A 56,745-nucleotide genomic window follows, 5' to 3' on the forward strand; every position below is an offset into this window, starting at 1 on the left:
GTGTACACCGCCTACACGGTCCTGCCCCCGAAGTACCCCCGGCCCCCCCCTCCGCCAACCCCGCCCCGCCCCGCCGTCCCGGCGGGGCGGACCGGGCCTGATAATTGCCGGGAGCCGGTACCCGGTCACCCGACGTGCACGGCCCGGAGGCCGTGCGGCAGGAATGGAGCCCCCATGGACGTACGGCACTTCGAGCGCATCACGGCGTTCATCGAGGCGCGCCTCACGCCGCTCTTCGCCGAGGAGACCGGCAGCGAGAACGGCTTCGGGATGGACGACACCTCCCGCGCGCTGCGGGCGCTGCGCAACGCGGTGCTGGAGGCCTCCGCGGTCAAGGGGCTCATCGAGCAGCGGGCGACGGCCGAGCCGGCCCTGCGCCGTGCGATCGACCAGTCGGTCGAGCACCACTGGGACGTCCTGCGCGGCGTCGCCCGGCAGTGGGAGGACCACGCGGACTTCGTCCGCGAGTTCAAGCGCCACGCCTGGGAGCTCGACGAGGCCCCGGCCGTCTGACGGGCCGCATTCTGCGACTTCGGACGCAAAAATACCCCGGACCAATTGGCGGCCGGGGTATTCGTCTGCGTATATTAGTTGTTTCACGTCCGCATTCCATGATGACGTGAAGAAGCTTACGAGGACACTGTATCGCGTCAGGAGTGCAATTGTCAACCGAAGAATTCCGGGATGAACAGCAATTCATCACCGGGCTCTACGCGCGCCTCGATGACCTGCGCTACCAGGCCGAACGCGCCGTACAGACGGCGCTCGGCGAAGGCGGAAGCGGCTTCCAGGCGCGCCTGGAGCGCGATGTGCTGGTCGCAGAACAGTCCGGTCTGCTTTCCGCTCTGAACTCGGGCGAGAACGGTCTCTGTTTCGGCCGCCTCGAGTTTTCCGACGGACGCGACCACCACATCGGCCGCATCGGAATCAGGCAGGACGACGCGGAGCGCACGCCCCTCGTACTCGACTGGCGGGCCGAGGTGGCGCGCCCGTTCTATCTCGCCACCGGCCATTTCCCCATGGGGCTGCGCCGCCGCCGGCACATCACCACCCGCGGGCGGCAGGTCACCGGCCTGCACGACGAGATCCTCGACCTCGCCGACACCGAGCGCACCGGATACGAGGGGGCCGACGCGGACGCGGTGCTGCTCGCCGCGCTCGACGCCGCCCGCACCGGCCGCATGCACGACATCGTGCGGACGATCCAGGCCGAGCAGGACCGCATCATCCGCTCGCCGTACCGCGGGGTACTGGTGGTGGAGGGCGGTCCCGGCACCGGGAAGACCGCGGTCGCCCTGCACCGGGCCGCGTACCTCCTCTACGCGCACCGCGAGCTGCTCGCCAAGCGCGGTGTGCTGATCGTCGGACCCAACCCGGCGTTCCTCGGCTACATCGGCGAGGTGCTCCCGGCCCTCGGGGAGACGGGCGTGCTGCTCGCCACGATGGGCGAGCTGTTCCCCGGCATCCGGGCGACCGCCACCGAGCGCCCCGGCGCCGCGGCCGTCAAGGGCCGCGCCGCGATGGCCGAGGTCCTCGCCCGCGTCGTGAGCGACCGGCAGACGCTGCCCGACATCGTGCCCGCCGGCAGCGGCGAGGAGTCCGCCGTGGTCCCCGAGCCGGCGCTGGAGATCGACCACGACGACTACGGGACGCTGCTGCTCGACCGGGGCATGGCCCACGAGGCCCGGGATTGGGCGCGCGCCACGGGGCTGCCGCACAACCTGGCCCGCCCGTACTTCGCGTTCCGGATCATCGACGCGCTGACCGCGCAGCTCGTCGACCGGCTCGGCGCGGACCCCTACGGCGGCCCCAACCTGCTGGGCCCGGACGATGTCGCGCAGCTCGGCAAGGAGATCGCGACCAGTGCCGAGGTGCACGCCGCCATCGACACCTTGTGGCCGGCGCTCACCCCCCGGCGGCTGATCTCCGAGTTCCTGGAAGATCCCACCCATCTCCCGCCGGAGGACGCCGAGTTGATCCGCCGGGCTACGGACGACTGGACGCCGGCGGACATTCCCCTGCTCGACGAGGCCGCCGAGCTGCTCGGCGTGGACGACAGTGCGCAGCGCGCCGCCGAGGAGCGGGAGCGGCTGGAGCGCGTCGCGTACGCGCAGGGCGTGCTGGACCTGTCGCAGGGGTCGGAGTCGTACGAGTTCGAGGACGCGGAGAACGAGTTCCTCGCCGCCCACGACATCATCGACGCCGAGCGCATGGCGGAGCGGCAGGAGGAGGCCGACCACCGCAGCGCGGCCGAGCGGGCCGCCGCCGACCGGACCTGGGCCTTCGGGCACGTCATCGTGGACGAGGCCCAGGAGCTGTCCGCGATGGCGTGGCGGCTGCTGATGCGGCGCTGCCCGACCCGTTCCATGACGCTGGTGGGCGACCCGGCCCAGACCGGCGACGAGGCCGGCTCCGGTTCGTGGCGGGAGATCCTGGACCCGTACGTCGCGGACCGCTGGGACCTGGTGCGGCTCGGCGTCAACTACCGTACGCCCGCGGAGATCATGGACGTCGCCGCCGCCGTGCTCCGGGCCCGGCGCCCCGATTTCGAGCCGCCGAGCTCGGTACGGTCCACCGGGCAGCGGCCCTGGGTGCGCAGGGCCGACGACCTGGCCGCCGCGGTCGCCGACGCGGTACGGGAGGGGACTCCGGCCGAGGGCCGGCTGGCGGTGATCGCGCCGCGCCCGCTGCACGGGGCGCTGGCGGCCGCGCTGCCCGGCGTACGGGCGGGCGAGGGCCCGGACCTGACCCGTACGGTCGTCCTGCTGGACCCGCGCCAGGCCAAGGGGCTGGAGTTCGACACCGTGATCGTCGTGGAGCCGGCCGACCAACAGCCGAGCGACCTCTACGTGGCCCTGACCCGCGCCACCCAGAGCCTCGGCATCATCCACACCGGCCGACTCCCGAAGGGGCTGACCAAGCCCTACTAGCTCCGACGGTCACCGCAGCCCTCGGTGCGGGGGGCTGCGGTGACGGGAACGGGAGGTCAGCGGAACAGCATGGAGGCTTCCCCGGCGGCCGTGGTGACCGAGCCGGGGCACAGGAAGCTGCCGGAGACCTTGGTCGCGGTGAAGGCCTGGTTGACGTACTTCCGGGTGGCCCCGTCGCGGTTCCACACGATGTTCGTGGCCTTGAAGCGGCAGGAGATGAAGCTCTGCTTGCCCGAGATGTCGATGGCGTCGGTCTTGGCGAGTCCGGCGGCGTCGTCGAAGGAGAAGGCGGGGTTGTTGTTGAGCGTGGCCGTGATGCCGCCGCTGCAGGCCAGGTTGCCGGCGGGCGGGTTGATGCTGGTGCGGTCGACGGTCAAGGCGGCCGGGGGATTGGCGCTGGCGCGCGCGTTGGTCCAGCTACAGGTGTTGCCCGCGACCACGATCGTGCCGTCGACCCGCTGATCGGCGGTGGGGCCGAGGGCCGTGGCGGCGGTCGACCCACCGATGATCACCGCTGCCGCGAAGGCGGTCACGCCTGACAGTTTCGAGAGGTTCATCCTGGTGCTCCTCGTCGTCACGTGCTTGTGGGGGAGGCGGGGCACGCAGGAAGGTCCCACAGGGACCTTGAAATGTCAGGCCCATGCCAACCTCTCTCCATGTTTGGCCGAATGACTCCGGTTGCGACCGCCCCGCAACCGCTCGCTGGAGCGCACGAACTCCACGCGCGAGGCGCCCCCGATCCGCGCCTCGGATCCGAACCACTCGTCCTCGACGAACGGACGGGAGCCCGGCGGGGTACACACGAGCAGATTCGGCCGGAAGCGCCGCTCGTCGACCGGGACACCGGGAACGGCCGCGCGCACCCAGCCGAGGGTGGCCGTGGTCAGGACGCTGAGCGGAAGCTGGCCGAAGTGGGAGACCCCTTGCCCGCGGGCCAGTTCGACGTCGTCCCGGGCCAGGCAAACGCCGGGTGTTCTTCCCCGAGCCGAACCTGCCGTCGCCGTCGCGTACCGCGAACAGGCGGTCCCCGACGAGACCGCGGTGGTCGACCTCCGCTTCCCGCAGCGGTTCGCCGCCCGTCGACTTGACCGGATACCGCCATATCCGCTCGACCGTTCCCACCGGGTACGTCATTTCGCGGACGCCGGGTGACGCGGGACGCACCCTAGGGGTCGTCCCGGATGCCGGGCAGGAGGCTGCTCGCCTACCGTCGCGAGTGGCGCCGGCCCTCCGGCCGGCCGATTTTGCGCACCGGACCGGTGCGTTACGGAGGCGTAGTGAAGGCGATAGCCCAGGACCGGTACGGCTCACCCGACGTTCTGGAGTTCGGGGAGGTCGACAAGCCGGCCGTCGGCGACCACGAGGTGCTGGTACGGGTCCGCGCGGCCGCGGTCAACGCGCGCGACTGGCACCTCATGCGGGGCGACCCGTACGTGGCGCGCCTGGTGCTCGGGCTCCGCCGGCCCAAGGAGCGGATCCGGGGCACGGACTTCGCGGGGCGGGTGGAGGCGGTGGGCGAGAAGGTGACGCGGCTGCGCCCCGGCGACGAGGTGTTCGGCGAGGCGGACGGAGCCTTCGCCGAGTACGTGTGCGCCCCGGAGGGCGCGGTGGCGGCGAAGCCCGCCAACCTGACCTTCGAGCAGGCGGCCGCGGTGCCGCTGGCCGGCAACACCGCGCTCATGGGCCTGCGCGACCTGGGCCGGGTGCGCCCGGGGCAGCAGGTCCTGATCAACGGCGCCTCGGGTGGCGTGGGAACCTTCGCGGTCCAGATCGCCAAGGCGCTGGGCGCGGAAGTGACCGGCGTGTGCAGCACGAGGAACGCGGACCTGGTCCGCTCCCTCGGCGCGGACCGCATCGTCGACTACACCCGGGAGGACTTCACCCGCGGCGGGCGGCGCTACGACCTCGTGTTCGACCTCGTGGGGAACCGTTCGCTGACCGACATCCGGAGCGCGCTCACCCCCGCCGGTACGGTCGTCCTGTCCGGCGGGGGAGTGTCCGAAGGCGGCAGCGTGTTCGGGCCGATGGGGCTCCTCCTCAAGGGGCAGGCGCTGTCACGCTTCGCGGGCGGCCACCGGCTGCTCGTCCTCACGGCGACGCCGAACAGGGAGAACCTGGACGAGCTCAGGCGACTCGCCGAGGCGGGGAAGGTCAGCCCGGTCATCGACCGTACCTACCCGCTGAGCGAGGCACCCGAGGCCATCCGGTACCTCGAGGTGGAACACGCGAGGGCCAAGGTGGTCGTGACCGTGTGACCCGCCCGCCGGCTACTCGAACCGCGTGGTGTCGCCCGCCCCGCGGCGCACGATCTCGGCCTCGCCGCTGGAGAAGTCGATGACCGTGGTCGGCTTCGTGCCGCAGTCACCCGAGTCGACGACCGCGTCGACCATGTGCTCGAGCCGTTCCTTGATCTCCCAGCCGTGGGTCATCGGCTCGTCCTCGTCGGGCAGGAGCAGGGTGCTGGAGAGCAGCGGCTCACCGAGCTCGGCGAGCAGGGCCTGGGTGACGACGTGGTCGGGGATCCGCACCCCGACCGTCTTCTTCTTCGGGTGCATCAGCTGGCGCGGCACCTCCGAGGTGGCACGGAGGATGAAGGTGTAGGGGCCGGGCGTGGACGCCTTGATCGCCCGGAACACGTCGTTGTCGACGTGTACGAACTGCCCCAGCTGGGCGAAGTTCTGACACACCAGGGTGAAGTGGTGACGGTCGTCGAGGTTGCGGATCGTCCGGATCCGTCCGAGGCCGTCACGGTTGCCCAGCTGGCATCCCAGTGCGAAGCAGGAGTCCGTCGGGTACGCGATGAGCGCGCCGGAGCGGATGCTGTCCGCCACATTGCTGATGGTGCGCCGCTGAGGGTTCTCGGGGTGCACGTCGAAGTACGTCGCCATCCGCCGAGACTACGGGATCGCCACGGGCGGGGCCGATCTGCTGAACCCCGCCGCCCCGAGGCATCGGGTCCACGCGGACCGGGCACCCAGCACGGGTGACCCCCATCGCTCTGCGCGCGGCGCCGCCGGCCCTCGCCCGCCCGCGCCGGGCGCTGCTCGCCGGCTCCGCGGGCAACTTCGTCGAGTGGTACGAGTTCGGCGTGTACGGCTGCTTCGCCACCGTCATCGCCGCCCACTTCTTCACCCCCGATCCGGGAGCGGGGACGGGAGCGGGGACGGGAGCCGCCGCGGGTGCCGGGCCGCTGGTCGCCACGTACGCCTCCTTCGCGGTGGCCTTCTTCTTCCGCCCCGTCGGGGCCCTGCTGTTCGGCCGCCTCGGGGACCGCATCGGGCGCCGCCCGACGCTGATCCTCGTGGTCGGGCTCATGACGCTCGCCACCACCCTGATCGGCCTGCTCCCGACCCAGGCCACCGTCGGCGCGGCAGCGCCCTGGCTGCTCACGCTGCTGCGCGTCCTGCAGGGCCTGTCCGCCGGCGGGGAGTTCGGCGGCGCCGTGGCGCTGATGACGGAGTGCGCGCCGCCCGGCCGGCGCGGCCGCTACGGCGCGTGGCAGTCCTTCACCGTCGCGCTCGGCCTGCTCTGCGGCGCGGGCGTCGCCGCGCTGCTGAGCTCGCTGCTCTCGACGGCCGCGCTGTACGGGTGGGGCTGGCGGCTTCCGTTCCTGCTGGCCCTGCCGATGGGTGCGGCCGCGCTGTGGCTGCGTTCGGGGCTGCGTTCGGGGCTGGAGGAAGGGGAAGCGCCGGGCCGCGCGGCGGCGGGCGCTCCACCAGGCACCGGTGCCGGCAGCGCCACGGCCGCCGGCACCGGTGCCGACACCGCCACGACCGCCACGGCCGCCGTGACCGTGCGGGCCATCGTGCTCGGCGTCGGGCGGATCATGGGCTGGGCCGCGGCCGGGTACACCTTCCTCGTCGTCCTGCCCTCCTACCTCCAGTCCACCCTCGGCGCGTCCTTCAGGGAGGCCCTGATCGCCACCGCCCTCGCCAACCTCGGCTTCGCCGCGTCGATCCTCCCCGCCGGAATGCTCAGCGACCGCGTCGGCCGCCGCCCGGTCATGCTCGGCGGGGCCCTGACCGTCGTCCTGTTCGCGCTCCCGCTCCTGCACCTGCTCCAGGACCCCGACGCCGCCGCGCCCGCCAGGGCCGCCGCCGTCCTCGGCGCGGGCGCGGCGGTGGGGCTGCTGGCCGGCCCGGGACCCGCCATGCTCGCGGAGATGTTCCCCGCGCGCGTGCGCTGCACCGGACTCGGGGTGGCGTACGCCCTCGCCAACGCGGTGTTCTCCGGCTGCGCGGGTCTCGTCATCACCGCCGTGACCGCCGCCACGGGCGACACCGACGTCCCCGCCTACTACGCGGCCGGGGCCTGCGCGCTGAGCGCCCTCGCCCTGGCCGGCCTGCGCGGCGACGACCACCGCGGGCCGCTGCGGTGAGGGTCGTCGGGCTGATGTCGGGCACCTCGTACGACGCCGTGGACGCGGCGGCCGCGGAGTTGACGTTCGAGGACGGGGGCGACACGCTGCGCCTGGTCCCGCTCGGCATGGTCAGCGCCCCGTACGCGGACGACCTGCGGCGCGCGCTCGCCGCGGCCCTGCCGCCCGCGCCCACCACCATGGCCGAGGCGTGCCGGCTCGACACCCGCATCGGACAGGCCTTCGCGGAGCTCGCCGTCCGGGCCGACCACGAACTGTGCGAGGACCGGGCCGAGCTGATCGCCTCACACGGGCAGACCGTGTACCACTGGGTGACCGACGTCCACGTCCACGGCACGCTCCAGCTCGGCGCTCCCGCATGGATCGCCGAGGCCACCGGCCACCCGGTGGTCTGCGACTTCCGCCCCCGGGACGTCGCGGCCGGCGGCCAGGGCGCCCCGCTGGTGAGCCTGATCGACCTGATGCTGCTGCGCGGGCGCGCCGGCGTACCGGCCGCCCTGAACATCGGCGGGATCGCCAACCTCACGGCCCTGCCCGCCACCGGCGCGCCCGTGGCCTTCGACACGGGCCCGGGCAACGCCCTGCTCGACGCGGCCGTACGCGAACTCACCTCCGGGCGGCTCTCCTACGACCGGGACGGCGCCCTCGCGGCCGCCGGCCGGGTGCACGAACCGCTGCTGCGCCGACTGCTCGCGGAGCCGTACTACCGGCTGCCCGCCCCCAAGACGACCGGCAAGGAACTCTTCCACCACGGCTATCTGCGCACCGCGCTGGCGGACTTCGGCGCCCTCGCGCCGCCCGACCTCGCCGCCACGCTCACCCGGCTCACCGCCCGCACCATCGCCGATGCGTTGCGCCCCTTCGCGGCCACCGAGGTCATCGCCTCGGGCGGCGGCACCCGCAACCCGGTCCTCATGTCGATGCTCCGCGAGGAACTGCCCGGGGGCGCCGCGCTGGCGACCTCCGACAGCCTCGGGCTGCCCGCCGCCGCGAAGGAGGCGTACGCCTTCGCGGTCCTCGGCTTCCTGACCCTGCACGGCCTCCCGGGGAACGCTCCCGAATGCACCGGCGCCCGCGGCCCGCGGATCCTCGGCTCCCTCACCCCGGGCCGCCTGCCGCTGCGGCTCCCGGCCCGGCCCGCCCGCCCGCCGAACTCGCTGGTCATCGGCGGGCGGTGACCACGAGGCGTGGCTCAGGCGGCGTCGAGCCGCGCGTGACGGTCCTGTATGCGGGCGATGACGCGCTCCCGGCCCAGTCGCTTGGCCCGGCGGAGCGTGGCTTCCGCGACGAAGAGAGGGATCCACAGCGCCCAGCCCCACAGGCTGAAATCCAGCACCCCGCTCCACACCAGCGCGTTGTTGAGGCCGAATGCCAGCGCGGTCGTCACCACGTACGCGGCGACCCGGTTCGCGAGCAGGACGCGCGACAGCGCGTTCCGCGGCCCCTGGAGCAGCTCGACCGCGGCGGCGAGTTCGGCCGCGCGGAGGTCCTCCCCGGCATCCGGGACGGACTCGCCGCGGGCGGCCCGCCGGAGCGCGCCCGAGACCTGCTCGCTCTGTTCCGCGACGGCCGCCTGCCGCGCCTGCCCCACCGCGGCGCCGATCACCAGGTCGTCCCAGTAGCCGCGCCCGGCCCACCCCGTCACGGAGTCGACGCGCCGGCGCTCCTCGGAACCGGGCGGAGCCAGCTCCTCGATCCGTGCCCGTAGGCCCACCGCACGGTCCGAGCGGCCCGGGTAGGTGAAGGAGTCGGACCGCAGGCACAGCTCCAGGTACGACACCAGGAGTCCGAGATCGTCCGGCGCGAGCGCCAGCCCCTCGCGGTACGCGGCCTCGGCCTCCGCGTCGTGGTCGTCCTCGTCCTCCGCGGCGTGCGCCCGCCCGAGCCAGCGGTAGAGCACCGGATCCGGCCCGAGCTCATCGAGCCCCGCCCCGGCCGCCGCCCTGACGGCGGCGAACCCGCCCACCGCGAAGAGCTCCGAGCACTGCTCCGCGTACTGCTGCCGTTACACGTGCCCCACCTCAGTCGATCGAACCCGCACCCTCCATAACCACCGACGCGGCTGTCAACCGCGGTCTGATCACGATTCCGCAGGTCAAGGGCGTGCCGCGTCGCTGACGCCCGACGGCGGTCCGGATGACTGGTAGAGCCGGCGGGCGCGAGTGGTGTCGAGGGGGGAGTCCGTGGGGAGTGCCAGGTAGTAGTCCAGCTGCCAGGCCTGTGTCCTGTCGGCTTGGCGGCTGGTGGTGGTCACCCAGGGTGGGTAGACGCGGAAGGCGCGTTTGCCCTCCGCGGCGCCGGCCGACACGACGCCGTGACGGCGCAGGGCGTCCAGGGGGAAGACGAACTGGCCGATGTGGCGGTCGTCGCGGGTGCTGATGACGAACAGGTCGACGGGGTCCGTGACGTCGAAGGGCTGGATGGGACCGCCGGGTGACCGCTTCCACACGGTGACGAACTGCCCGGCCTTCGTCGGGGTGGTCTTGGCCGAGCGGAAGCGGACGGCGCGGCCGTCCACGGTGAACGCGTGCGCGGCGTAGGCGAGGCTTTCGGGTTCGGGTACCGGCTGCGAGCAGGTGAACCCGCACGGGTCGTACACGAGCGCCTTCGCGACGGCGAGCGCCTCGTGGACGCGGACGCCGTCCGACCAGGGCTCCGTACGGGGTGGGTGGTTGATCGTGGTCATACGGCCACCCTGTCACGAGCCCCGCCGGCGGATCACCCGGCGTACTGCCTGGGGAGTACGCCTGAAACGCTACGCAGGGGTGACGCCGGTGACGGACGGCCCCGTCTAGCGTGGCTCGTATGGAAGAGCAGCGTGGGCGCCCGGGTCCTCCGTGGCGGAGGTGGGTGGAGCACGGCGGGCGGGGGCCGGCGTGGCGGACCGTGCTGCTCGTGGCCGTCTTCGCGCAGGTCGGCTCCGGATGGGCCGCGCAGGCGCAGAGCGGGCGGGTGGCGCTGGACTGGTTCGCGCGCCTCCTGCTGCTCCTCGGGCCGGCCCTGCTCCTGGCGCGCCACCGGTATCCGGTGGCCATGGTCTACGGGGTCAGCGCCGTCACCCTGGTCTACGTCGGCGCCGGCTACCCCTACGGCCCCGTGTTCGTCAGCCTGGCACTGGCCTGCTTCGCCGCCGTCCTCGCCGGACACCGCAGAGCCGCCTGGGGGGCCGTCGGCCTGCTCTGGGCCGGGCACCTGCTCATCGCCCACTGGCTCTACCGGTGGCTGCCGCCCGTCGGCGACGGCCCCGCGCCCTGGGGCCAGGAGCTGGCCATCACCGCGTGGGTCCTCGCGATGCTCGCGGTCTGCGAGCTGGTCCGTGTACGCCGCGAGCAGTGGGCCCGCGAGCGGATCGAGCGGGCGGCCGCCGAGAGACGCAAGGTGGACCAGGAGCGGCTGCGCATCGCCCGTGAGCTGCATGACGTCCTCGCCCACAGCATCTCGGTGATCAACGTTCAGGCGGGCGTCGGGCTGGCCCTGCTCGACAGCGATCCGCAGCAGGCCCGTACGGCGCTCACCACCATCAAGGCGGCCAGCAAGGAGGCGTTGGGCGAGGTGCGGCAGGTCCTCGACACCCTGCGCACACCGGGCGACGCGCCTCGCACCCCCGCGCCCGGGCTCGACCGCCTCCCGGAGCTCGTCGAGCAGGCGGCCGCCGCCGGACTCGCCGTGGAGATCACCGCCGAGGGCAAGGCCCGGACCTTGGCGCCCGGCGCGGACCTCGCCGCCTTCCGCATCGTCCAGGAGGCGCTGACCAATGTCGTACGGCACTCCGGTTCGCGCGCCGCCCGCGTCCGCCTCACCTGGCGGCCGGACTCCCTGGAACTGCGCGTGGACGACGACGGCCCGGCCACCGGCAGCGCGGCGGGCGGCAGTGGAAACGGCCTGGTCGGCATGCGCGAGCGCGCCGCCGCGCTGGGTGGCGGCATCGAGGCCGGGCCGCGCCCGGACGGCGGCTACCGCGTGGGCGCGCGGATCCCGCTGAAAGCCGCCCCGCTCCAGGAGGACCCGTGATCCGAGTGCTGCTCGCCGACGACCAACTGCTCGTCAGGGCCGGGTTCCGGGCGCTGCTCGACGCCCAGCCCGACATCGAGGTGGTGGGCGAGGCCGGCGACGGTGAGGAGACGCTGCGACGCGTGCGGGAACTGCGCCCGGACGTGGTCCTCATGGACATCCGCATGCCGGTGCTCGACGGACTCGCCGCGACCCGCCGGATCACCGATGACGCGGCCCTGGCCGAGGTTCGGGTGGTCATGCTCACCACCTTCGAGCTCGACGAGTACGTCTTCGAGGCGATCCGCTCCGGCGCCTCCGGCTTCCTGGTCAAGGACACCGAACCGGAGGAGCTGTTGCGCGCGGTCCGCGCGGTGGTCGAGGGCGATGCGCTGCTCTCGCCCGGTGTCACGCGCCGCCTGATCGCGGAGTTCGCCGCCCGTTCCAAGAAGCCGGCCGCGGCCGAGGGCCTGGACCGGCTCACCGATCGCGAGCGCGAGGTGATGGCCCTGGTGGGGCTCGGCCTGACCAATGAGGAGATCGCGCGCCGCCTGGTCGTCAGCCCGCTCACCGCGAAGACCCACGTCAGCCGGACCATGGTCAAGCTGGGCGCCCGCGACCGGGCCCAGCTGGTGGTCCTGGCCTACGAGTCCGGGCTGGTACGGCCCGGCTGGCTCGGCTGACACCGTGCGCAAGGCCGAGCGCGTGACACCGTGCGCAAGGCCGTGCACAGGCCCGCGTGCGACGCCGTACTCCCGGGGGAGTAACCGCGGTGCAGTCGGCCGTACGACGACCCGGACCCCCTCCCGGAGCGAGTCTCGAGGTGTGGCGAAACGTCCACACCCGAACCTCCGAGGAGCTGAACCGCGATGAACACCCTCACCACCCTCGCGTACGACGGGCCCGGCCCGTGGATCCTGTTCTTCCCGCTGATCTGGGCGGCGGTCGTGGTCTTCGCCGTGACCGTGCTGCGCCGCACCGTGTGGCGGGGCCGCCGGGCGCCGTGGCAGTCCCGGGTCGGCGGCGCGGCCCACGGCGAGCAGTCGCCGATCGCGGTCCTGGGCCGGCGCTTCGCCTCCGGCGAGATCGACGAGGACGAGTACTGGCGCCGGCTGTCCGTCCTGGACGAGCAGTTCGGCCGCTCCCTCAAGGACGGCCCCGCGTGAACACCGTCACCCTCATCGAGCCGTCCGCGATCGGCCGCAGGCGGCGGCCAGCCGGGCCAGGGTGGTGCGCATCCCGGCCCGGTTGACCTCGACGCGGCGCGCGGGCCGGGTCCCGGCGAAGACCGCGCCGAGCAGATCGGCCAGCCCGGCGCCGCGGCCGGTCCGCAGGTCCTGCCAGGTCTCGGTGACGCGGGTGCCGTCGCCCTCCGGCTCGAAGCGGTATCCCCAACGGGCGATCGGGAGACCGAAGATGCCGACGTCGAAGCCGAACTCGCCCGTCCAGGCCGGTGCCTGCGGTGCGCGCAGGACCGTGATCCGGCCCGTCGTGAACCACACGAAGAGCCCCCGCCGATTGAAGCCGATGAAGCGGGCGCCCGGGCGGGCCGGTGACCGGGGCAGCCACACCCGTCGGCACTCCGGGCTCCAACGGCCCATGTTCCGCAGGTCGGACACCAATCGGTGGACGTCCGCCGGGGCGGCGTCCACCATGATCCGCTCCTCGAGGAGCCGCTCGCGCTGCGTCACCGGTGTCAGCCGCTCGGGTGGGTGGCGAAGAGTTCGAGGTGACCGCAGTCGGGGCAGCGGGTCGCCGACACACGGAAACGTTTCTTCTCCTTGATCATGCGGCCGAACGCCCCGATGCCCAGGTCCCCTTCGATCCACCGCGTGAAGCCGGTGGGGTGGGAGGCTTCGTCCAGGAAGCCCGGTTCGAGGCCCGTGGCGGAGCAGTGCGTACAGGTGATCGTCGACATGGAGGGGAGTGTAGGCACCGCCGCCCATGCGCGGTACCGGCTGCTGAAAACCCGGGGGCGGACGTGGGGAGCGGTGCGTAGGCTCCCGGTCATGGTGAGGTTGGAGCGGCTCCGGGCCGAACACGCGCAATCCCTGCTGGCCTTCGAGCGGGAGAACAGGGAGTTCTTCGCGCGCAGCGTGCCGGACCGCGGGGACGCCTATTTCGCGGAGTTCGCCGCCCGCCACCGGGCGCTGCTCGACGAACAGGACACCGGCACCATCCACTTCCACCTCGTCCTGGACGCGCGGGGAGCGCTCGTCGGCCGCGCCAACCTGGTGGATGTGCAAGAGGGCAGGGCCGAAGTCGGCTACCGCGTCGGGGCGCGAGCCGCGGGCCGGGGCGTCGCGACGGCGGCCGTCGCGGAGCTGTGCCGGCTGGCGGCCGCCTCGTACGGGCTCTCGTCGCTGACCGCGGTCACCACCCTGGACAATCCGGCCTCCGCGGCCGTGCTCCGGAAGAACCGTTTCGGCGCGGTGGAGGAGATCACCATCGACGGGCAGCCCGGCGTCCGCTACCTGCGCCGGCTCGCCGGCTCCGACCCGGTGGGCTGACTCAGCCGGCCAGGCCGGTGCCGCAGCGGGCGCAGTAGCGGGCGTCGCTGTCGGTGGCGAGGCGGCCGCATTCGGCGCAGACGCGGTTCAGCAGGCAGGGCGGTTCGCCGCCGTCGGCCTGGAGCGCCGGGCTGATGGTCAGCGGCGGGCGACGGCGGTGGGCGGTGGTGTAGGTGAGCCCCTCGGCGCCGGCCCGCACGGAACGGGTGGTGCCCGCGGGCAGCCAGGCCAGCGAGCCGGGGGTGAGGGCCCAGGCGGCGTCCGGCGTGCGGAGTTCGCCGGTTCCGGCGACCACGACGAGCAGGACGCCGAGGACGTTCTCGGTGTGTTCGCCGATCTCCGCGCCGGGAGCCAGGTGCACCAGGTTGGCATCCAGGTCCCGCGCGCGGTCGGCCAGCGCCCACACGACGCCGATCCGCCCGTCTCCCAGGGGTGCGGAGTGTGGCGGGGCGACGAACACCGGAGCCGCGGGATCGGGGGTACTCATTGAGACTCCAGTGGTCGGGCGGGTGCGTCGGGCGGGTGCGCTGGTCGGGGCGTCCGCCGGGTGCGGTGCGTGGTGAGCCTCCCACAGCGCGGCCGGCGCACACCGTTGCCGATGGCCCTGCTTGATCGTTTGGCCTGCTGACGGGACCGTCGGGTCGGGTCTGCCATCGATACGCGAGGCGAGTGGTCGGGTTGCGAGTTGCGCGCAGGACGGTTCTGCAGGCGGCTTCGGCCGGCGCCCTGACGGCGCTGATCGACAGCCCCCCGGTACTGGCCGCTTCAGGCCCGGATCCAGCTTCAGGCCCGGGTCCGGCTTCAGGTCCAGCCCCAGCCTCAGGCCTCGCCCCCGCGCCCCCGGCCGGGGATCCGGTCCGGCTCCGGTTCACCCGCGCCACCAACGGCGCCGCGACCGCCACCGCGAGCGGCGACCGGGTCGTGGCCGAGGTGCAGAACGTCCTGTGGTCCCTGCCTCCCGACGGTTCGCCCGCCACCCAGCTGACCCCGCCCGACCTGGAGCCCGGCCGCCCGGTGTTCTCCCCGGACGGCCGCCGGGTCGCGATGAGCGCGTACCGCGGCGGCGCCTTCCACATCTGGGTGATGCACGCGGACGGCTCCGCCCTGCGCCGGCTCACCGACGGCCCCTTCGACCACCGCGCGCCGTCCTGGTCGCCCGACGGCCGCAGCATCGCCTTCTGCTCCGAGCGCGGCGGCGACCCGGTCGCGGGCAGCCCGTACCGGATCTGGACCGTCAACGTCTCCGACGGCCGGATCCGCCGACTCACGGGCCTGCCCGGGCAGTCCGGCCCCGCGCAGGAAGGCCCCGACGGCCGGCCCGCCGCCTGGGAGGACTTCGACCCCGTCTGGTCGGCGGACGGCTCCCGCGTGCTCTTCGTCCGCGCCACCCTCAGCGGCGAGACCCTGATCGGCCGGACCCTCGCCTCCGTGGCCGCGGACGCACAGGGCCCCGTACGGACCGAACACACCGTCACCACCGGCGGCCTGCTGGCCCCGGCGATCTCCCCGGCGGGGCGCACCGCCTGGCTGTCCGCCGCTCCCGGCCCCCGCAAGGCCGAGGTCCTCAGCCTGTACGCCGACGGCCGCCCGGTCTCCCTCGACGGCGACCTCGCGCCCGCGCCCCCGCGCTGGGTCGGCGACGACCGGCTGCTCATCACCCTCGACGGCCGCTTCCGGGTGATCCGCCCGCACCGCGACCCCACCGGCCGTGAGATCGCGCTCGATGCCACGCTGGAGACGGTCCGGCCCCGCTACCGGGTCAAGCCGTACGTCCTGGAGGCGGAGCGCAGCCGCCCCGTCCGCGGCATCCACCTGCCCAGCCTCTCGCCCGACGGCCGCAGCGTGGCCTTCGCCGCACTGAACGCCCTGTGGGTCGCGCCCGTCACCGGGGGAGCCCCGCGCAGGATCGCCCAGGCCCCCGCCACGGCCTACGTCCAGGGCCCCGTGTGGACCCCCGACGGCCGGGCCCTGGTCTACACCGACGACCGCGACGGGCTGAACTCCGTACGCCGCCGGGAACTCGCCGACGGCCGCGAGAGCGTCCTCGCCCCGGGCGGCCGCGTCTACGGCTCGCTGTCGCCCGACGGCCGTCGGCTCGCCGCCCTCGACCTCGCCGGGCAGCTCCTCGTACGGGACCTCGCGACGGGTGCGGACACCCGCCTGGTCGCGGCCCTCGGGGGTGGCGGACTGCCCGGTCCGCCGAGTTGGTCGCCCGACGGACGCCACGTCGCCCTCTGCGACCGCAACCGTCTGAGCCGGCGCTTTCGCGAGGGCCACAACCTCATCCGCATCGTCGACACCGCCACCGGCGGGGCCCGCCTGTACGCACTCGCCCCGCACGCCTCGCTCTCGGACCGCTACGCCTCAGGCCCCGTCTGGTCGCCCGACGGCCGCTTCCTGGCCTGCGTGTCCGAGTCGGCCCTGTGGCTGCTGCCCGTCACCCCCGACGGCACCCCCGCCGGCGAGGCCCGCCTGCTGAGCGACGAGCCCGCCGACCACCCCTCGTGGTCCGCCGACTCCCGCACCCTGCTCTACCAGTCCTGCGCACGGCTGCGCCTGCTCACCCTCGACGGCTCCGGCGAGGCGGCCGCGGCGCCGCGGACCGTGCCGCTGGCCCTGACCTACCGCCGCCCCACTCCCGTCGACACCGTCGTGCACGCCGGGCTCCTGTGGGACGCCACCGGCGCCCCGCCCCGCGCCGACGTCGACATCCTCCTCAGCGGCGGCCGGATCACCGCCGTCGAACCCCACCGCGCCGGGCGCCGCGCCGCGCGTACCGTCGACGCCTCCGCGGGCACCGTCCTGCCGGGCCTCTGGGACGCGCACGTGCACCCGTACCCGTACACCTACGGGGCCCGCCAGGGCGTGCTGCACCTCGCGTACGGGGTGACGACCGCCGTCTCCCTCGGCGGGTCCGCGTACGAACAGGCCCGGCTGCGGGAGGACATCCGGGCCGGGCGGCTCGCCGCACCGCGGCTGCTGGCCGGCGGCGAACTCCTCGACGGTTCCCGCGTCGCCTACAGCATGGGGCGCGCCCACCGCACCCGCGCGGGATTCGCCCGCTCGCTGGCCCGGGCGGCGGCGCTGGACTGGGACTTCGTCAAGACGTACGTCCGCGCCCCGTACGCGTACATGGAGGACGCCGCCCGCTTCGCGCACGACCGGCTCGGGGTCCTGGCGGGGTCCCACCTGTGCGCTCCCGGGATCCAGGCCGGCCAGGACCTGACGACGCATCTCGTGGCCACCGAGCGCGGGGAGTACGGGCACGGTGCGACCCCGAGCGGGCACACGTACCAGGACACCGTCGAGGTCTACACGCGCGGCGGCTTCGACCTCATCGCCACCCCCTTCACCGCCCTGCCGCTGGCCGGGGCCGATCCGGCGGTCGCCGCCGACCCGCGGGTGACGGAGCTGATGCCGCCGTGGGACGTGGCCGCGGTACGGGCGGCGGCCGCGCAGGCGCCGACCGGCGAGCAGAGTGCCGCCCTGGAACGGGAGGTCGGCGTCTACCGGCGGATCCTCGCGGGCGGCGGCAGGCTGGCGCTGGGCACCGACGCGCCGCTCACCCCGGTTGGCCTCCACCTCCACCTGTCCCTGCGCGCCCTGCACCGCTACGGCTTCACCCCGGCCGAGGCCCTGACCACCGCCACCCGTACCCCGGCCCGGGTCTTCGGGGTCGCGGACCGCCTCGGCACGGTCGAGCCCGGCAAGATCGCCGACCTCACCGTCGTCGACGGCGACCCCTTCACCGACTTCGCCGACCTCATCCGGGTACGCGGGAGCATCCGCGGCGGAACGCTGTGGGAACGCGCTGCCCTGGAGCGCGCCTTCACCGCTCCCGCGGCGTCCGGCACACCGCCCGAGGGCTGGCGCGGCGTCCTGCACCAGATGCTCCGGGACGGCTGCTGCACCACCCCCGACTGACCACCAGGGAAGGGGCGGGGGCGGTGCGGCCTACGATGTGCGCATGAGCGCAAGCACGCATCCGGCAGGTGCGCACGGTTCGCAGGAACAGGGCGAGCGGTTGGCCGCCGCGGTGTCGGTCCTGGCGCTGCTCGCCGACGCCACCCGGCTCGCGCTGCTCGACGAGCTCGGCCGGGGCGAGGCCGACGTCACGACCCTCACCGAGGCGTGCGGCGCCGCCCGCCCTTCCGTCAGCCAGCACCTCGCCAAGCTCCGGCTGGCCGGTCTGGTCACCACCCGCAAGGACGGGCGCCGCGTCGTGTACGCGCTGCGCCACGGGCATCTGCGGCGCCTGGTGGACGAGGCCCTGAACGTGGCCGACCACCAACTCGGTTCGCTGCCGCCCCACGACTGATCCCTCGCGCCGCCGTGGTCCGTTTCGGGCCGGCGGATTCCCGTTGAACATGTGCACGTGTATGCACATGTTGGTTACGATGGGGTGGTGATGCCGTCCGTACTGCGCAACCGCACCTACCGGCGCCTGTTCGCGGCCCAGGTGGTCGCCCTGGTCGGGACCGGGCTCGCGACCGTCGCGCTGAGCCTGCTCGCGTACGACATCGCCGACGGCAGCGCCTCCGCGGTCCTGGGCACCGCTCTGGCGATCAAGATGGTCGCGTACGTCGCCGTCGCCCCGGCGGTCGGCGCGATCGCCGACCGGATGTCGCGCCGCACCTTGATGGTGACGGCCGACCTGACTCGCGCCTGCGTCGCGCTGAGCCTGCCGTTCGTCACCCAGGTCTGGCAGATGTACCTGCTGATCCTCCTGCTCCAAGCGGCGTCGGCGGCCTTCACGCCCACCTTCCAGGCCACCATCCCCGTGGTGCTGCCCGCCGAACGCGACTACACACAGGCCCTGTCCATGTCCCGGCTCGCCTACGACCTGGAGAGCCTCTTCAGCCCCGCGCTCGCCGCCGCCCTCCTCGCCCTGGTCCCGTACGGCTGGCTGTTCACCGGTACCGCCGCGGGCTTCCTCGCCTCCGCGGTCCTCGTCGCGGCCGCCGTACTGCCGAGGCCCGTCCCGGTCGAACGGCCCGGCGGCGGCCGTGCGAAGGCCGCGTACGGGATCCGGCGCTTCCTTGCGACGCCACGGCTGCGGGCGCTGCTCGCCCTCGATCTGGCGGTCGCCGCCGCCGGGGCCCTGGTCTTCGTCGACACCGTCGAGCTGGTCCGCGACCACTTCCACCGGCCCGCCGCTGCCGTCTCGCTCGCCCTCGGCGCGTACGGGGCCGGATCCATGCTCGCCGCCCTCCACCTGCCCCGCCTGCTCCGAAGCTTCACGGACCGGGCGGTCATGCTCCCGGCCGCCCGCGCGCTCCCGGTGGTGCTGGCCGCCGTGGCCGGGCTCACCGCCGCGGCCCCGGCCGGCTGGTGCTGGTACGGGATCCTGGCCGCCTGGGCCCTGGTCGGCGCCGCCTGCTCCGCCGTCTCGACCCCCGGCGGCCGGGTGCTCCGCCGCTGCACCGCCGACGCCGAACTGCCCGCCGCCTTCGCCGCCCGGTTCTCCCTCGCGCACGGCTGCTGGCTGCTGACCTACCCCCTCGCGGGCCTGCTCGCGGCCGGGGCCGGGCTGCCCGTCACCGCCGCCGCCCTCGGTGTCGTCGCACTGGCCGCCGCGGTGGCCGCCGCCGCGCTGTGGCCCGCCCGGGACGACGATCCCGAAGATCCGGTGCGCGGCGCACGCGGGGCCCGCGACACGGAGGCGGTCGCGGCATGACGGAACCTCCACGTCGAGCAGGTGTCGGTGCACCCGGACAGCGCGCGCCGCGGCATCGGCCGGTCCCTGCTGGAGCGTCTCGCGGTCCGCGCCGCGACCGAAGGCGCGCCCGCGCTCACCCTCACCACCTTCACCGAAGTCCCGTGGAACGCCCCGTACTACACGCGCTGCGGATTCCGGACCCTCGACCCGGACGGGCTCCCGGCCGGCCTGCGGGCGATCTGGGACCGCGAGGCGGAACACGGCCTGAGCCGGTGGCCCCGCACGGTCATGCGCCGGGCCCTGTGAACCGGCCGGCCGCTACTCGGGGCCGTTCGGGCCAGCTGCTCGCTCAGTCGGGACCGCGCCGCCCTGCTCTGGTGGTCGTAGCCGTTCCGAGCGGCGGTCACGCCGGCCCCGGGCGGATCGGCGGCATCCAAGGCGGATGGTGCGGCACGAAGGTCGGTGCTGTGGAGCGTGCTGCTGCGGCCGGGTTGAAGCCGTGACCGAGGAAGGCGAGGACGAGTGCCGCGCGGTGCTCGGCCCCGTACCGGACCGCCTCGTCCACCGTGTCCCGGACCATCCGGCTGGTGAGCCCGTCGTGGGTGACGAGGGCGGTGCGCCCGTCCGGCAACCCGGGTTCGCCCGCGCCGAGCGAAGGGTCCGCGAGCGCCTCGTACAGTCCGTCGGCCGCCTCTTCCAGGCGGGCCTCTCATCCCAGGTCACCGCGGTCGGCGCGTCCTCCCGCCGGCCGGGCCAGGGCTTCCGCGACGGGTCCGGCGACGGCCGGCTGGGCGAGGTACTTCTCGGCGGAGTGGACCCAGGTGCCGTCGGAGTCGACGCGCCGGCTGACCGGGGCGACTCCCGCGCGGTTGGCGCGTACGCCCCGCTCCAGGCGGGGCCGTACGGCGATGATGTCGTCCCGGTCCCAGAAGTTCAGCCAACCCGCCACGTTCTCGGGCGCGCCGGGAGGCTGGGGGCGCAGCCGCGGCCACACCAGGGTCCGCATGGCGATCGGCGAGCCCAGGGTCACGAACAAGGGGGTGACCGCGGTGAGTTCGTGCAGGGCCTCCAGCGCGACGATCGTCCCCAGCGAATGCGCCACCACCACGGCGGGTCCCTCCCCGATCGCCTCGGCGACCCGGGCGCGGATCCGGCGGTCCAGTCCGGCGCCGTCCGGGCCGGCCTCCGCGCGCGCCAGGTAGCGGGCCACCTGGGTCAGGTGGCCCACCATCAGCTTGGGGGTGATCCACCGGGCGGCGGGGCCCCAGGGCTTGAGGGCCATCACGGTGGTCGCCACGTTGAGCGCGCGGCGTACCACCTCCAGGCTTCCCTGCTCCTGCCTCCTCGGCGCGGCCTGGGCTCGGGCGTGGTCGAGGATCCGGCGGTTCCACTCGTCGCCGTCCTCGTCCCTCCCCTCTGCCTCTGCCTCTTCCTCTTCCTCGGACAGGCCGTCCACCCAGGCGACCAGGAGCTCCGAGAGGATCTCGGCCTCCGCGTCGCCGGTGACGTCGGGCCCCGCTCCGCCCTGGGCCCGGCCGGGCCCGAACAGGTCGGCGTAGTGGGCGAACACGCACTCGGCCAGACCGCCGGCCAACAGCTCGCGGGCGGCCTCCGAGTGCCCGGCCTCCGCCATCCCGACGGCCAGCGCCCCGGTCCAGGCGGCGAGTTCGCGGGCCGGTTCGCGGGTGGCGCCGATCCCGTGGACGAATACCAGGCGTGACCGCATCGACTGCCTCCCCATGGCACAGCGCAGTGTCCACGAAGGCTAACAATCACCCGCCGCCGTGGGCGGCGGGTTCGGCCAAGTCGTTGGGCAGGGTGCCCTTCGAGATCGGGGGTCCTGCTTGGGAGACATGAATTGACGAGTGGTCAGCAGTCGCACCGGGGCGGGCTCCCGCAGGTTTTCCAGCCGCTCGCGGGGGACGACCCGACCACCATCGCCGGGTACCGGCTGGCCGCCAGACCGGGCGCGGGCGGCATGGGCAAGGTCTACCTGTCGTACACGCCCGGCGGACGGCCCGTGGCCATCAAGGTGATCCGGCCCGAATTCGGCGAAGACCCCGATTTCCGGCGGCGGTTCGCGCAGGAAGTGCAGTCCGCGCAGCGGGTGCAGGGCCTGTTCACGGCACCCGTGATCGACGCCGACACCGACGGCGCGCAGCCCTGGCTGGCCACCGCGTACGTACCGGGCCCCTCGCTCGCCGATGCCGTCGTCGCGCACGGCGCGCTGCCCGTCGAGGCGGTGCTGCTGCTCATCGCCGGCATGGCCGAGGCGCTGCACGTCATCCACGGGGCGGGCATCGTGCACCGCGACCTCAAGCCGTCGAACGTGCTGCTCGCCGCCGACGGCCCTCGGGTCATCGACTTCGGCATCGCCTACGCCGCCGACGCCACCTCCCTCACCGGCAGCGGTGTCACCATCGGCACCCCCTCGTTCATGGCGCCCGAGCAGGCCGCGGGGCGCCGGGTCACCGCGGCCACCGACATCTTCGCGCTGGGCCAGGTCGCGGCGTACGCGGCCACCGGGTCCCCCGCCTTCGGCGAGGGGACCTCGCACGGTGTCCTCTACCGGATCGTCCACGAGGAGCCCGACCTGAGCGGGGTGCCGCCGCGGCTGACGGAACTGGTCACCCGCTGCCTGGCCAAGGACCCCGACGCCAGGCCGTCGATCCGCGAGATCATCGCGCTTTGCCAGGCGGCGAACGCGGAGACGGTGCTGCGCCGCCCCGAGGACTGGCTCCCGGCTCCGGTCGCCGCGGACATCACGGTCCGCGCGGCCGCCCCCGCGCCGGTGCAGACCCCGCCGCCGCCCGCCGCCGCGCCGTCCGTGGGCTACACGCCCACCGCGCCGGTGCGCCCGGCCGCCCCGCCATCGGCGGCCACCCCGCCGCCCGGCTACGGGCCGGCCCCGGCGTACCAGCGCTCGGGCAGGCGGGGCGCGCTCATCGCCCTCGCCGCGGCGCTGGTCTTCACCGGGGCCGGCGCGACGGCGTACGTCATGCTCAAGGACAAAGACCAGGGCAAGGGGCAGCAGGCGCAGGGCGGAACCCCGTCCGGGTCCGGCAACGCCGGCGCCGGGCAGGGCTCCTCGAAGCCGAGCGCCAAGGCCGACCCGAAGCCCGTGGAGTACAAGGGCGTGAACCTCACGGCCGGCTACCACCTGACGCTCAGCGACGAACCGCTGCGCCCCCAGCAAGGCGAGGACGGCGGGTACGAGCTCTCGTACGACACCGGCTGGTACCTCGACGCCGAGAGCGAAGGCGGACAGCTGGTGCTGCTCGACCCGGGGCAGGAGGGGTCACTGGCCGCGTGCCGCGAGGACACCCGCTTCAGCCAGACCGTCTATGTGAACAAGCTTTCCAAGGGGCGGCAGGTCTGCGTCATCACCGGCGCGGGCCACCTGGGACTCCTGACGGTCCAGGGGTTCTCGCCGGAGGATTCGACGAGCAAATACATCACGCTGGACGTGACCGTCTGGCGCAACGCCATCCGCCCGGCCTCGGGTCACTGACGCCATCGGCGCCGTCTCGCCCGCCGCCGGCTGACACCCGGCCGGCCGGGCCCCGCCCCGCCCGCGCCGAAGCGGACCGGGCACGAGGCCCGGCCCGCTTCGGAGTCTGCTGCGATCGCGCTCAGGCCTTCCGGCGGCCGAGGCCGATCGCCACCAGGAGCGCCGCGGCGACCACGATCGCGACGTCGATCGCGAGGACCGTCCGCACGCCGTCGAAGAGCGAGGCCCGGGTGGTGGCCAGGACGCCGAGCAGCGGGATGCCGATCGTGAGGCCGACCTGCTGGGTGGTGGTGACCAGGCCGGTGGCCAGGCCCTGCTCCGAGTCGGGCACGCCGCTGGTCACGGTCACCCCGTACGAGATGATCGCGCCGAGGTGGAACATGCTGGCCACCGACACGGCGACGGTCGCGACCAGGGCGCCGGAGCCGCTGCCCACGGCGAGCAGGGCGGCGGTGAACAGGCCCTGGCCGAGCAGCGAGGCGACGAGCGTGCGGCGGGCGCCGAAGCGGCCGATGACCTTCGGGGCGTACGTACCGGCGAAGACGGAGGCGACGCCCTGGACGCCGAAGACCAGACCGGTCCGGAAGGACGACAGCCCCAGCGTCTCCTGGAGGTAGAGGGTCAGCACGAACACGACCGTCGACATCATCGAGAACGTCACCAGCCCGGCCACGTTGCCCCAGGCGACCGTGCGCCGCTTCAGCATCGGCAGGGACACGAGCGGGGCCGAGGACCGCGACTCCACCACCACGAACGCGGCGAGCAGCGCGAGTCCGGCGACGAGCGTGCCCCACACGTCCGCACCGCCGAAGCCGCGCTGGGCCGCCGTCGACAGGGCGTAGATCAGCGCGAGCAGACCACCCGTGACGGTGACGGCGCCCGGTACGTCCAGACGCGGCCGCTGCGGGGTGCGCGACTCGGGCAGCAGGCCGGGGGCGAGGAGCAGCACGATCACCGCGGCGACCGCGAGCAGGCCCATCGTGGAGCGCCACCCGAGGGTGTCGGTCATGACACCGCCGAGCACCATGCCGATGGTGAAGCCGAGGGACAGCAGGGTGCCGGAGATGCCGAGCGCCCGGTCGCGCAGCGGGCCCTCGGGGAAGGTCGTGGTCAGCAGGGACATGCCGGTCGGCACGATGACCGCCGCGCCCAGGCCCTGCAGGGCGCGCCCGGTCAGGAAGGACGCCGGGTCCCAGGCGAGGGTCGCGAGCAGGGAGGCCGCGCCGAAGACCGCGAGGCCGGTCAGGAACAGCTTCTTGCGGCCGTAGAGGTCGGCGATCCGGCCGAAGAGGAGCAGGAAGCCGCCGGACGGCAGTGCGAAGGCGGTGACCGCCCACTGGAGCGCGGACCGGCTCAGGCCCAGGTCCTTGCCGAGCGCCGGCAGGGCCACGTTCAGTACGGAGAAGTCGAGGGCCACCATGAACTGCGCGGCGCAGAGGACGAAGAGGACCAGCTTGGCCCGGCCGGAGAGCCGGTCGTTGCCGGGAGCCGCCGTGTGCGGCACGTCGGTTGTCGTGTGTGTGTCGATCGCCATGGCCACTACCTTCGTGGCACGGGAAGGTCAGTGAAGAGTGGGAACTTATCCTGTTGCCGGCACCACCAGGCAGCCGACAGGGGGATTTCGTGGCGACACCGATCGACAAACACCGGCGGACGGAACTGCGCGAGTTCCTCATGAGCAGGCGCGCCAGGGTCAGTCCGGCCGAAGCCGGGCTCCCGGACGGCGGGGCCCGCCGGCGCACCCCGGGCCTGCGCCGCGAGGAGGTCGCCGTGCTGGCCGGGGTCGGGGTCTCCTGGTACCAGTGGCTGGAGCAGGGCCGCGACATCACCGTGTCCTCGCACGTCCTGGACGCGGTCAGCCGGGTGCTCCGGCTGAGCAGCGCCGAGCGCCGGCACCTTTACGTGCTCTCCGGACTCAACCCGCCCGCCCTGGAGGTCGCGCCGGGCGACCGGGACATGTGCGACGGACTGAAGCGGCTGATCGACGCTTGGATGCCGTTCCCCGCGCACATCATGGACTCGTACTGGAACACGGTGCTGTACAACGACGCGGCCGCGCTGGTGTTCGGGATGCGTCCGGAGATCGTGCAGAACTGCCTGATCGCCTTCTTCACCGACCCCCTGTACCGGGCCCGTTCCACGCAGTGGGAGGAGATCGCCTGCGACGTGGTGGCCCAGTTCCGTGCTGCCTGCTCGGAACACCCCGAGGACGAGGGGTTCCAGGCGGTGCTCGAGGAGGCGCGCGAGCTCAGCCCGGAGTTCGTCGCCCTGTGGGAGCGGGGTGACGTCCGGCCCGGGGGCCAGCTCCGCAAGCACATCGAACACCCCGTCGTCGGCGGGCTGCGCGTGGAGTCGACCCAACTGCGGGTCCCGGCCCGCCCCGACCTGTCGATCGTGCTCCACACCCCGCTTCCGGACACCGACACGGCCGAGAAGCTGCAGTGGCTGACCTCACCGGAGGGCCGGCGCGGCCTGATGTACCCCGTCGCGGGCTGATCCCGGCCGCGCCCCGCGGTGTCGGGTCACGGCGTCGGGCTACGGCGTCGGGCTACGGGGTGCGCCGGCTGCCCAGGGCCGTGACGGCGGCGACCATGCGGTCCCAGAAGCGTTCGGTGTCGAGCGTCACCGCGACCCGGGCGTTCACCGGACGGCCCAGGTACTGGTGGAGGTCCACCACCGTGGCCCCTCGGGTGTGTTCGCCGTGGAGTTCCACCGTGACGTTCGCGTCGACGCACGCCACGATCGCCGGGTCGATGACCCGGGCCACCGCGACGGGGTCGTGCAGCGGGGGGTGGGGCATGCCCCACAGGCGGCTGTAGGCGGAGGCGAAGTACGCCAGCAATTCGGCGCAGATGTGCCCGAGCTCGGTGCCGAGTCCTTCGAAGCGGGCCAGTACCTGCGGTGTGGCCAGCGCCTGGTGGGTGACGTTGAGCCCGCACATGGTGACGGGCACGCCGCTGCGGAAGACGATGTCCGCGGCTTCCGGATCCGTGTGGATGTTGAACTCGGCCGCCGGGGTGCGGTTGCCCCGCTCCGTGGAACCGCCCATCAGTACGATCTCGCGGATGCGGGCCGCGCTGTCGGGGTGGCGGGTCAGGAGCAGGGCGATGTTGGTCAGCGGAGCCGTCGGCACCAGGGTGACCGGTTCCGGGTGCTCCATGAGGATCCGGTGGATCAGGTCCACCGCGTGCTCGGGGACGACGTCGACCGTGGGCTCGGGGAACTCCGGTCCGTCCAGCCCTGATGCGCCGTGTACGTCGTCCGCGACCGCCAGCGGCTGGAGCAGTGGCCGGTCGCAGCCGGCCGCGATGGGTACGTCGGTGATCCCCGCCACCGTGCACACGCGGCGGGCGTTGAGCGTCGTCTTCTCCAGGGTCTGGTTGCCGGCGACCGTGGTGATGGCGAGCAGGTCCACCGCGGGGTCGGCCGCCGCCAACATGATGGCGAGGGCGTCGTCGTGTCCGGGGTCGCAGTCGATGATGATCGGGACGGGCACGGGCAATCCTCGCTGTCGGGGGCCGCTGATCTGCCCAGTCTGCCGTCGGCGGGGGTGTGGAAGCCGTCGGTTCCGCGCCAAATCCAAAGCTCGGTGGCGAATGCACGTACCATCGGCCGCCCGGTCCGCCGGAACCCGCCCACCGAGGTGCGGAACCGATTCTGCGCGCGGTCGTTGACATGCTGGGTGCACCCCCCCCGCTCCGGGCCCTCCGTTCCCCGGAGCGGGTCTCACCCCCTCTCGGTCCAGCGCACCGGCAGCGCCGCCACCCCCCGGAGCATCGTGCCGGAGCGCCAGGCGAGGGAGTCGGGCGCGGCGGCCAGGCCGAGGTCGGGCAAGCGCCGCAACAGGGTCGCGAGCGCGATCGAGCCCTCGGCGCGGGCGAGCGGCGCCCCCAGGCAGTGGTGGATGCCGTGGCCGAAGGCCAGGTGGCCCCGGGGCGCCCGGCGGATGTCGAAGCGGTCCGGGTCGGGGAAGTGCCGGGGGTCCCGGGAGGCCGCGGCCAGCGAGAGCATCACGCTGTCGCCGGCGGGTACGAGGGTGCCGCCGATCTCCACCGGCTCGGCGGCGAAGCGGAACGCGGCCGCGGTGACGGGTCCTTCGTAGCGCAGCATCTCCTCGACGGCGCCGTCGAGCAGGCCCGGGTCGGCGCGCAGGGCGGCGAGCTGGTCGGGGTGGCGCAGCAGGTTCAGCAGGCCGCCGGAGATCAGGTTCACGGTGGTCTCGTGGCCGGCGACGAGCAGGAGGAAGGCCATGCCGAGCAGCTCCTCGGCGGACAGCCCGTCCTCACGCGCGGATGCCGTGACGAGCGCGCCCATCAGGTCCGCGCCGGGAGCGGCGCCGGGATCACCGCTGGGGCCGCCGCCGGGAGCTCCGGCGGCCCCGCCGGCCGCGGCGCCGCCCTTGCGCCGGATGAGCGCGGCGAAGTAGCCGGTCATCTCGGCGACGGCGGCTCCGGCCGCCTCGGGCGAGGCCGGCGCCACGATCTCGTTCGACCAGGTACGGAAGTCCTGCTGGTCCGCGGCCGGTACGCCGAGCAGTTCGCAGATGACCGTCAGCGGCAGGGGAAGGGCGTATGCGGCGACGAGGTCGACGGTTCCGGACCGGGGGAGCGCGTCGAGCAGTGCGTCGGCGATCTGCCGGACGCGGGGGCGCAGGGCCTGGACGCGACCGGCGGTGAACTCGCGGGCCACCAGGGCGCGCAGCCGGGTGTGCCGGGGCGCGTCCGTCTGGAGCATGTTGAGCCCGATGGCGTGGCCGCCGTCGTCCTGCCACGAGGAGGAGTGGCGGATGTCGTTGCGCAACCGAGGGTCGGTGAGCGCGGCGCGCACCTCGTCCCGGCCGAGGACGAGCCAGGTCTCTCCGGATTCGGGGACGAGGATGCGGTGCACGGGACCCTCTTCCCGCAGGGCCGCGTAGACGGGATAGGGGTCGAGGGTGACGTCGGTGCCCGCGGGTGCCAGGTCCCCGAGTGTCGCGGCGCGCATGGCGATTCCTCCCTCTCACGGAAACGGGGAACATTCCCCGCTTGAGTGGCCGACGATAGCAGGAAGTGGGGAGCACTCCCCGTTTAGGGTCGCGGTGTGCGAGGGGGCGAGATCCCGGTCATCCGGCCGCAGGTGTCATCCGCAAGCCGCCATCCGTGGCGGGGCGGCGCACTTCCGTCGTCACCCGCCACGGGCTGTCCGACGGCCGCAAGCAGTACCGAGAGGAGTCGGCGCTGACCTTCCGCTGTCCGCCGCGCACCTCTCCCGACACCGACGCGGTGGAGATCCGGGCCGACGGCGTCAGCGCGACCCGCCTGCGCGACGCGCTCCTCGCCGACCCCGAGGCCCGCGACCGGCTCGGCGGCGGCCCGGTCACCCCGGACGGACGGCTCGTCCTGATCGCCCCGCTCGGCGATCTCCCGCTCGCCCGCAAGATCACGGCGGCGCTCGGAGTCGACTGGAACCGCGCCGAAGTCCGCTACGGGGACGAGGGGTTCGTCGGGTAATGCGGCGACCTGCCCGGCCGCCCGCGGGCCGATCTTCCGCCGTGGGCCGGGTCCGGGGTGGGGCCACGCGTGCCGCGCACCCCGCCCCGGCCCACTATCCGGCCGCTGTTACGTCCACTGCTCGACCGGCGACTTGCCGGGGAGCGGCTTGCCGATGACGGCGAGCGGTATGAAGAAGTTGACCTGCCCGATCGCGACCGTCAGCGTGATCAGCGCCTTGGCGTCGTAGTGCGCGGACGCCTCGGCGAACAGCTCGTCGGACACCCTCTCGCCGTCAACGGTCGGATGCAGCACGGCCTCCACCAGCGCGAGCGCGGCACGCTCGGCCTCCGTGAAGTACGGCGCGTCCCGCCAGGACGCCACCGCCGCGAGCCGCTCCTCGCTCTCCCCGCCCTTGCGCAGGAGATCCGAGTGCATGACGGTCAGATAGGTGTTGCCGACGATCTGCCCCGCCCGGAGGTGGACCAGGCCGATCGTGGTCCGGGGCACCGACTGGTTGGCGGTGGCCTTGTACAGCAGCCCGGCCACGTCCTCGATCTCGGGGACGAAGTCAACAGGGTTGGAGAGGCGCGAGCGCAGCGTCCCCTCCGGGGTGGTCGAACGTGTTTCCATGGCCGGCTTCCTTTCAGGATCTTCAGGTTGTTGCCAGAGCCATGACGGAGCGCGGCGGACAGATGTGACCGTGGCCGGGCACACGGGGCGGATTTGGCTCGAATCAGGCCGACGGGGGCGCAACCCGCCCCGGGGCGTCCACGAGGCGTTGGAGTGCGGGCGCGTACAGGTCCGCCAGGCGTTCCGGGGACGTACGGGGTGTCGCGCCGTCGGGGCGGTGGAGGCTCAGTGTGGCGCCGAGCCCCAGCAGCAGGCCGGCGATCAGCTCCGCGCGCAGCTCCGCCTCCGGGCCGGGGAGCAGGCCGGCGATGCGGGCGGTCACCTGCTCGCGGAAGCGGTCGCGCAGGCGGGTCCGCTCGTCCTCGATGCCGAGGGAGAACACCACGCGCAGCAGGGGGTCGCCCTGCAGGTCCTCGCGCAGCCGGAGCGTGGTCAGCACCAGGTGCCGGCCCAGGTCGGCGGGCTCCGCGCCGAGCAGGGCGTCGGCCGCCGCCCGGAAGTCGGTCACCGCGTCGAACAGCTCTTCCTTGCTGCCGAACCGCTTCACGATGAGCGACGGGCTGACACCCGCGTCCGCCGCGATGCCGCGCATGGTCACCTCCGCGTACGGGCGCAGCGTGAACGCCCGGCGCGCTGCGCGGACGATGGCGTCGCGGCCGGTTCCCGTACCCGCGGCGGGGTCCTCGGCAGGGTTCATGCGCTCTCCTGTGCGGCGGGCCGCGGGGTGCGGCGGCGGTCCTGCGACCGTACAGGCCGCCGCGCGGGCAGCAGGAGCGCGGCGCCCAGCGCGGCGAGCGCCGTACCGCCGGCGATCAGGAAGATCAGCAGGTAGGCGTGCAGCGTGGGTGCCTCCCGGCCGCCCGCCCGGAAGGTGACGTGGGCCAGCACCACCGTGACCACGGTGCTGCAACAGGCCTGGCCGACCGAGCGCATGAGGGTGTTCAGGCCGTTGGCCGCGCCGGTCTCGCTCACCGGCGCGGCCTGCATGACGAGCGCGGGCAGCGCCGAGTACGCGATGGCCGTGCCCGAGGCGACCACCGTGGCCCCGGCGACGATCGGCCAGAGGCTGTGGCTGGTGAAGAACCGTACGACGTACCCGGCGGCCATGACGGCGGCGGCGACCGCGAGCGCCGTCCGGGGCCCGTACCGGGCGGAGAGCCGCGCCGACACCGGGGACAGGGCGACCATCGCCAGCCCGCCCGGCAGCATGCACAGGCCGCTCTCCACGATGGACGCGCCGAGTCCGTAGCCGGTCGCGACCGGTTCCTGGACGAGCTGCGCGGTGACCAGGGAGTTGGCGTAGAAGGCGAAGCCGATGAGGAGGGCGGCGACGTTGGCGAGCAGCACCGCCGGCCGGGCGGACACCCGCAGGTCGACCATGGGGGAGGAGTGGCGGAGCTCGTAGCGGCCCCAGACCAGGCCGACCAGGACGGATCCGGCGAGCAGGCCGAGCGTGCGCGGCGCGGCCCCGCCCCACTCCGGGCCCTGGGTGATCACCAGCAGCAGGCCGACGAGAGTGGCGGCGAGCCCCAGCGCGCCCACGGTGTCGAACCGTCCCGGCGCCCTCCGCGACGACGTGTCGTAGACAGGGGCGATCCAGAGCACGAGCAGCACGTCCAGCAGGCCCAGTCCGGCGGAGGCCCAGAACATCGTGTGCCAGTCGAAGTGTTCGACGACCAGAGCGGCCACGGGCAGCCCCACGGCGGCGCCGATGCCGAGCGAGGAGCTCATCAGCGCGATCGACGGCAGGACGCGCTCGGCCGGGAGCTCGTCGCGGATGATGCTGATCCCGAGGGGGATGACGGCGAGCGCGGCCCCCTGCAGGGCGCGGCCCGTGATGAGTACGCCGATGTCGGAGCTGACGGCGCACAGGACCGAGCCGGCGGTCAGCACCCAGAGCGAGGCGAGGAGCACCCGGCGCTTGCCGTACAGGTCGCCGACCCGGCCGAGGACGGGGGTGAAGACCGCGCCGGTCAGCAGGGTGACGGTGACCAGCCAGCCCGCGGCCGCCGGGGTGCTGCCCGTGAGCTCCGGGACGTGGGGCAGCAGGGGGACGACCAGGGTCTGCATGACGGCGACCACGACGCCGCAGAAGGCGAGGACGGGCACGACGAAGGTCGGCCGCGCGGGTATCGCTGGGTTCATGAGGCTCCAGACGCCGATACGGGCAGGGGTGCACAAGCGTTCACCCCAGGGTAAACGCTTGTGCACCCCTGCCCGGTCGACTCCTGGTCGCGCGGAACGGACGACCTGAGTCGAGCGGCGTCGAGCGGCGACGAGCGGCGTCGATCTACACCGCGACGGCCTCGATGATCGCGGGAAGGCCCGGAGTAGGCAGGATCCGCTGGAGCCGGAAGCCCGCCCGGTCCAGCAGCGACTCGAATTCGGCGGCGGTGCGCTCGCGGCCCTTCAGGGCCATCAGCATGACGATGTCCAGCTCCAGCGCGGGGTGCGGCGCACTGTTCCCCGGCAGTACGGAGTCCACGACGAGCAGCCGGGCGCCGGTGTCCGCCGCCCGGCGGATCGAGCCGAGGATGCGCAGGCCGTCCTCGTCGTTCCAGTCGTGCAGGATGTGCTTGAGCAGGTAGAAGTCGCCGCCGGACGGCACGGCGGTGAAGAAGTCGCCCCCCTCGGTCCGCCACCGCCCGGTGAGTCCGGGCCGGTCCAGGACGTGCTCGGCCACGGTGGCCGACTGGTCGAAGAGCACGCCGGCCAGGGACGGCTCCTGGCTCAGCACGGCGCCGAGCAGCCCGCCGCGACCGCCGCCCACGTCGATCACCAGGGCGTCCGCCGGGAACGCGTAGCTCTGCGCGACCAGTTCGTCCTCGGCGCCGGAGAACGCCGCCATGCCGCTGTCGAAGGTGGCCCGGTCCTCGGGGGACTTCTGCAGGTGCTCGAAGAACGGCATGCCGTAGACGAGGTCGAAGGACGGCTGCCCGGTGTGCAGGGTGTCCTGGAGCCGGGGTGCGGACCGCGCGAACATCGGGTCCGTGATCATCACCACGCCGGCGTGCTGGGACCCCGGCACGTCGGTCCGCAGCGGCTGCCCGTCCTCCTCCAGCCGGAAGGCGCCCCGGTCGTCCTCGAGGAAGAGGCCGCGGCTCGCGAGCAGCCGCAGGACGCGCCGCAGGGCGCCCGCGTCCGTGCCGGTACGGGAGGCGAGGTCCTCGGCGGTGCGCGGGCCTTCGGAGAGGTGGTCGGGGATCCGGTGGACGACCACGGCCCGCAGGGCGGCGGAGTGGATGTGGCCGAACATCAGGTCGTGCAGCGGGGACGGGAGGAAGGGGTCGACGGGCTCGGCGGGGTTGGTCACAGGCGCGCTCCTGTCGGATCAGGAAGTACGGGGTGGCCGTCATCGTCACCCGTGCCCCGGGTCCGCCGAGGTGCTTTCGGCCCGGCCGCCCGCAGTCAAGACGAGTTCAGGGCAGCCCGGAGCGGACCCGGGCGCGGGGGCGTCGGACCGCGGAGGCGTCAGGCCGCGGAGGGTCAGACCGCCGCGGGCGACAGGTCCCGCAGGCGCTCCAGACGCTCGCGCGTCTCCGCGTCCAGCGGGACGTACGTCATCAGCCGCGGACCAGCCGCCGGCCCCAGCCACAGATTGGTGTGCTCCACGTGCAGCAGACCCACATGGGCATTGCGGATGTACTTCACCTTCCCGCCCTGGTCGACCACCTCGTGCCGGGCCCACACCTCACGGAACTCCGCCGACGCCGACTCCAGCCGCGCCAGCAGCGTCTTCCAGGCGGGCTCGGCCAGGTGCTCGGCCATCGCGGCCCGGAACTTGGCCGCCATCAACCGCCGCGCATCCGGCATGTCGACCACGGCCGCCTGCCAGTCCGGGTCGGTGAACGCCAGCCACATGCAGTTGCGGTCCTCGGGCCGCACCTTGTCCAGATCGCACAGCAGCCTTCCGTACGTCGTGTTGTACGCGAGGATGTCGTAGCGGCTGTTCTGGACGCAGGCCGGCAGCGGGTCCAGCTGGTCGAGCATCGCCCGCAGCGCCGGGGTCACGCTCGGGCACTGCGTGTGCGGGGCCGGGTCCAGGGCGGCGGCCAGCGAGAACAGGTGCGTACGCTCGCTGGCGTCCAGCAGCAGGGCGCGCGCCAAGGCGTCCAGCACCTGCGGGGACACCTGGATCTCCCGGGCCTGCTCCAGCCAGGTGTACCAGGTGACGCCGACGGCGGAGAGCTGCGCGACCTCCTCGCGGCGCAGCCCGGGCGTACGACGACGGCGGCCCCGTACGAGCCCGACCTGCTCGGGAGTGATCCGCTCACGGCGGCTGCGCAGGAATTCCGCCAGCTCGTGCCGGCGTACGTCGCTCTCAGGAGCCACAGTGGTCATGGATCCAGGGTGCCGCACCGCTCAGCCGGATGCCAGGTACTCCTGATACCAGGATAAGAAGACTCTGGTACCAGGCTGAGGGTGGGAGGATCGTTTCGCTTCGTGAGCAAAACAACCATCGCCACGCCCCACTCGTCCCCGTCGGCCCGCACCCGCACCGGCACCGGCACCGGCCCAGGAACTGACACCGGCACCGGGACCGGCACCGGCCAGGTCCCCGTCATCCGCCACGGAGCGGTGCTGGGTTCCCTCGGGCTGTTCACCGTGCTGCTGGGCGCCGCCCTCCCGCTGATCGACTTCTTCATCGTCAACGTCGCGCTGCCCGCCATAGACAGCGACCTCGCCGCAGGGCCCGCCATGCTGGAGCTGGTCGTCGGCGGCTACGGAGTCGCCTACGCGGTACTGCTGGTGCTCGGCGGCCGCCTCGGCGACATGGCCGGCCGCCGCAGGCTCTTCCTGATCGGCATGGCCGCCTTCGGCCTGACCTCGCTCGCCTGTGGCCTGGCCCCCACCGCCTGGACGCTGGTCGGCGCACGGGTGGCCCAGGGAGCCGCCGCCGCGCTGATGCTGCCCCAGGTGCTCGCCACCATCCAGGCCACCACCCAGGGCCCCCGCCGGGCACGGGCGATGAGCCTCTACGGCGCCACCGCGGGGCTGTCCATGGTGTTCGGGCAGATCCTGGGCGGTGTCCTGGTCGCCGCCGACGTCGCCGGCTTCGGCTGGCGCTCGGTGTTCCTGGTGAACGTCCCCGTCGCGATCTTCGGGCTGGTGCTCGCCGTCCGCTCCGTCCCCGAGACCCGCTCGGAGCGCCCGGCCTCCGTCGACGTACCGGGCACGCTGCTGCTCGCGCTGTCGCTCGTATCCCTGCTGCTGCCGCTGACCGAGGGCCGGGCCACCGGCTGGCCGCTGTGGACGTGGGTGTCGCTCGCCGTCTTCCCGCTCGCCGCCGTGGCCTTCTACCGCACCGAGCACCGCGCCGACCGGCTCGGCCGTACCCCGCTGGTGCCGCCGAGCCTGCTGCGCCTGGAATCGCTGCGGCGCGGACTGGTGTTGGTGATGCCGTTCTCGATCGGCTTCAGCGGATTCATGTTCGTGATGGCCGTTGCCCTGCAACAGGGTCTGCGCATGGGTCCGGTGACGGCCGGACTCGCCCTGGTGCCGATGGCCGCCGCCTTCTTCGCGGCCTCGCTCGCCGGCCCGCGCCTGGTCGGCCGTTACGGCAGCCGCGTCGTCACCGCGGGGAGCGTGCTCCAGGGCGTGGGCGTGGCCCTGATCCTGTTCACCGTCCGGCGCGACTGGCCGGACCTCGGGCTCGCCGCACTCGCCCCCGGCGTCGCCGTCGCCGGCCTCGGCCAGGGGCTCCAACTGCCGGTGCTGATGCGGCTGATGCTCTCGGACGTACCGGCCGACCGGGCCGGGGTGGGCGGCGGAGTCATGATCACCACCCAGCAGTCGGCCCTCGCCCTGGGCGTCGCGACCCTGGGCAGCCTCTTCCTCGCCCTGATCCCGTCGACGGGCATGCGGGACGCCCTCGCCGTGACCCTGCTGGTCCAGCTCGGACTGATCGCCCTGACGGCCCTCCTCAGCCTGCGTCTGCCGCGCGTCATGCGCTGAGGGGGCCGCGGGCGAGGTCCCGTCCCCGCCTCAGCCGAGCCGGGTGAGCCGGGCGCCGAACGAGGGCTCCGGCAGGCCGTCCCGCACCACCACCGGCACGCTCTTGGCCCCCTCCCCGTCGCCGACCGTCAGTACGCCGATCTCGGCGCCGGCCTTCGCGGAGTGCGGCACCGGCGTCGCGCCGGCCTTGAGGGAAACCCGCAGCTGCTGGCCCGGTACCCCGGCCACGTTCAGGTCCTTGGCGGCCACCAGCGGCGCGCGGCCGCCGAGCTTGTCGTCCACGTACCCCACGACCTGTCCCTGGCGGATGACGGGGGCCGAGGTGAGCCCCTGGCGGACCGACTCGATGACCTTCTTGCTGTTCGCCAGCACGAGGGCGAGGCTGCGCAGGGCATTGGGGTCGGCGCCCTCGGCCCGCTGTTCCATCAGGGTGCCGAGGATCAGAGGAGTGTCGTCGCCGACGCTCTTGTACGAGGCCCACATCAGCGCTCCGCCGGCGGGCGTGCTCGAACCGGTCTTGATCCCCATGACGCTCAGGCCGCGCTCCGCGAGCAGACTGTTGTTGTTGACGAGCTGCTCGGGCAGCCCGGGGATGGTGGCGCTCTGCAGCGAGACGACCGCGCGGAACGCGTCGGACTTCATGACGGCCTCGGCGAGTTTCAGCTGGTCCACGGCGGTGCTGACGGTGCCCGCGTCCAGACCGCTGGGGTCCGTGTACGTGGTGTCCTTCATGCCGAGTTCCGCGGCCGCGGCGTTCATCTTCGCGACGAAGGGCGCCTCGGAACCGCTGCCGGCGTCCCACCGGGCCAGCAGCCGGGCGATGTTGTTGCCCGAGGGGATCATCAGCATCTTGAGCATGTCCTGCTGGCTGTACTTCGTCCCCTCGACCAGTCCCTTCACCCGGGACTCGTTCTCGGAGGTGCCGTCGGCCACGGCCTTGGCGTCGATCGTGATCTGCGGGCCCGCCTCGGCCTTGCCCAGCGGGTGATCCTTGAGGATCACGTACGCCGTCATCACCTTGGCCACACTGGCCGTCGGCACCGGCTTCTGCTCGCCGAACGTGCCGATGTCGCCGGAGCCGGGGATGCGGATGGCGCCCTGGCCCTGGGCGGGCCACGGCAGCGAGAGGGCGCCGTCGAGGGTGTGGACCGACTCGGCGGACACGACGTCCGGCGCGGGCAGGGGCCGCGCCAGCTGGACGCCGGTGAAGGCGGCGGCGAGCAGCAGCAGGATCGGCGTCCACACCTTGACCCGGCGCGTCAGCGTCCGCCGCGGTGTCTCCGGCGGGGGAGCGGTGTTGGTGAGCTCGGCCAGCAGGTCCAGCGGGGGGAGCGGGGCCTCCCGGGTCGGCTCCACCACAGCGGGCTCGGGCCGCTGCGGCCGCTCCGGCTCTGCCGGGGCGGTGGGTGCGGGGCTGTCGAGCGGCTTCAGCGCCACGAACCGGCTCGTCCGCTCGGCATCCGCCTCCGGCACCGCGCGGACACCCCCGGCCTCAACCTCAACTCCAGGGTCACCCCCGGCCCCGGTCCTGGCCCCAGCCTCGCCCTCGCCCTCGGTACCGGCCTCGGTCTTGGTCTCGCTCTCGCCCTTGCCCTCGGTACCGGCCTCGCCCTCAGTCCCGGCGTCCGTCCCGGTCTCGCCCTCGCCCTCGACCTCGACCTCGACCTCGACCTCGGCCTCGGCACCGGCACCGGCCTCGGCCACGGCACCGGCCTCGGCCTCGGTCTCGGTCTCGCCTTCGGCGTTCGTCCCGGTCGTGGTCGCGGCGTCGCCCTCGGTCTTGGTCCCGGCCTGGCTCTCGCCCTCGGCCTCGCCCTCGCCCTCGCCCTCGCCCTCGGCCTCGCCCTCGGCACCGGCCTCGGCCACAGCACCGGCTTCGGGCTTGCTGTTGCCCTCGGCTTCGGTCCCGGTACCGGCTTCGCCCTCGGGCTCGGCGTCGCTCTCAGCCTTGGTGTCGGTCTCGGTCTCGGCACCGGCCTCGGCGTTTGTCCCGGTTCCGGTCTCAGCCTCGCCCTCGGCGTTCGTCCCGGGACCGGTATCGGTCCCACTCGTGGCCCCGGCCCCAGCCGCGGCGTTGGTCCCGGCCTCGGCCTCGCCCACACCCCCGGCCTCGCCCGCACACCCGGCCCCGGGATCCGCCCCGGGATCCGCCCCGGGATCCGCGGCCACTGCCGCCTCTGGCTTGCGTTCGGCCGTTGCCCCGGTCTCCGAAGTCTCGGAGGGGCCACCCGTCACCGGTACCGCTTTCATCCCTGCGCCGCCTTGCTGTTCACATCCGGCGGCCGTCCGCCGGCTCTCCACGATTCCGTCCGGCGGGCACGCCGAAGCGCACCCCGCCGACGGGATAGATGCCGCGCCCACCCGCGCCGTTCCTCCCGTTGCAACCTGTGACCATTCGGTCATACTCACGGCCTTCGCGTCCAATTCCCTTCAACCAAAGCTGATCGGACATAATCCTTGGTTGCTTACCCTTGGCGGAGTGGTTACTGTCGCGTGCGCAGGAGCGTTCGCAACCAGGCCAGAGTCCAGCGGGAGTATGCGTGAGTGAGAAGCCCTTCGCGGACCCGGTCGAGACCGTCAAGCGCATCGTCCCGCTGCTCGAGCGCGCGGGGCTCGACCGCGCGGACGTGCTGCGGGTCGAAGGCGAGGCCGGGCTGTCGTTCGCGTCGGGTCTGCCCGTCGCGGACGTGGAGGCGCTGCTCCGCGGAGAGCGGGTGCCGCGCGTCACGGCCGGTGCGCCCGCACCGGATCCGGTGGAGGAGCGCCACCGCCAAGTGGTCGACCGGATCCTCTTCCTGCGCGCCACACGGCTGCGCACCTCCCCGGACGGCAGCCGACGGGTGTACTCGCTGGCGGAGATCGCGGCCGGCGCGGGCACCAGCGCGCAGTGGCTCGACAAGATGATCAAGACAGGCAAGGCCCCGAACCTCGATCACGCGGCCGGGATCGCGGGCTTCTTCGGCGAGAAGATCGAGTTCCTGGTGGCCCCGCCCGCCGAGGCCCTGGACCGGGTCCTGCAAAAGATCCACAAAGACCTGCTCGAACGGACCGTCGAGCAGCAGGACCAAGACCTCCAGCGCCTGAAGAGCACCGACCCGGCGGCATACCTCTCCTCCGAGCTCGGAGTCGTCGGCTACGCTGCCCGCGCGCTGGCCGACGTACCCGACGACACCGCGCAGCCCATCATCGCCCTGATCGAATCGGTTGCCCGGCGGTCGCGCGAGGAGCGGGCGCGTGAGGCCCGGGCCGCCGCGGACGGGTCTGTGGGACAGGATTGACAGGGAGCCGCGGTTCGGGGGAGCCGCGGCCTGTCGGCGGGTGAGCAAGGAACACGACGCATCAGGGGGAAACTGGTGCGTCCGGTGGGGAAAGACGGGTGGGACGCGGTGGGCATCTCCCGCGATATGAAGCGGCATCGAGACGAGCTGTTCACGGGGGTGGTGCAGCCGATCCCGGATTCACCGCGGGACCTGTTTCAGGCGATCTGTGCGTATCTGACCGAGAGCAGTGGACGCGAAGTCCGCCTGATGATGGAGTCGTTCCCGACCGACACGGTCAGCGGACTCTGGCTCGACATGGGCGACTACGACCTCATCGCGGTGGAGGCGAACACCTCGCCGTTGCACCAGATCGTGATCCTGGGACACGAGCTGTGGCACCGCAAGGAAGGACGCTGCGGTCATCACGGCAGCGGAGCCGGGGCAGCCGCCGCGGCACGCATGCTCGGAGACCGGTGGAGCATCGGCGACGCGGTCGCGTACGTCGCCGCGCGTACGGACGCCGACCTCGACGAGGAACGGCGCGCGGAGAAGTTCGGCCGCCTGCTGGCGGCCAAGTTCCGTCCCTATCTGGAAGGGACACACAGCAGTACGCCCCAAGGCGGCGTGGCGGGCCGCATCTGGGCATCGCTGGAAGGCTGACCGTGCAAGAAGGCGTCAACTACTACATACCCGCAGCCGTGTTGGGCGTGGCCCTGTTGGCGAAACTGCCCGCCCTCCTCAGAGGGTGGCGCAGCCCGATGGTCCGCACGGTGAACTTCGTGATCTTCCTTCCGTGCGCGGGTTTCGTCTTCTCCGCCCCACCCACCGTCAGCCTGGTCAACCGGCTCAGCGGGATCAGCAACCTCTCGGCCCTCCTCGTCCACTGCATCCTCACCGCGTACTCCTGTGCCTGCCTGGTGCTCACGGAGCACTGGCGAGGGGACTCGAGGGCGGACACCGGCACACGACAGCGCGTACGCGGCTGGATCCTGGGCTGCTGCCTCGTGATCGCGGCCATCGTCGGCCTGTTCAGCCTGGGGGAGGTGCCGGTCGAGCGGCCGCGGGACTTCGACACCTACTACGCCACCACCCCCTTCATCCGCGAGATGCTCGTCCTCTACCTGCTCGCCTATGTCGTGGCCGCCCTGGCCACGACGGTGGTCTGCTGGGACTGGACCCTGGACATCAGCAGCAACAAGGGGAGGGAGGGAAGGACCCCGGTCGACGGTTCGCTGCGGGTCGGGCTGCTCGTCCTCGTCCTCGCCTCCCTGGCCAACATCATCTTCGGAGGCTTCAAACTCACCGCCATCGTCGCCCGCTGGGCCGACCGGGACTGGGACGCCCTCAACGACAGCGTGGCACCCTTCATCTCGATCAGCGGGGTGATGATCGGCTTCGGATTTCTCGTACCGGTCTTCGGCCCCCGGCTGATCGAGCGGGTCTGGCAGCCGTTCCTGACCGTCATCGCCCTGAGGCCGCTGTGGCGCCTCGTCCGGCACCAGGCCGCCGCTTCCAGCAACAGGGTGCTGCTCACCACGCCCTGGTACTCCGGCCCGGAACAGCTGCTCGTGTACCGGATGACCAACATCCACGACTGGATGCTGGAACTGTGCGCCTACTGCACGGACGAGGTACGCCGGCTCGCGCATCGCCGGGCGAAGGAGGACGGCTTCGAGGAGCGCGAGGCCGTGGCCCTGGGGCTCGCCGCCATGTTCAAGGCGGCGGCGCACGACCGCGCGCGGGAGTCCCCGGCCGATGAGGACCAGAGCGTCCTCGCCGCGGTCGCCCTGCGCTCGGCCGAAGCCCAGTACCGCGGCCTGCTGGTCGCGATCTCCCGGGCCCTGCCGACCGCCCCCGACCGGGCGGACCTGCCGGAGCGCACCCCGGTCCGACCTGATCGGCACGACACCCCTGTGGGTCCGGTCACCTGCTGAACCGCCCCGCCCGCCGGAGATGTTCGTCCTGGGTGGGCGGGGCCGTTCTGCTCGGCGCTACTTGCTGGTGGTGGCGGTGACGTCGGCCGTGCCCGCGAGGCCGCCCGGGAGTTCCTTCCAGGCCGTCCACGTGCCGGGGCCGCTCTCGAGGATCGAGCCCTGGACCTTGCCGGCGGCGCCGACCGTGTAGACGTGCACGTTCTTGCCCGACGCGGTGCTGGTCACCCGGCTGAGGCCGGTGCCGCCGGCGTCGGCCCAGGCGTCGTTCCAGCGGCCGGTGTTGTAGTTGCCGTACTGGATCCACAGGCCACTGTTGGCGCCGACGATCTGGAGCTCGACGTTGTTGCCGACGAGGCTGGCGGCGATGTCCTTGACGCCGACGGCGCCGCCGGGCAGCTCGCCCCAGCCGGTCCAGGAGCCGTTCTGGGTGTTGAGGTCGCGGCCGTAGACCTTGCCGTCGGCGACGGCGTACAGGCGTACGCTCCCACCGGCCGCGACGCTGGTCACGCTGGTCAGGCCGGACGCGGAGACGTCGCCCCAGGTGGTGTTCCAGCGGCCCGCGTTGTAGTCGCCGACCTGCGTGTGCAGCGAGCCGCCGGAGCCGGCGATCTGCAGGTACACGACGTTGTTGACGATCGCGGCGGTGATGTCCCTGGCGCCCGCGGCGCCGCCGGGGATCTCGCTCCAGTTGGTCCACTGGTTCGTACTGGTGTTGAGGTCGCGGCCGTAGACCTTGCCGCCGGCGATGCCGTAGTAACGGACGTAGTTCTCGACGGTGACGCTGGTCAGACGGGTGACTTCGACGCCGCCGACCTGGGCCCACTTGGCGTCGAAGGAACCGGTGGCGAGGTCGCCGTTCTGGCTCCAGAGGGTGCTCTGGCTGCCCGCCGCCACGTTGACCTTGGTAGGCGCCGCGAGCGCCGAGGCACTGACGTCGGCCGTGCCCGCGAGGCCGCCCGGGAGCTCCTTCCACGCCGTCCACGTGCCGGGGCCGCTTTCGAGCGTGGCGTTCAGGACCTTGCCGGAAGCGCCGACCGCGTAGACGTGGACGCTCTTCCCGACGGGGCTGCTGCTCAGGCGGGTGAGGTCGCTGCCGCCGGCCCGGGTCCAGACGTCGTTCCAGTGGCCGGCGTCGTAGTTGCCGTACTGCATCCAGACGGCGCCGTCCGCGCCGATGATCTGGAGTTCGACGTTGTTGCCGACGAGGCTGGCGGCGATGTCCTTGACGCCGACGGCGCCGCCGGGCAGCTCGCCCCAGCCGGTCCAGGAGCCGTTCTGGGTGTTGAGGTCGCGGCCGTAGACCTTGCCGTCGGCGACGGCGAACAGGCGCACGCTCTTCCCGACCGAGACGCTGGTGACGTTGGTCAGGCCGGATGCGGCGACCTGGGTCCACACGTTGTTCCAGCGGCCGGCGTTGTAGTCGCCGACCTGGGTGTGCAGCGAGCCGTCGGCACCGGCGATCTGGAGGTACACGACGTTGTTGACGATCGAGGCGGTGATGTCCCGCGTGCCGGCCGCGCCGCCGGGGATCTCGCCCCAGACGGTCCACTGGTTCGTACGGGTGTTGAGGTCGCGGCCGTAGACCTTGCCGCCGGCGATGCCGTACACGCGCAGGTACTCGCCCGAGCGCGCGCTCGTCACACGGGAGATGTTCTGGCCGTCGACCTTGCCCCAGCCCTCTCCGTACTCCCCGTATCCGAGGTCCCCGGACTGGCTCCACATCGTGCCGCCGCCACCGGCGAGCACGGAGACCTGCGAACCGTTGCGCGGCGCGACGGTCTGGTCGATCCACTGGCCGAAGTTGTCGGTACGGGCGGAGACGGCGCTGGTACGGGTCTCGGCGGCGTCGGTGCCGAGGCAGCCGCCCTGCCAGGACCTGCTGTTGATGCCGACGAGTTCACCGGCCGCGTTGAGGAGCGGGCCGCCGGTGTCGCCCTTGCAGAGGGCGTCGGTGCCCTTGCCGGTGACGCTGAGGGTGGTGGCGTCGGTGGTGTTGGTGGTGAAGGTGCCGGTGTGGAGCTTGCCGGGGACCCACTCGGTCTTCGTGCGCCCGAACCCGGCAGAGGTCAGGTCGGTGCCGGCGGCGGGGGCGGAGGCGGCCCGCTTGACCGGGGCGATGTCCGTGACGGCGCTGCTGAGGCGGGCCAGGACCAGGTCGCGGTCGGCGGCGCTCGCGGAGACCTCGACGATCTCGCGGGTCTGGCCGCCGGCGAAGGTGGCGGTCGTCTTCAGCGCGGGCTGCCCGGCGGTGATCGCGTCACCGGGCTTGGCGGTGAGGCAGGCGGCGGCGGTGAGCACCCAGCGCGCGTTCACCAGAGTCGCGGTGCAGGCACGGCTGTTGGCTTCGTCGCCGATGCTCAGCTTCGCGGCGTAGGCGTACTGGCCGCCCGGCGCCTCGGGGCCCGTGAGAGCCTGGGCGGAGCCGGCCGAGATGAGGCCGCCCGCCACCGCGGTGGCGGTGACGAGGAGGCCGGTCATCCGCGCGGAGCGCGGACCGAGAAGAGACATGGTCTTCCTTAAGTTCGGATGGAGGCAGGGCTGCGGACCGGCCCCGCAGCGCCGTTCGGCACTGCGGGGCCGGGAGCCCGGGGCCGGTAGTGGTGTGCGGAGACCTATGTGCCGGGCGTGACGGCGCGGCTGACGCGCCGTTGCTCTCGCCGATCCAGGGCCGCAGGAGACCGGACTCGTCGCGGGCGGTGAGGTCGCTGTTGGCCGTCACCGGTGAAGTCGGCGGCGACGGCCGCGGTGAAGTTCCACCCGGTGGTGAGGGCCTTCGCCTCGGGGAACAAGCCGGGCTCGGAGCCCGTCCGTACGCTGAGGGTGCCGCCCGCGACGGTGAACAGATCGCTGACACCGTCGCGGGAGCGGAGTGTCAGAGCGTGCCGGTGATGGTGATCGCACCGGGTGCCGCGGTGACGCCCTGAAGGGTGACCGCGCCCGGGGTGTTCCAGGTGCGGTCGATGTGGCGGACGGTGTGGAGCACCCGGCCGTCGGCCGTGGTGACCGCCAGCTGGAGCTCGCCGTCGACGGTCGCCGCCGCGAGGGACTTGGCGGTGACGGTGCCGAGGACGTCCTTCAGCTCGGCGAACGCCTCCCAGGTGCCGCTGCCCTTGCGGATCGCGTGGTACTGGCGGGTGCCGTTGTCGGTGGCGACGACGATGTGGGCGTCGCTGCCGGCGCCGGCCATGGTCACGGAGGTGATGGGGCCGGTGGCACCGGCGGCCTGCGCGACGTTGCCCCAGACGCCCCACTGACCCGCGGTGTTGCGGATGGTGTGGAAGACCTTGCCGCCGGTGACGGTGGTGACCTGGAGCTGGCCGCCGGCGCTCGCGGTGGCCGCGGCGGTGACGGTGCCGATCGGGCCGGCGACGGCGGAGAGGTCGCCGAAGGAGGACCAGTGGCCGGCGCCGGTGCGCATGGTGTGGAACACCTTGCCGTTGGCGACGACGATCACGTGCAGGTCGCTGCCGATGGAGACCGCGGAGACCTGGGTGACGCTGCCAAGGACGCCGGCGACGGCGCCGATGTCACCGAAGTTCGTCCAAGTGCCGTCCGCCTTGCGGATGGTGTGGCGCAGGGTGCCGTCGTTGGCCAGGGCCACGACGTGGGTGTCGCCGTTGATGCCGGCGGACGCGGCGGTACGGATGCCGCCGATGTCACCGGCCTTGGTCTGGACGTCGGTGAAGCCCGTCCAGTCGCCACCGGCCAGACGGATGCCCTGGTAGAGGGTGTTGCCGGCCTGGACGAGGGTTTCGGTCTTCCAGCCGGCGGCCAGGGTGCGGACCTGGTCGATCCAGCCGCCGAGGTCGTCGGTGCGTACCGAGACGGCGCCGGTGCGGGTCTCGGCGGCGTCGGTCGCGAGGCAACCACCCTGCCAGGACTTGCTGTTGATGCCGACGAGCTCACCCTTGGCGTTCAGCAGCGGGCCGCCGGTGTCGCCCTTGCAGAGGACGTCGGTGCCCTTGCCGGTGATGCTGAGGGTGGTGGCATCGGTGGTGTTGGTGGTGAAGGTGCCGGTGTGCAGCTTGCCGGGGACCCACTCGGTCTTCGTGCGGCCGAACCCTGCCGCCGTCAGGTCGACGCCGGCCGCCGGAGCGGCGCCGGCGCGCTTGACGCCGGCGATGCCGGTGGCCGGGGCGGCCAGGCGCGCCAGCACCAGGTCGCGGTCGGTACGCGGGGCGAGCTCGGTGACCTCGATGGCCCGCCCGTCGCTCAGGGTGGCGGTGGTCTTCAGCGCGGGCTTGCCGGCCGGGACCTGCTCACCGGGCGTGGTGGCGAAGCAGGAGGCGGCGGTGGCGAGCCAGTACGAGTCGATCAGCGTGCCGGAGCAGCCGCGGCTGTTGGCCTCGTCGCCGAGGACCAGCTTCACGGTGGCGGCGTACTGCCCCGCCGTGGCCTCGGGCCCGGAGACGGCCTGGGCGACACCGGCCGAGAACAGGCCGGCCGTCACGGTGGTCGCGCCGACGATCAGGCCGGTCATCCGCTTGGCGCGGGGACGGAGTGCAGACATGGGTGAGCTTCCTTACGAACGTGGGTCGGCGTGGGGGTGTGGAACCGGTGGTCAGCCGGTGACGCGGAGTTCGAGGAGGATGGAGCGCTCGCCGGTGTCGCCGGCCTCGCCGAAGGGCTTGTAGTCGTTGGCGGGGGCGTCGATGACGGTCTTGTCGGTGCCGTTGGCGGTGATGGTGGCCTTGACGGGGAACGCCTCGGTCCAGATGCCGAAGGCGTCGGGGAGTTCGAGGGCCACGTAGCCCTTGGGGGCGTTGACGTCGAAGCAGTACAGCTTCTGCCCGGTGCGGGACTTGATGGTGATGTCGGGGGCGCCGTCGCAGGTGGTGAGGGTGATGTGGCCGTCACCGCGCTTGAGGACGATCTGCTGCTCGGCCTGGATCTTCGCGGCGTTCGGGTACGCGAAGTCCTCGACGGCGGTCGGCATTTCGGTGCCGGCCGCCGCGGCGGCGGACTGCGGTCCGGCGTACGCGACACCGAGCGTGGCCGCCGCGGCGAGCGCGGTGGCGGTGCCGACGAGACCGGTGAACAGTGCCTTGCGAGCGCGGGTGGTCGCCATTTTTACATCCCCCATGGTGCAGGAAGGGCCGTGCGCGGTGCGCGGCCCCTGGAACAGATTCGATGTGGTCGTTCAAGAGGCTCGATCCGGTGGGGATTCGAGCCTGGTGAGAGATCCTCGCGGCTTGGGAGGCAGCTCCCGGATGCGCCGTCTCACACCACGGGCGCAGCACTGAGGGTGGTCCCGCGGGTTTGATCTTCCGGGGGAGACGGTAGCGGCTGAACTCGTATCAATCAACCGCGCGTGAGCACTGTTCAACTGTAGTTGATTGTTCTCGGACTCGTTCGTGACACTTGCACACCTGCGCACGCGAGGCCGCGGCCAAGGCGGTTGATTCGCCCGACCCGTTACGGTTGATAACGCCTTCCCCCGTTTGCCAACTCTTGGCGAGATCATTACTGTCTCGCTCGCAGGGGGGCGACGCATTCGACCGATGCGTCCGGTTGCACAGCGTGCGGAAGGCTGATCATGGGGGAAGGGGTCAACTATTACGTGCCCGCGGTCGCGTTGGGCGTCGTGCTGTTGGCGAAACTGCCGGCCCTGGTGAGGGGTTGGCGCAGCCCCATGGTCCGCGCGGTGAACGCGCTGCTCGCGATGGCCTGCGCCGCTTTCGCCTTCTCGGCGCCGCCGACCATCGTGTTCGTCAACCGGTTCACCGGCGTGAGCAACTTCTCGGCGCCGTTCGTCTACTGCATCCTGTGCGCCTACTCCTGCGCCTGCCTGGTGCTGGTGGAGAACTGGCGCGAGGACTCCCGCGTCGAGACGCGTTCGCGGCGCCGCGTGCAGGCCTGGGTGTTGGCCTACGGCCTCGTGATCGTGGCCATCATCGGCTGTTTCATCGCGGGAGAGGCGCCGGTCGAGCGGCTGCTGGACTTCGACACCTATTACGCCACCACCCCCTTCATCCGCGAGATGCTGGTCCTCTACATGCTCGCGCACACCGTGGCGGCCTTCGCCACGACGGTCGTGTGCTGGAAGTGGGCTCTCGACATGAGCCGGGAGACCCGCAAGGCCGCCGTGTCCACGACCGGCCGCTCGCTGCAAATCGGCCTCGTCTTCCTGGTGTTCGGGTTCCTCGTCAACGTGGTCTTCGGCGTGGTGAAGCTCACCGCCGTCGGCGCCCGCTGGGCGGGACACGACTGGGATGTGCTCAACCGGATGGCCGGGTCCTTCATTTCCCTCAACGCGGGCGTCTGCATGTGCGGCTTCCTGCTGCCCGTGTTCGGACCCTGGCTGATCGAGCGCGTCTGGCGCCCCTGGCGGACCTTCTCCACCTTGAGGCCCCTGAGCGAGCTGGTCGGCGCCCCCGCCACCGGGCCCGGCAAGCAGATGTTCCTCACCACGCCCTGGCATTCCAGCCCCGAGCAACTGCTGATGTACCGCCTGACCAACATCCGTGACGGGATGCTCAGGCTGCGCGCGTACTGCGACGACGACGTACGCGAGGCCGCCCACCGGGAGGCCGTGGCCCGGGGCGCGGACGAACGGGACGCCGTCGCGATCGGCCTCGCGGCCATGTTCGAGGCGGCGGCCGCCGGCCGCACCGGCAAGTCGCCCGCCGGCGCGGACCAGAGCTCCCGCGCCGCCCAGGCGCTGCGCGCGGCGGAGGTCGAGGACCGCGGCCTGATGACCCGTATGGCCCGGGCCCTGCCCGACCTGCCGCCCGCGCGCCCGACGCGCGCCGCGGTCACCGCGGACGGTACGGAGCCTCAGCCCGCCGTCGCGGAGTAGCTGCCCCGGCTGCCCCGGCCCGTGCTGCCCGAGGCGATGACCTGGCCGGCCCGGATCAGCAGCGGTTCGCCGGTCGTGGCGATCCACTGGCCGAGGTCGTCGGTGCGTACGGCGTTCGGGTACGCGAAGTCCTCGACGGCGGACTGCGGTCCGGCGTACGCGACACCGAGCGTGGCCGCCGCGGCGAGCGCGGTGGCGGTGCCGACGAGACCGGTGAACAGGGCTTTGCGAGCGCAGGTGGTCGCCATGGGGTTCCCCTGGTGCAGGTAAGAGGCGGGAGACGTGCGCGGCCCTTGATTTTGAAAGTGAACACACCGATGAGTGGGGTGTCCTGACGGTCAGCGAGGACATTAGTGGCTGAAACCATGCAGATCAACTACGGTTGGTCATTGTCCAACCGTGGTTGATTTTCGTGAGGTTCACGCATACGGTCCTGGGGGGCCGGGAGACGCCGCCGTACTGAACTGCGGCGTCTCGGCGATGGTCACGGGGGTGTCATCGCCGAGCCGGCCCACGGCGAGGCCGGGCCTGCGGCTCGGCCTCGCGTCAAAGCAGTTACTCCGAGCACGCCTCATGCACCTGCCGCTCGCATCAAACCAACCTCGGTCACACCGGCGATCTCGTGTGAAGTCGATTGCGGTGCGGCCGTCATGCGCGTGCGCCTGAGCGGCCGCCGGACATCGATCCAAGGAGAACTCACGGCATGAGACGGCGAACACTCTTCGGCGGGGCGCAGAGCCCCGGCTCCGGCCGACGCAGGCCACGGGGCACATCCGGCCGGTACGTCGTCAGTGGTCTGGTCCTGCCTGCGGCGCTGGTGGCCGGTCTGCTCGGGACGTTTCCCGCTGCGGCCGCCGACGCCGAGCCGGTTCTCGCTCCCTTCGACCGCATGCTGGTCGTCGAGTACTGGAAGACCGGCGGGGCCGGCATCAAGGAAGCCGCCGAGCGGGCGCTCCTCGGGTCGGACGCCGACATCAAGAAGTTCCTGGACGGCAAGGACGCCATCCAGTACGACGACGACTACGTCGACGCCAGCCGGGTCTTCAACTCCGGCGGTCCGGCGGTCCGGGCGGCGGCCAAGCAGGCGCTCAAGGGCACGCCCGCGCAGTTGGACACCTTCCTGAAGGACGGGTGGAGGGCTCCGCGGAACGAGGACCGTCAGGTCGAGGTCTCGCGGCTCATCAACCTGGGCGGCAACGGGGTCAAGGACGCGGGCAAGGCCGCGCTGAAGGGCACTCCGGAGGACATCGCCAAGTTCCTGGACGAGGGCCAGTACGCGGCGCGCGAGATGGACAACGAGGTTGCCGTCTCGAAGCTGGCGTCTTCGGGTGGTCCGAACGTGAAGGCGGCCGCGAAGGTCGCCCTGCGCGGGACTCAGGACGACATGGTCGAGTTCCTCGAGGTCGGCCAGTTCACGGCTCGTAACCGGGACCAGGAGTACGCGACCGTCGCGCAGTTGACGGAGGACGCCAAGCAGGCCGGTATTCAGGCCGAGGACGCGACGAAGGCGGCCGAGGAGGCTTCGGCCAAGGCCATCGCTGCGGCCCAGCTCGCGAAGGAGGCGGCGCAGAAGGCGGCCAACGAGGCCGCCGCAGCCAAGAACGACGCCACGCGCGCTGCGGTCAAGGCCAAGCAGGCCGCCGACGCGGCCCGCGCCGCCGCCTCCGCCGCCCAGCAGGCCATCAGCTCGGCGAACGCCGCCAGCCGTGCCGCGCGCATTGCCGCGCTGGCTGCTGCTCAGACCGCGACCGCGGCCGCCAACGCGGCGAACGCCGCCAACGACGCGTACAACGCGGCCATCGCCGCGGGTAACGACGCCACGCAGGCCTCCAAGGCCAAGGACCTCGCGGGCATCGCCCGTGCGGCGGCCGGTCTCGTCGAGACGTCGGCGCTCGCCGCCGAGCAGGCCGGCAAGGCCTCTCTGGCCGCCGGACTGGCGGCCACTGCTTCCAAGAACGCGGGCGACAACGCCAACGCGGCGGCTGATGCCGCCGAGTCGGCCAACGACTACGCGGACCAGGCCGGGAACTCCTCGGCCGAGGCCCGCCAGGCCGCCGCCGACGCCCGCCGCCACGCCAATGCGGCCAACCGGGCGGCCGACCAGGCCTCCGCGCTGGCCCAGCGTTCCGCGAACGCGGCCTTCGAGGCCCGTGACGCGGCCCGCTCAGCGGCCAAGCACGCCCGTGCCGCGGCGGACGCCGCCGACGAGGCCGCCGCCCATGCAGGTCAGGCCGCGAACGCCGCCGCCGAGGCGAACAAGCACGCCGCCGCGGCCAAGACGGCCGCCGAGGCCGCCGACACCGCGGTCGCCACGGCGAAGAACGTCGTGAAGATCGCGCGGGAGACCGAGGCCGCGGAACTCGCGACCCGGACCGAGGCCGCCATCGAGCGCGCCAAGTCCCGCAAGGCGCGTACTGACGCCTACGTCTCGACCTCGGCCTCCGAGCAGCTCGAGGGCATCAACCTCGACAGCACCGCCACGGCGCTGGCGGCCGAGGCTGCGAAGCCTGACGTGGACATCAAGGCCACCGCCGCCAAGGGCCGTGCTCTGGCCATGAAGGCCATGAAGCTGCGCGGACCGTGGAGCCACGAGACCGCGGCCACCGCGCTGTCCGGCACCGACGCCGAAGTCCTGGACTACCTGCGCACCGGTTGGAAGCAGGCCGGTCGCGACGAGATCCGCGAGCGCGTCTTCCAGCTCAGCGGACAGAGCCCCTACCCATCGGTGCGCACGGCAGCGGCCGGCGCCCTGACGGGCAGCGAGCAGCAGATCGCCGACTTCTACGCCAACGGCCAGTACACGGCCGGTGCGGACGACCTGGCGGTCGAGGTCTCGAAGTTCAACAACTTCGGCGGCCCGGGGGTCAAGGACGCCACGAAGAAGGCCCTCGCCGACGGCAGCGGCAAGGCGCTCGCCACCTTCCTCGCGGTCGGCCAGTACTCGGCGCGCAACAGCGACGAGCAGGTCATCGCCTCCAAGCTCGTCAACACGGGAGGCCCCGAGGTCAAGGCGGCGGCCAAGGTTGCTCTCGCGGGTCCCGCCGACCTGCTGCACGAGTTCGTCGCGGTGGGCCAGTTCATGGCGGACCGCAAGGACAAGCTGACCGAGCACCACAGGAACCAGGTCGACCGCCTGCTCGCCGAGGCCATCGGCATCGCCGCCAAGGCCAACGAGAACCGCTGGAAGGCAGCCGAGGCCGCCGCCAAGGCCAACGCGGCCAAGGACGCGGCCGACGCCGCAGCCCTCGAAGCCAAGAAGTCGGCGGAAGCCGCGGCCAAGTCCGCCTCGGACGCCGACAAGTCCGCCACCGCCGCCGAGGCCAGCGCCACCGCGGCGAAGAACTCCGCGGCCACCGCCCGCAACGCGGCAGCCGCCGCCGACCGCGACGCGGACGCCGCCGAGGAATCCGCCGCCCAGGCAGAGTTCTCCGCGAAGTACGCCCGCGAATCGGCCACCAAGGCGAACGAGTCCGCCTCTGCCGCCCGTCAGTCGGCGACCGCTGCGGGCAAGAGCGCGGAAGAGGCCAAGACCTTCGCCGCCGAGGCATGGACCGAGGTCCAGAAGAAGCGTGAGGCCGAAGAGGCCACCGCACGCCGCCTGGCGGAAGAGGAGCGCAAGAAGCAGGCCGAGGCCGCGAAGAAGACGAAGAAGAAGACCTGCTACGTCCCCGTCAACCGCGACAGCCTGCCCCCGTGCATGATGGGCGCCGAGCCTGACGAGATCCTCTTCGGGACCGTCGACCTCGCGGTGGCGAAGATCGTGGGGAAGATCGTCTGGGAGATCGTCGGCGGCGCCGACATCCAGCGGTGCATCGAGGATCCGGAGTGGGTCGGCTGCATCCTGGCCGTCGTCGGTGTGATCCCCGTCGGCAAGGTCGTCAAGGTCTTCAAGTGGGGCGCCAAGGCCCTGGACGAGATGGCCGAGGCCAGGAAGGCCAAGACTCTCATCGAGTGCGCGGTATCCCAGACCGTCAAGCACAGCTTCCCCGCGGGCACGCCGGTGCTCATGGCTGACGGTTCTTCGCGCCCGATCGAGCAGGTCTCCGTCGGCGACTGGGTCCGTGCCACCGACCCGGCGACCGGCATCACCGGTCCGCGCAGGGTGGACGACACGATCTACACCCCCGACGACCGCGACTTCACCGGCATCACCCTCGACGCCGCGCACGGTGGAGCAACCCTCACGGCCACCGACCACCACCCCTTCTGGTCCGAGAAGGACCGGAAGTGGACGAACGCGGGCGACCTGAACGCGGGTGACACCCTCCGCGTCGCGGACGGCACCACTGCGGAGATCAGCGGGGTACGGCACTGGAAGACCCTCCAGCCGGCGTACAACCTGACTGTCAACGATCTCCACACCTACTACGTGCTCGCAGGTGCCACGCCGGTACTGGTGCACAACTTCGACTGCCAGACCGGTGGCTTCAAGGTGCCGGTCAGCCCCGACGAGATCCGGGAGATCAACCGGAGCTTCGGCGGCGAGACGCTCCTGAGCGGCACGCCGGAGAACGCGATGATCAATGCCAGTCGGTACGCCAGCTTCTGGGAGAAGTCTGCCGTCATGATCCGGGACATCGCGGGCAGCCACATGTACAACAACGGAAACAAGCGGACCGCGCAGGCCGTCGTCGAGGAATTGATGCGGCGCAACAACGTGGTGAGTGGGCCGACTTCTGCCGACCTTCGAGGCGTCATCGACAGGGTGGGCAAGGGAGAGCTGCACGACATCGGAGAGATCGCGGAAGCCCTCAGGGGCTTCGCGAAGTAAGGTGCCCGAATGAACATCGAAGGAATCATGGAGGCGCTGGGGCGCGCCGGCGTATCGGTGATCTTGAAGGTGGACGACGAGAGGATGGCGGAGGGCGGCGACCCCTGGACGGTGGTGTTGTCCGGCGCCGCGCTCGGCGAGCGGGGATTCATCCGCGCCGAGACCACCAGCCTCGGCGAATGCATCGCACTGGCTCTCGCACAATTGCGTGAGCGCCCCGGCGACTGGGATCTGCCGGAAGCGATCTGACGAATGAACGTGGGACCCTGCCAGGAATATCGGGCAGGGTCCCACGCATTTCTGCTGCCGGTGGCGGCCGTTACGGTGCCTTCAGTACGTCCGGGTACGGGCCCAGGAATCGGAACGCGCCCGATTCCGCGCGGTAGAGATAGGAGCCCCGGTCGCCCGTCAGGGCGTGGGTGTTGACGTCGAAGGCCAGTGGTTTGGCCAGGCCCTGGTACGTCGTACGGAAGATCCGGCGGGACAGTCCCGAGCGGCCGCGCCCCTCCCCGTCCAGGCTGGTCAGGGCCGTTGCCAGCAGCCCGACGGAGTCGTAGGCCTCGGTCGTCCAGCGGGCGGGCGCCTCCCCGTACGCGGCGCGGTGGGCGGCGACGAACTCGGCCGCCGCGGGCACGGCCGACGGGTCCGTGAACACGGTGCTGAACAGCCAGCCTTCGGCCGCCGCACCGGCCGCGGTGAGGAACGCGGGCTCCATCGCGTCCTGGACGGTGATGCGCGGCCCCTTGAACCCGGCCTCGGTCAGCGCCCGGGCCAGCCGGGCCGCACGCTCCGGCGAGGTGCCGGCGAAGACGACGGACTCGGCACGGGCCTGGATCAGGTCGCGCACGGCCGCGGCGAAGTCCGAGCCGCCCGACGGGATCCGGTGCACGCTCACCGTGCCCTGAGCCGGCGGTGACTGCTCCATGACGCGGGTGAGCTGCCACGCGGACTCTCCCGCTTCGGTGTCCTCCACGACGGCCGTACGGTGCGAGGGCTGAACCCGCGACAGGTAGTAGAGCGCCGGGACCGCGAGCCTGTCACCGGCGGGGCAGGTGGAGCACAGCGTCCGCCACTGGGCCTGCGTGTTGCTCGCGCCGCTCACCGAAACCAGCAGCAGGGTGAGATCCGCGGCGAGGCAGGCCTCGGCCGCCCCGGGCAGCGCCGCGTCCCAAGTGGGGCCGGTGACCGCGACGACCGCGGGATCGGCGGCCAGCTCCTTGACGGCCTGCGCGGCGCGCGCCGTGTCCGCCCCGCCGTCGTCGGTGACGCGCAGGGCCAGCCGGAACGCGGAGTCCGTCCGGGCGTTGTGCCGGGCCACGGCGAGGCGCATGCCCCGCTCGTGGGCCTGGCCGGTCGCCTTGCCGGGCCCCGACAGATCGGCCTGCAGGGCGAGGGTGAGGGTCGGCAGGTCGCCGGCCGGCGGCGGTGTAGCGCCGTGCCCGGGCCTGCGTGTGGTGAACCAGGCGATCGGCAGGCCGCCGGCGACGGCCGTCGCTCCGCCCGCCGCGAGCAGCCGCCTGCGGTTGAAGTACCGGCGAGCCTCCTTCGGTACGTCGATCCGGGTGGGCTCGGGAGCGGGCAACTCCAGGGCGCGGGTGGAACGTTCGGCGATCAGCCGCGGCAGCGGCGGCGGCAGCCAGTCCGCGGCTTCCACCGCGCGGGGATCGTCGCCGAGGAGGCCGCCGAGCTCCGCCGGCGTCGGCCGGACGGCCGGGTCCTTCGCGAGGCAGGCGCCGACGGCCTCCAGCAACTCCGGCGCCAGTCCTGACAGTTCCGGCGGGTCGTGCACCGTACGGAAGACCACCCCGGCCGGGTGCCCACCGCCGAACGGGCCGCGCCCGGTCGCCGCGTACGCCAGGACGCAGCCGAGGGAGAACACGTCCCCCGCCGGTCCCGGAGCGGGCCCGCCCGCCCGGGCCTGCTCCGGCGGCAGGTACCCCGGAGTGCCGACGACCGCGTCCACGGCCGTCAGCGTGGTCGCCCCGGCCGCCCGCGCGATCCCGAAGTCGATCAGCCGGGGCCCGTCGGGGGCGAGCAGGATGTTGCCCGGCTTGACGTCGCGGTGGACCAGCCCGGCGGCGTGCACCTGCGCCAGCGCCTCGGCGAGACGCGCGCCCAGCACCCGTACCGTCCGGGCGGGCAGCGGGCCGTACCCGTCCACCGCCTCGGACAGCGAGGGCCCCGGGATGAAGGGGGTGGCCAGCCAGGGCTCGCGCGCGTCCGGGTCGGCGCCGATCACCGGGACCACCCAGCGGCCGGACAGCCCTCCGGCGGCCTGCGCCTCGCGGCGGAACCGGGCCCGGAAGGCGGGGTCCGCCGCGTGGTCGGCGCGGATCACCTTGACCGCGACCAGGATGCCCGCCGGGGAGCGGCCGAGGTACACCGTGCCCATGCCGCCCGAGCCCAGCCGCCCGAGCAGCCGGTGGCCGCCGATCGCGGCCGGATCGGCCGGGGTCAGGGGACGCATGCGCCTGGCTCGCTATCCCGCTGCCGTCGGCTGGGCGATCGGGCCCGCGTAGCGGATCTGGCCGCCCTCCACCCGGTGCAGGAAGAACAGGTTGCCCTTGACCTGCCGCATCTCGTCGAAGGTGTACTCCCTCGTCAGGCCGCGGTACGTGCCCTGCGCGAGGGCGGTCAGCAGATCGGCGCGGGCCGGACGGGCGCCGCCGCCCGCGGCCGCCGCCAGCCGGTCGATGACCAGGCCGGCCGCGTCGTACGCCTCCGCCGTCCAGATCCCGGGAGCCGATCCGTAGGCCGCCTTGTGCGCGCGTGCCATGTCCGCGACCTGGGGGGCCTGCGGACCGGTGTACGGGGTGAGGAACTGCCAGCCGTCGGCGGCGGGACCGGCGGCGGTGAGGAACTCCGTTGTGGCGACGGAGTAGTCGGCGGCCCGCGGACCCTTGAAACCGGCCGCGGCGAGGGCCCCGGCGACCTTGGCCGCGCCCGTCGGCGTACCGGCGTAGAAGAAGCCGTCGATGCCGTGGGCGAGCATGTCGGTGATCACCGGCGCCAGGTCCAGGGTTCCGCGGGGGACGACCCGTCCGTAGGAGGTGGCCCCGGGCGCGAAGATGTCCAGGGTGCGGTCCGTCAGCTGCGCGGCCTGCCAGGTCTCGCTGTCGCCGTCGCGGTCACACAGGACTCCCAGACGGCGTACGCCCTGGTTCCGGGCCAGTTGGAGGTTGACGGCGGCGGCCTGGCCTGCGAAGAGGGGGCAGCCTTGGAAGAAGCTGCGCCGGTCGGTGGTGCTGAAGGTGCTCGCCAGGGCCGACACGGTGATCAGGGGTACGGCAGCCTCGCCGTACAGTTCGAGACAGGGCGACACGGACGCGTTGCCGGTCGGCCCGATCACGGCGAGCACGTCACGGTTGCCGATGAGACCGGTGGCGGCGGCCGCGGAGCGGTCGGCCCGCCCGGCGTCGTCCGCGGTGGCGACCGTGAGGGTGAAGGGCTTGTCCTTGCGGGAGTTGAAGGCGTCGACGGCCAGCCGCACCCCGCGCTCCTGGGCCTGCCCGGCGGCCTTCTGCGGGCCGGTGAGGTCCGCGTGTACGCCGATCACCCACTGCCGGGGGGCCGGCCCGCCGGGGGTCTTCGCCTTGCCGTCGTCGCCCAGCGCCAGCCACGCGGCGATGCCGCCGCCCGCCGCGAGCACCGCCCCGCCGGAGGCGAGCGCGAGGAACCGGCGTCGTGACGGACCCGCGCCCGGGGCGGGGGAGGCGTCGGGGTCCGCGACGGTCTCCTCGATGCCGGGCAGGGCGAGCAGGGCGGCGGCCCGCTCGGCGATGGTGGCCACGACGGGGTCGGGCAGCCAGTCGGTGCCCGTGTCCGGTGTGTCCTCGGTCAGCGCCTCGTCCAGTTCGTGGGCGGTGGGGCGGACGTCCGGGTGCTTGGCGAGGCAGGTGCGCAGCAGGGCGGCGAGTTCGGCATCCGCGAGGACCTCGGGGCCGAGGTCGGGTTCGTCGTGGACGGTGCGGTAGAGCACGGCATCGACGGCGCCGGTACCGAAGGGCAGCCGGCCGGTGGCGGCGTACGCGAGCAGGCAGCCGAGGGAGAAGACGTCCCCGGCGGGTTCGGCGCCCTGCCCGCCGGCCTGCTCGGGCGGGAGGAATCCGGGGGTGCCGATGACCGCGTCGGTGGAGGTCAGGGCGGTGTGCTCGCCGCCCCGGGCGATCCCGAAGTCGATGAGCCGGGGCCGGTCCATGCCCAGCAGCACGTTGCCGGGTTTGACGTCCCGGTGCACCAGGCCCTGCTCGTGCATCACCCCGAGAGCCTTGGCCAGGGCCTTGCCGAGGACCCGTACGGCGCGCAGCGGGAGCGGCCCGTGGGCGGCGACGGCCTCGGCCAGGGAGGGGCCGGGCACGAAGGTGGTGGCCAGCCACGGCTCCGCGGCATCGGGATCGGCGCCGGTGACCCGTACGGCCCACGGGCTGTCCACCCGGGCGGCGATGTCGGCCTCACGGCGGAAGCGGGCCCGGAAGTCCGCCTCGTCGGCGTACTCCGCGCGGATCACCTTGACCGCGGCGAGCGCGCCGTCGTCCGTACGGCCGAGGTAGACGACGCCCATGCCGCCCGCGCCGAGCCGTCCGAGGAGGCGGTGGCCGGCGATCCGCGAGGGGTCCGAAGGGTGCAACCGTTCCATCAGCCCGCCGCCTTTCCGAACTCCTGCTCGGCGTGCTGCATCATCCGGCTGGCGCCCTGGATGACGACCGTTTCGATGGCCTTGTCGGTGAAGCCCGCCGCGCCCTTGCCTGCGACCGCCACCGTGACCGGCCCGAACTGGGCCTGGTTCCAGATGTAGAGGTAGGGCCCGCCGCCCTCCGCGCCGACGTACTTGCCCCGCTCGTTGAAGGCGTCCTCGCTCCAGCCGTTCATCTGCTCGCCCTGGTACAGGACGCCGCCCCACAGGCTCTTGACCTGTTCGTTGGCGCGCAGCCGCTGGTCGGGGCAGCG

At 72.9% G+C, this 56,745-nt stretch carries 49 protein-coding genes and 1 pseudogene (1 of these 50 only partly in view); 23 read left to right on the forward strand and 27 right to left on the reverse strand.

The features are described 5' to 3' along the window. The first annotated feature begins 174 nt into the window (after positions 1-174). Positions 175-513: a hypothetical protein gene (locus tag ACFWB8_RS13930; RefSeq protein ID WP_385225634.1), complete on the forward strand. Its 339-nt coding sequence runs from the start codon at positions 175-177 to the stop codon at positions 511-513. Positions 514-665: 152 nt separating this feature from the next. Here the strand turns inward: ACFWB8_RS13930 and ACFWB8_RS13935 are convergent, their stop codons facing one another. Beyond that, on the reverse strand, positions 666-1,013 hold the full coding sequence (locus tag ACFWB8_RS13935; protein ID WP_385225636.1) for a hypothetical protein: 348 nt from the start codon (positions 1,011-1,013) through the stop codon (positions 666-668). A 6-nt stretch (positions 1,014-1,019) separates the two neighbouring features. Here ACFWB8_RS13935 and ACFWB8_RS13940 point away from each other — a divergent pair, with 6 nt between their 5' ends. Then, positions 1,020-2,930: a HelD family protein gene (locus tag ACFWB8_RS13940; RefSeq protein WP_385225638.1), complete on the forward strand. Its 1,911-nt coding sequence runs from the start codon at positions 1,020-1,022 to the stop codon at positions 2,928-2,930. A gap of 56 nt (positions 2,931-2,986) precedes the next feature. Here the strand turns inward: ACFWB8_RS13940 and ACFWB8_RS13945 are convergent, their stop codons facing one another. Together ACFWB8_RS13945 and ACFWB8_RS13950 are read right to left on the reverse strand one after the other, a co-directional pair. Continuing rightward, entirely contained in the window at positions 2,987-3,463 is a 477-nt protein-coding gene (locus ACFWB8_RS13945; protein WP_385225640.1) for a hypothetical protein, read from the reverse strand. Continuing rightward, positions 3,348-4,064, reverse strand: coding sequence for an MOSC N-terminal beta barrel domain-containing protein (locus tag ACFWB8_RS13950; RefSeq protein ID WP_385225642.1), 717 nt, complete (start codon positions 4,062-4,064; stop codon positions 3,348-3,350). The genes ACFWB8_RS13945 and ACFWB8_RS13950 overlap by 116 nt, the downstream gene beginning before the upstream one ends. 143 nt (positions 4,065-4,207) lie before the next feature. Here ACFWB8_RS13950 and ACFWB8_RS13955 point away from each other — a divergent pair, with 143 nt between their 5' ends. Further along, positions 4,208-5,185, forward strand: coding sequence for an NAD(P)-dependent alcohol dehydrogenase (locus tag ACFWB8_RS13955; RefSeq protein WP_385225644.1), 978 nt, complete (start codon positions 4,208-4,210; stop codon positions 5,183-5,185). 12 nt (positions 5,186-5,197) lie between these two features. Here ACFWB8_RS13955 and ACFWB8_RS13960 read toward each other — a convergent pair whose 3' ends face one another. After that, positions 5,198-5,818, reverse strand: a complete 621-nt coding sequence (locus tag ACFWB8_RS13960; RefSeq protein ID WP_385225646.1) for an L-threonylcarbamoyladenylate synthase — start codon at positions 5,816-5,818, stop codon at positions 5,198-5,200. 95 nt (positions 5,819-5,913) lie between these two features. Between ACFWB8_RS13960 and ACFWB8_RS13965 the strand changes: the two genes are divergently transcribed. Both ACFWB8_RS13965 and ACFWB8_RS13970 read left to right on the forward strand, forming a co-directional pair. After that, positions 5,914-7,308, forward strand: coding sequence for an MFS transporter (locus tag ACFWB8_RS13965; protein ID WP_385225648.1), 1,395 nt, complete (start codon positions 5,914-5,916; stop codon positions 7,306-7,308). Next, the gene (locus ACFWB8_RS13970; protein WP_385225650.1) at positions 7,305-8,486 is read left to right on the forward strand and encodes an anhydro-N-acetylmuramic acid kinase; all 1,182 of its coding nucleotides are present in this window, start codon (positions 7,305-7,307) and stop codon (positions 8,484-8,486) included. Before ACFWB8_RS13965 ends, ACFWB8_RS13970 begins: the two co-directional genes overlap by 4 nt. Positions 8,487-8,500: 14 nt before the next feature. Here the strand turns inward: ACFWB8_RS13970 and ACFWB8_RS13975 are convergent, their stop codons facing one another. Continuing rightward, positions 8,501-9,274 (reverse strand): hypothetical protein, encoded by a 774-nt coding sequence (locus tag ACFWB8_RS13975; RefSeq protein ID WP_385225652.1) that lies wholly within the window; start codon positions 9,272-9,274, stop codon positions 8,501-8,503. Between the two features lie 129 nt (positions 9,275-9,403). Beyond that, positions 9,404-9,994, reverse strand: coding sequence for a MepB family protein (locus ACFWB8_RS13980; protein WP_385225654.1), 591 nt, complete (start codon positions 9,992-9,994; stop codon positions 9,404-9,406). Between the two features lie 119 nt (positions 9,995-10,113). Between ACFWB8_RS13980 and ACFWB8_RS13985 the strand changes: the two genes are divergently transcribed. From ACFWB8_RS13985 to ACFWB8_RS13995, 3 genes are all read left to right on the forward strand, one after another. Continuing rightward, entirely contained in the window at positions 10,114-11,319 is a 1,206-nt protein-coding gene (locus ACFWB8_RS13985) for a sensor histidine kinase (RefSeq protein ID WP_385225656.1), read from the forward strand. Continuing rightward, a complete protein-coding gene (locus ACFWB8_RS13990) occupies positions 11,316-11,981 on the forward strand; it encodes a response regulator (protein WP_385225658.1) in 666 nt (221 codons plus the stop codon). Before ACFWB8_RS13985 ends, ACFWB8_RS13990 begins: the two co-directional genes overlap by 4 nt. A gap of 186 nt (positions 11,982-12,167) precedes the next feature. Beyond that, positions 12,168-12,464 (forward strand): SHOCT domain-containing protein, encoded by a 297-nt coding sequence (locus ACFWB8_RS13995; RefSeq protein ID WP_385225660.1) that lies wholly within the window; start codon positions 12,168-12,170, stop codon positions 12,462-12,464. A gap of 12 nt (positions 12,465-12,476) precedes the next feature. Here the strand turns inward: ACFWB8_RS13995 and ACFWB8_RS14000 are convergent, their stop codons facing one another. Continuing rightward, the gene (locus tag ACFWB8_RS14000; RefSeq protein WP_385225662.1) at positions 12,477-12,989 is read right to left on the reverse strand and encodes an SRPBCC family protein; all 513 of its coding nucleotides are present in this window, start codon (positions 12,987-12,989) and stop codon (positions 12,477-12,479) included. A 5-nt stretch (positions 12,990-12,994) separates the two neighbouring features. Next, the gene (locus ACFWB8_RS14005; protein WP_385225664.1) at positions 12,995-13,216 is read right to left on the reverse strand and encodes a hypothetical protein; all 222 of its coding nucleotides are present in this window, start codon (positions 13,214-13,216) and stop codon (positions 12,995-12,997) included. A gap of 91 nt (positions 13,217-13,307) precedes the next feature. Here ACFWB8_RS14005 and ACFWB8_RS14010 point away from each other — a divergent pair, with 91 nt between their 5' ends. Further along, on the forward strand, positions 13,308-13,808 hold the full coding sequence (locus ACFWB8_RS14010) for a GNAT family N-acetyltransferase (RefSeq protein ID WP_385225666.1): 501 nt from the start codon (positions 13,308-13,310) through the stop codon (positions 13,806-13,808). 1 nt (position 13,809) lies between these two features. Here ACFWB8_RS14010 and ACFWB8_RS14015 read toward each other — a convergent pair whose 3' ends face one another. After that, positions 13,810-14,295: an AraC family ligand binding domain-containing protein gene (locus ACFWB8_RS14015; RefSeq protein WP_385225668.1), complete on the reverse strand. Its 486-nt coding sequence runs from the start codon at positions 14,293-14,295 to the stop codon at positions 13,810-13,812. Positions 14,296-14,546: 251 nt separating this feature from the next. Between ACFWB8_RS14015 and ACFWB8_RS14020 the strand changes: the two genes are divergently transcribed. From ACFWB8_RS14020 to ACFWB8_RS14035, 4 genes and pseudogenes are all read left to right on the forward strand, one after another. Then, positions 14,547-17,732, forward strand: a complete 3,186-nt coding sequence (locus ACFWB8_RS14020; protein WP_385225791.1) for an amidohydrolase family protein — start codon at positions 14,547-14,549, stop codon at positions 17,730-17,732. A gap of 43 nt (positions 17,733-17,775) precedes the next feature. Further along, positions 17,776-18,126, forward strand: coding sequence for an ArsR/SmtB family transcription factor (locus ACFWB8_RS14025; protein WP_385225670.1), 351 nt, complete (start codon positions 17,776-17,778; stop codon positions 18,124-18,126). Between the two features lie 90 nt (positions 18,127-18,216). After that, entirely contained in the window at positions 18,217-19,485 is a 1,269-nt protein-coding gene (locus ACFWB8_RS14030; protein ID WP_385225793.1) for an MFS transporter, read from the forward strand. A gap of 3 nt (positions 19,486-19,488) precedes the next feature. Next, positions 19,489-19,773: pseudogene (locus ACFWB8_RS14035) on the forward strand (GNAT family N-acetyltransferase); the annotation flags it as partial. A gap of 97 nt (positions 19,774-19,870) precedes the next feature. Here ACFWB8_RS14035 and ACFWB8_RS14040 read toward each other — a convergent pair. Then, complete coding sequence (locus ACFWB8_RS14040; RefSeq protein WP_385225672.1) at positions 19,871-20,098, reverse strand: hypothetical protein; 228 nt, start codon at positions 20,096-20,098, stop codon at positions 19,871-19,873. Positions 20,099-20,176: 78 nt separating this feature from the next. Beyond that, the gene (locus ACFWB8_RS14045; RefSeq protein WP_385225674.1) at positions 20,177-21,193 is read right to left on the reverse strand and encodes a hypothetical protein; all 1,017 of its coding nucleotides are present in this window, start codon (positions 21,191-21,193) and stop codon (positions 20,177-20,179) included. Between the two features lie 132 nt (positions 21,194-21,325). On the opposite strand from ACFWB8_RS14045, the gene ACFWB8_RS14050 reads away from it, so the two are divergent. Further along, positions 21,326-22,978, forward strand: a complete 1,653-nt coding sequence (locus ACFWB8_RS14050; RefSeq protein WP_385225676.1) for a serine/threonine-protein kinase — start codon at positions 21,326-21,328, stop codon at positions 22,976-22,978. Between the two features lie 121 nt (positions 22,979-23,099). On the opposite strand, the gene ACFWB8_RS14055 is transcribed toward ACFWB8_RS14050, so the two are convergent. Further along, positions 23,100-24,512 carry an MFS transporter gene (locus ACFWB8_RS14055; RefSeq protein ID WP_385225678.1) on the reverse strand — a complete coding sequence of 471 codons (1,413 nt, stop codon included), beginning with the start codon at positions 24,510-24,512 and terminating at the stop codon, positions 23,100-23,102. A 140-nt stretch (positions 24,513-24,652) separates the two neighbouring features. Here ACFWB8_RS14055 and ACFWB8_RS14060 point away from each other — a divergent pair, with 140 nt between their 5' ends. After that, entirely contained in the window at positions 24,653-25,474 is an 822-nt protein-coding gene (locus ACFWB8_RS14060; protein ID WP_385225795.1) for a helix-turn-helix transcriptional regulator, read from the forward strand. Between the two features lie 52 nt (positions 25,475-25,526). Here ACFWB8_RS14060 and ACFWB8_RS14065 read toward each other — a convergent pair whose 3' ends face one another. Both ACFWB8_RS14065 and ACFWB8_RS14070 read right to left on the reverse strand, forming a co-directional pair. Continuing rightward, on the reverse strand, positions 25,527-26,474 hold the full coding sequence (locus tag ACFWB8_RS14065) for a nucleoside hydrolase (RefSeq protein ID WP_385225680.1): 948 nt from the start codon (positions 26,472-26,474) through the stop codon (positions 25,527-25,529). A 230-nt stretch (positions 26,475-26,704) separates the two neighbouring features. Next, on the reverse strand, positions 26,705-27,961 hold the full coding sequence (locus ACFWB8_RS14070) for a cytochrome P450 (RefSeq protein WP_385225682.1): 1,257 nt from the start codon (positions 27,959-27,961) through the stop codon (positions 26,705-26,707). Between the two features lie 155 nt (positions 27,962-28,116). On the opposite strand from ACFWB8_RS14070, the gene ACFWB8_RS14075 reads away from it, so the two are divergent. Next, entirely contained in the window at positions 28,117-28,467 is a 351-nt protein-coding gene (locus tag ACFWB8_RS14075; protein WP_385225684.1) for a hypothetical protein, read from the forward strand. Between the two features lie 108 nt (positions 28,468-28,575). Here ACFWB8_RS14075 and ACFWB8_RS14080 read toward each other — a convergent pair whose 3' ends face one another. From ACFWB8_RS14080 to ACFWB8_RS14100, 5 genes are all read right to left on the reverse strand, one after another. Next, entirely contained in the window at positions 28,576-29,079 is a 504-nt protein-coding gene (locus ACFWB8_RS14080) for a carboxymuconolactone decarboxylase family protein (protein WP_385225686.1), read from the reverse strand. 103 nt (positions 29,080-29,182) lie between these two features. Continuing rightward, on the reverse strand, positions 29,183-29,776 hold the full coding sequence (locus tag ACFWB8_RS14085) for a TetR/AcrR family transcriptional regulator (protein ID WP_385225688.1): 594 nt from the start codon (positions 29,774-29,776) through the stop codon (positions 29,183-29,185). Continuing rightward, the gene (locus ACFWB8_RS14090; RefSeq protein ID WP_385225690.1) at positions 29,773-31,224 is read right to left on the reverse strand and encodes an MFS transporter; all 1,452 of its coding nucleotides are present in this window, start codon (positions 31,222-31,224) and stop codon (positions 29,773-29,775) included. The genes ACFWB8_RS14085 and ACFWB8_RS14090 overlap by 4 nt, the downstream gene beginning before the upstream one ends. Positions 31,225-31,369: 145 nt before the next feature. Beyond that, positions 31,370-32,392 carry a methyltransferase gene (locus ACFWB8_RS14095; RefSeq protein ID WP_385225692.1) on the reverse strand — a complete coding sequence of 341 codons (1,023 nt, stop codon included), beginning with the start codon at positions 32,390-32,392 and terminating at the stop codon, positions 31,370-31,372. Between the two features lie 173 nt (positions 32,393-32,565). Next, complete coding sequence (locus ACFWB8_RS14100) at positions 32,566-33,420, reverse strand: helix-turn-helix domain-containing protein (protein WP_385225694.1); 855 nt, start codon at positions 33,418-33,420, stop codon at positions 32,566-32,568. Positions 33,421-33,642: 222 nt separating this feature from the next. On the opposite strand from ACFWB8_RS14100, the gene ACFWB8_RS14105 reads away from it, so the two are divergent. Next, positions 33,643-35,034 carry an MFS transporter gene (locus ACFWB8_RS14105; protein ID WP_385225797.1) on the forward strand — a complete coding sequence of 464 codons (1,392 nt, stop codon included), beginning with the start codon at positions 33,643-33,645 and terminating at the stop codon, positions 35,032-35,034. Between the two features lie 30 nt (positions 35,035-35,064). Here the strand turns inward: ACFWB8_RS14105 and ACFWB8_RS14110 are convergent, their stop codons facing one another. After that, positions 35,065-37,134 carry a serine hydrolase gene (locus ACFWB8_RS14110; protein WP_385225696.1) on the reverse strand — a complete coding sequence of 690 codons (2,070 nt, stop codon included), beginning with the start codon at positions 37,132-37,134 and terminating at the stop codon, positions 35,065-35,067. A gap of 440 nt (positions 37,135-37,574) precedes the next feature. Between ACFWB8_RS14110 and ACFWB8_RS14115 the strand changes: the two genes are divergently transcribed. From ACFWB8_RS14115 to ACFWB8_RS14125, 3 genes are all read left to right on the forward strand, one after another. After that, complete coding sequence (locus ACFWB8_RS14115) at positions 37,575-38,312, forward strand: hypothetical protein (protein WP_385225698.1); 738 nt, start codon at positions 37,575-37,577, stop codon at positions 38,310-38,312. A 108-nt stretch (positions 38,313-38,420) separates the two neighbouring features. Beyond that, positions 38,421-38,954, forward strand: coding sequence for a toxin-antitoxin system, toxin component (locus ACFWB8_RS14120; protein WP_385225700.1), 534 nt, complete (start codon positions 38,421-38,423; stop codon positions 38,952-38,954). Between the two features lie 2 nt (positions 38,955-38,956). Next, entirely contained in the window at positions 38,957-40,228 is a 1,272-nt protein-coding gene (locus ACFWB8_RS14125) for a DUF6545 domain-containing protein (protein ID WP_385225702.1), read from the forward strand. A 57-nt stretch (positions 40,229-40,285) separates the two neighbouring features. On the opposite strand, the gene ACFWB8_RS14130 is transcribed toward ACFWB8_RS14125, so the two are convergent. From ACFWB8_RS14130 to ACFWB8_RS14140, 3 genes are all read right to left on the reverse strand, one after another. Further along, positions 40,286-42,736: a trypsin-like serine protease gene (locus ACFWB8_RS14130; protein WP_385225704.1), complete on the reverse strand. Its 2,451-nt coding sequence runs from the start codon at positions 42,734-42,736 to the stop codon at positions 40,286-40,288. Between the two features lie 364 nt (positions 42,737-43,100). After that, on the reverse strand, positions 43,101-44,738 hold the full coding sequence (locus tag ACFWB8_RS14135) for a trypsin-like serine protease (RefSeq protein ID WP_385225706.1): 1,638 nt from the start codon (positions 44,736-44,738) through the stop codon (positions 43,101-43,103). A gap of 51 nt (positions 44,739-44,789) precedes the next feature. Beyond that, positions 44,790-45,296 carry a hypothetical protein gene (locus ACFWB8_RS14140; RefSeq protein ID WP_385225708.1) on the reverse strand — a complete coding sequence of 169 codons (507 nt, stop codon included), beginning with the start codon at positions 45,294-45,296 and terminating at the stop codon, positions 44,790-44,792. Positions 45,297-45,764: 468 nt separating this feature from the next. Between ACFWB8_RS14140 and ACFWB8_RS14145 the strand changes: the two genes are divergently transcribed. After that, positions 45,765-47,027 (forward strand): DUF6545 domain-containing protein, encoded by a 1,263-nt coding sequence (locus ACFWB8_RS14145; RefSeq protein WP_385225710.1) that lies wholly within the window; start codon positions 45,765-45,767, stop codon positions 47,025-47,027. On the opposite strand, the gene ACFWB8_RS14150 is transcribed toward ACFWB8_RS14145, so the two are convergent. Further along, positions 47,006-47,275, reverse strand: coding sequence for a hypothetical protein (locus ACFWB8_RS14150; RefSeq protein WP_385225712.1), 270 nt, complete (start codon positions 47,273-47,275; stop codon positions 47,006-47,008). The genes ACFWB8_RS14145 and ACFWB8_RS14150 overlap by 22 nt on opposite strands. Before the next feature lie 455 nt (positions 47,276-47,730). Between ACFWB8_RS14150 and ACFWB8_RS14155 the strand changes: the two genes are divergently transcribed. Both ACFWB8_RS14155 and ACFWB8_RS14160 read left to right on the forward strand, forming a co-directional pair. Continuing rightward, positions 47,731-51,798, forward strand: a complete 4,068-nt coding sequence (locus tag ACFWB8_RS14155; protein ID WP_385225714.1) for a polymorphic toxin-type HINT domain-containing protein — start codon at positions 47,731-47,733, stop codon at positions 51,796-51,798. Between the two features lie 9 nt (positions 51,799-51,807). Then, positions 51,808-52,047 carry a hypothetical protein gene (locus tag ACFWB8_RS14160; RefSeq protein WP_385225716.1) on the forward strand — a complete coding sequence of 80 codons (240 nt, stop codon included), beginning with the start codon at positions 51,808-51,810 and terminating at the stop codon, positions 52,045-52,047. A 70-nt stretch (positions 52,048-52,117) separates the two neighbouring features. Here the strand turns inward: ACFWB8_RS14160 and ACFWB8_RS14165 are convergent, their stop codons facing one another. The 3 genes in view from ACFWB8_RS14165 to ACFWB8_RS14175 are tightly spaced (at most 12 nt apart) and all read right to left on the reverse strand, a layout consistent with a single transcriptional unit that may run on beyond the window. Continuing rightward, positions 52,118-54,265 carry a bifunctional serine/threonine-protein kinase/ABC transporter substrate-binding protein gene (locus ACFWB8_RS14165; RefSeq protein WP_385225718.1) on the reverse strand — a complete coding sequence of 716 codons (2,148 nt, stop codon included), beginning with the start codon at positions 54,263-54,265 and terminating at the stop codon, positions 52,118-52,120. Positions 54,266-54,277: 12 nt separating this feature from the next. Further along, the gene (locus ACFWB8_RS14170) at positions 54,278-56,434 is read right to left on the reverse strand and encodes a bifunctional serine/threonine-protein kinase/ABC transporter substrate-binding protein (RefSeq protein ID WP_385225720.1); all 2,157 of its coding nucleotides are present in this window, start codon (positions 56,432-56,434) and stop codon (positions 54,278-54,280) included. Next, positions 56,434-56,745: the final stretch of a hypothetical protein gene (locus ACFWB8_RS14175; protein ID WP_385225722.1), read on the reverse strand. The gene runs 534 nt beyond the window's last position; the window shows 312 of its 846 coding nt (coding positions 535-846); its start codon lies off the right edge, out of view — the gene reads right to left on this strand; it ends in the stop codon at positions 56,434-56,436. The genes ACFWB8_RS14170 and ACFWB8_RS14175 overlap by 1 nt, the downstream gene beginning before the upstream one ends.

This window comes from Streptomyces sp. NPDC060031, assembly GCF_042736805.1.
Classification (GTDB): Bacteria; Actinomycetota; Actinomycetes; order Streptomycetales; family Streptomycetaceae; genus Streptomyces.

Coding starts and splice junctions, on each gene's coding strand:
- ACFWB8_RS13930 (WP_385225634.1), top strand. CDS start 175: ATGGACGTACGGCACTTCGAGCGCATCACGGCGTTCATCGAGGCGCGC.
- ACFWB8_RS13935 (WP_385225636.1), bottom strand. CDS start 1,013: ATGGCCGGTGGCGAGATAGAACGGGCGCGCCACCTCGGCCCGCCAGTC.
- ACFWB8_RS13940 (WP_385225638.1), top strand. CDS start 1,020: ATGGGGCTGCGCCGCCGCCGGCACATCACCACCCGCGGGCGGCAGGTC.
- ACFWB8_RS13950 (WP_385225642.1), bottom strand. CDS start 4,064: ATGACGTACCCGGTGGGAACGGTCGAGCGGATATGGCGGTATCCGGTC.
- ACFWB8_RS13960 (WP_385225646.1), bottom strand. CDS start 5,818: ATGGCGACGTACTTCGACGTGCACCCCGAGAACCCTCAGCGGCGCACC.
- ACFWB8_RS13980 (WP_385225654.1), bottom strand. CDS start 9,994: ATGACCACGATCAACCACCCACCCCGTACGGAGCCCTGGTCGGACGGC.
- ACFWB8_RS13985 (WP_385225656.1), top strand. CDS start 10,114: ATGGAAGAGCAGCGTGGGCGCCCGGGTCCTCCGTGGCGGAGGTGGGTG.
- ACFWB8_RS13995 (WP_385225660.1), top strand. CDS start 12,168: ATGAACACCCTCACCACCCTCGCGTACGACGGGCCCGGCCCGTGGATC.
- ACFWB8_RS14005 (WP_385225664.1), bottom strand. CDS start 13,216: ATGTCGACGATCACCTGTACGCACTGCTCCGCCACGGGCCTCGAACCG.
- ACFWB8_RS14010 (WP_385225666.1), top strand. CDS start 13,308: ATGGTGAGGTTGGAGCGGCTCCGGGCCGAACACGCGCAATCCCTGCTG.
- ACFWB8_RS14015 (WP_385225668.1), bottom strand. CDS start 14,295: ATGAGTACCCCCGATCCCGCGGCTCCGGTGTTCGTCGCCCCGCCACAC.
- ACFWB8_RS14025 (WP_385225670.1), top strand. CDS start 17,776: ATGAGCGCAAGCACGCATCCGGCAGGTGCGCACGGTTCGCAGGAACAG.
- ACFWB8_RS14030 (WP_385225793.1), top strand. CDS start 18,217: ATGCCGTCCGTACTGCGCAACCGCACCTACCGGCGCCTGTTCGCGGCC.
- ACFWB8_RS14045 (WP_385225674.1), bottom strand. CDS start 21,193: ATGCGGTCACGCCTGGTATTCGTCCACGGGATCGGCGCCACCCGCGAA.
- ACFWB8_RS14055 (WP_385225678.1), bottom strand. CDS start 24,512: ATGGCGATCGACACACACACGACAACCGACGTGCCGCACACGGCGGCT.
- ACFWB8_RS14060 (WP_385225795.1), top strand. CDS start 24,653: ATGAGCAGGCGCGCCAGGGTCAGTCCGGCCGAAGCCGGGCTCCCGGAC.
- ACFWB8_RS14070 (WP_385225682.1), bottom strand. CDS start 27,961: ATGCGCGCCGCGACACTCGGGGACCTGGCACCCGCGGGCACCGACGTC.
- ACFWB8_RS14080 (WP_385225686.1), bottom strand. CDS start 29,079: ATGGAAACACGTTCGACCACCCCGGAGGGGACGCTGCGCTCGCGCCTC.
- ACFWB8_RS14085 (WP_385225688.1), bottom strand. CDS start 29,776: ATGAACCCTGCCGAGGACCCCGCCGCGGGTACGGGAACCGGCCGCGAC.
- ACFWB8_RS14090 (WP_385225690.1), bottom strand. CDS start 31,224: ATGAACCCAGCGATACCCGCGCGGCCGACCTTCGTCGTGCCCGTCCTC.
- ACFWB8_RS14100 (WP_385225694.1), bottom strand. CDS start 33,420: ATGACCACTGTGGCTCCTGAGAGCGACGTACGCCGGCACGAGCTGGCG.
- ACFWB8_RS14130 (WP_385225704.1), bottom strand. CDS start 42,736: ATGTCTCTTCTCGGTCCGCGCTCCGCGCGGATGACCGGCCTCCTCGTC.
- ACFWB8_RS14135 (WP_385225706.1), bottom strand. CDS start 44,738: ATGTCTGCACTCCGTCCCCGCGCCAAGCGGATGACCGGCCTGATCGTC.
- ACFWB8_RS14140 (WP_385225708.1), bottom strand. CDS start 45,296: ATGGCGACCACCCGCGCTCGCAAGGCACTGTTCACCGGTCTCGTCGGC.
- ACFWB8_RS14145 (WP_385225710.1), top strand. CDS start 45,765: ATGGGGGAAGGGGTCAACTATTACGTGCCCGCGGTCGCGTTGGGCGTC.
- ACFWB8_RS14150 (WP_385225712.1), bottom strand. CDS start 47,275: ATGGCGACCACCTGCGCTCGCAAAGCCCTGTTCACCGGTCTCGTCGGC.
- ACFWB8_RS14155 (WP_385225714.1), top strand. CDS start 47,731: ATGAGACGGCGAACACTCTTCGGCGGGGCGCAGAGCCCCGGCTCCGGC.
- ACFWB8_RS14160 (WP_385225716.1), top strand. CDS start 51,808: ATGAACATCGAAGGAATCATGGAGGCGCTGGGGCGCGCCGGCGTATCG.
- ACFWB8_RS14165 (WP_385225718.1), bottom strand. CDS start 54,265: ATGCGTCCCCTGACCCCGGCCGATCCGGCCGCGATCGGCGGCCACCGG.
- ACFWB8_RS14170 (WP_385225720.1), bottom strand. CDS start 56,434: ATGGAACGGTTGCACCCTTCGGACCCCTCGCGGATCGCCGGCCACCGC.